The sequence below is a fragment of the Paenibacillus sp. JMULE4 genome, assembly GCF_013337105.1.
Classification (GTDB): Bacteria; Bacillota; Bacilli; order Paenibacillales; family NBRC-103111; genus Paenibacillus_G; species Paenibacillus_G naphthalenovorans.
Window position 1 is genome coordinate 115,344 of record NZ_SGWF01000019.1, and the last position, 57,671, is coordinate 173,014.

A 57,671-nucleotide genomic window follows, 5' to 3' on the forward strand; every position below is an offset into this window, starting at 1 on the left:
ATCGTTTCCCTGGTTGTATCCTTTGCGTCTATTATCGTCAGCATGCTTGCGGCTTACGCCATAGCCAAGCTGAAATTCCGAGGCAGAAGCATGATGTCCAAAGGAATCTTGTATGCCTATTTGATGCCGAGAGCGGTATTGTTTATTCCGCTGTATATGCTGGTGTCCTCTATCGGATGGAACGATTCCATCTACGGCCTGATGCTCATCTACCCGACCATTACCGTGCCGTATGCGACATGGATGCTGATTTCGTATTTTAAATCCATTCCCGTGGAAATTGAAGAGGCGGCGATGATCGACGGCTGCACGAGGCTTCGAACCATGCTTAATATTATCTTTCCGCTGTCGGCTCCCGGTATTGCGGCTACGTTCATTTTCGCTTTCACCTTGTGCTGGAGCGAATACCTGTACGCACTGGTCGTGGTGACCAAGAGCGTCGACAAAACGATTACGTTGGGCTTGTCCGATATGATCGTGGGTGACGTATTTGCTTGGGGTCCTCTGATGGGCGGCTCCATCATTGCTTCCATTCCGGTCATTATCATGTATCTCTTTACATCCAAATATATGGTTAGCGGCATGACGATAGGAGGAGTTAAATAATGACACAGGCGAAAAAAGTATTAGTGACGGCGACCAATTATTCGACGCTTTGTGTAGAAGCCAAGCAGCTGTTGGAAAGCCACGGCTGTGAAGTGATCGAAAACAAGCTGGGCCGGCCGCATACGTTCGAGGAGCTTAAGCCTCTTGTGGGCGATATCGATGCCGTGGTTGCCGGAGTCGATACATGGGACGAAGCGGTGTTCCAACTGGCCCCTAAGCTGAAGATCATCGCAAGATTCGGTGTCGGTGTAGATAATATTGATTTGGAGAAGGCCAAGCAATACGGAATCCGGGTCACCAATGTACCGGGAGGTAACGCCAACGCAGTGGCGGAGCTGGCCGTCGGTCTGATCCTGGGCGCGATGCGCAACATTCCGGGCCTGCATCAGTCGGCAAGAAGAGGATACTGGGACCGGTTTGTAGGGGCGGAATTGATAGGCCGCAAAATCGGACTGCTTGGCTTCGGAAATATCGCCCAGATGGTAGCCAAAAAGCTGCAGGGCTTTGATGTACAGCTATATGCCTACGATAAGTATCCAAATGTGGAAAAAGCCAAGGCGCTCCATGTCACCTTAACCTCCTATGAAGAAATATTGCGCGAATCCGATGTGGTCAGCATGCATCTGCCCAGCCTGAAGGAAACGCATCATTTTATGAACCGCGAAACCTTCGGCATGATGAAGGACGGGTCCTATTTCGTCAACACGGCAAGAGGAGCCGTCGTCAGTGAAGAAGCGCTCGCCGAGGCGCTGAAATCCGGGAAGCTGGCCGGAGCAGCTATCGATGTATACGAGCAGGAGCCGGTATCCGCTGACAATCCGTTGTTTCAGCTGCCGAATCTCATCACGACGCCTCATACGGCAGCGGAAACCTATGAAACCTATCATAAAGTCAGTCTGACAACAGCACAGGCGATTCTTGATGTATTTCAAAATAAGGTACCGGAGAACATCGTCGTTTAAACAGAAACAAGCGGGGTGAGAAGATGAAGCCGAGTGTAGTCGTTGTGGGCAGCTTGAATCAGGATATTGTGGTTCAGGTAGAGGAGCTGCCCCGGGAGGGCGAAACGCTGATGGGCATCGGCATGTCGGAGAGCCCCGGCGGGAAGGGAGCTAACCAGGGGGTTGCAATCGGAAAGCTGCAGGCCTGCGTGAGCATGATCGGCAAAGTGGGCTCCGATCCGCACGCCGCCAGCCTGATGAAATCGCTGCAGCAGGCAGGAGTAGATACCCGGTATATCATGACGTCCAATCGTCCGACAGGGTTGGCCTTCGTCACGGTCGACCGGGCGGGAAGCAACCATATTGTGGTTATTCCCGGAGCCAATCGTGAGCTGACGCCGGAGGATATCGACAGCCAACGTCAAGCCATCGAGAAATGCGAAATCGTCGTCTTGCAGCTGGAGATTCCCTTGAAAACGGTGGAATATACGCTTCGGTTAGCGAAGGAGCTGGGGAAAACGACGGTATTGAATCCGGCGCCGGCCCAAATGCTCCGTGACGAGATCCTGCGTTTTGTGGATTTTTTGATCCCCAATGAGCATGAACTGCAGAGCATGTCGGGTATGACGATAACGGACGCGTCTACTCTTCAAGCCGCGGCCCGGGTTTATTTAAGCAAGGGCGTTCGTGCGTTAATTGTTACGTTGGGCGGCAAGGGCTGCTGCTATATCGATCATGAAAGAGTACAGACCTATCCGGCCCGCAAAGTGAAGGCGCAGGATACCACCGCGGCCGGTGACAGCTTTATCGGAGGCTTTGTCGCGGGATATCTCAAGTATCATGATGTGGACCTAGCCATTGAACTGGCTCAAAAAGCAGCGGCGATAACGGTAACCAGGCATGGAGCGCAAAGCTCTCTTCCCACCTGGGAAGAAGTAGCCGCCTTTGACTTATCATAAAGAGGAGATGCAGGAATCATGAAACATTTATACGGTGTGACAACAGCTATGGTAACCCCATTTGACCGCAATGGGCAGGTAGACCTGGAAAAAGCGGCGGGCTTGACGGAGTTCCTGATCTCCAAAGGCGTGCATTGTTTATACCCCTTGGGTACAACGGGCGAAATGGTCAGACTGTCCGTATCCGAACGAAAAGCCGTGGCGGAAACCGTAGTCAAAACCGCTGCGGGCAGAGTGACCGTGTTTATCCACGTGGGAGCAGTAACCCTGGAAGATACGATAGAGCTTGCGCAGCACGCCCATTCCATCGGCGCTGACGGCATCGGCGTCGTAACCCCGATTTTCCTGGGCGCCAACGACAGGGAAATGGAACAATACTTTGCAAGCGTAGCTTCAAGCATTCCCGGGGATTTTCCAATGTATCTTTACAATATCCCTCAATGCGCCGCTAACGACTTGAAGACGGAAGTGGCCCAAAGATTAGCAGAACGATTCAAGAATGTGATCGGCATCAAATACAGCTATCCTGACTTTTTGAGAACGGCGGAATACCTTGGTATTAACGATGGGCATTTCTCGGTGATGCACGGCACGGACCGCTTGTTCCTGGCGTCTTTGGCTATGGGCTGCGACGGCACCGTATCCGGCGTATCATGCGTATATCCCGAGCCTTTCGTCGCCTTGTATCAGGCCTTCCAGGAGAAGGATCTGGAAAAGGCGAGACAACTGCAAAAAGTAGCCGTAAAATATTGCGAGACGTTGAGAAACGGAAGCAATATGTCCTACTTTAAAGAAGCGCTCAAAATGAGAGGCGTGGACGTTGGTTATATGAGAGCTCCTCAATTGGACCTGACTCCGGAAGAAAAGATGCAATTGCAAAACCGGTTAAATGAATTAAATAACGAAACGCGTTATATCCAGGCGTGATTTTCGATTAGGTCCTCCGTTTTCGGAGGGCTTTTTTCCTATGCAGGGACGCCATAAGGCCAACAAAAAACTGCATTCTTACTTGAAGTAAGCTTGTTATATATGATAGAGCATGCGGGCCATGCTGCAGGTCACAAAATGCCCCCCCAAAGCTTCCCGTCATTTCTTGAGCAAAGGAGAATGGCACATGAATCGTTTGACTATTCCTAGAGTTATATAAAACCCGAAAACGGCTTTCAAGCTGCTTTCGGGTTTTTCTTTGGACTGTGAGCTATTATTGCCAGGCGTGCTGCCAAGCTTTCTTGCTTCCAATATTTATGACCGTTAAAAACAAACCTCATAGCAAATAATTTATTTGTTGATATATGAAGGATGATGAAAGATGAAACATGGAGGTTATGCAAAATGCCCGATTGGTTGGAAGTCGCTCTTCGAACCTTGTTCGCTGTTGTGATTCTCTTCTTAATGACCCGACTCTTGGGGAAAAGGCAAATTTCCCAGCTATCTTTTTTGAATATATTACCGGCATTACGATCGGCAGCCTTGCCGCTTATATCTCAATGGATTTGGAATCCCATTGGTTATTGGGTTTTGTTTCGTTAATTGTCTGGGTACTGGTTTCCCTGGGCATTGAATTTCTGCAAATGAAAAGCAAAAAGGTACGCGACTTCATCGACAGCAAAGCGACTATCCTTATAAAGGACGGTAAAATTCTCGAAGACAACGTAAAGAAAGAACGTCTTTCTTCCGATGAACTGCTCCAGCAGCTTCGGAAAAAGAATGTGTTCAAAACAGCCGACGTCGAATTTGCGGTCATTGAACCAAGCGGAGAAATCAACGTTCTTCTCAAAAAAGAGCACCAGCCCCTAACCCCCTCTCATTTAGGCATTACCGTCGGGCCGGAGCCGGAACCTCAGACGGTGATCATGGACGGTAAAATGATGGATGAACCGCTGGCTACCATCGGATTAAGCCGGGAATGGCTTTATACCGAGCTGGAGAAGATCGGCGTAACGATTGAGAATGTGTTTTTGGGTCAAGTTGATGCTTACGGGCAGTTGTATGTCGATTTATACGACGATAAGCTTCAGGTTCCGGAACCGCAGCAAAAGGCTTCGCTACTGGCTCAATTAAAGAAATGCGAAGCGGACCTCGAAATGTTCGGGCTCTCTACGGATAATGAAACGGTAAAGCAAATGTATGAGCAATGTTCCAATCAGCTTAAACAAATTATTACGGATGTAAGGCCGCTGCTTATTCGATAACGATTTGAAAAAGGCGAATACGCGGGGGTATAGGAATCCCTGAGGCGAGATAAAATATCCCTGAACAGTTAGGAGGGAGCAGCTTGAGTTACAGATGGCCGAAAATGTGGATGATTTTCAAGCTTTTGATCTTGGTATTGCTTTTAACATCATGCGGAACAAATAAAACGCTGCAGGTAGGGATAGAAAATAACCTCAAACCGCTGAGTTATGTGGAGAATGAAGAAAAAAAGGGCTTTGAAGTTGAATTGTGGGATGCGATTGCCGAAGAAGCCGGATTTGAGTATAAGCTCCAACCGATGGGAATGGGGGAAATGCTGCAGGCGGTCGAATCCGGAAAACTCGATGTGGCGATTGCCGGGATCACCGTCAAAGGTGACAGGGTGAGAAAGCTGGACTTTGCTATCCCTTATTATGATACCGGTCTTGTCCTGGTTACTGCGGCGGATAATCAGGATATTCAGAGCACCAAGGATTTGGACAAAAAAGTGGTCGCTACGCGAATCGGAACAACCGGATATGAGTATATCGGCAGACAAAAGGGAATTAAAGAGGTTAAAGCTTACCCCGATATTGCCCAAGCCTATCAGGCATTAATCAATAAACAGGTAGATGCGGTCGTATTCGATGAGCCGAATGTGAAATATTTTATCCGGAACGGCGGTCAAGGGAAAGTAAAAACGGTGGGTAAAGTCCTTACTAATGAACAATATGGCATTGCGTTGACCAAAAAGAGTAACTATACCGGCCGAATCAGCAGAGCTTTAGAAACGCTGGCCAAAAACGGAACGTACGAGCGGATTTATATGAAATGGTTCAATGAAAAGCCGACATCTTTACCCGGCGATAAAGAATAAGTGACACCGCTCAAGGCTTTTGCCTCCCATTACCGCGAGCTTACAATCAAAAGCAGTTCGCCTCTGACGAGGCCAACTGCTTATTATATATGTTGTCATCCTCCCTTATAAGGTAATACAATAGAAGAAACATCACAGAAAGCTTTGTAAAGGGGGGGACGTGATGCAGCTTCAGCCAGCCTTAACCCAACAACAGCAAATCCAGCTTCATATGACGCCGCAAATGCTTCAGTCGATGAATGTACTGCAAATGTCGTCGGCGGATTTGTTGAATTACCTGGAAGAACAAGCGGCGGAGAATCCTTTTCTTGAGGTTGCCTATGGTTTCGACTCCTATAAACAGAGAAAGGCCGGATCCAAAGGCCAAAATCAGCAAAGAGAAAAAACGCTTCTGGAGCTAGTCGATCCGCGGCAGGAAACACTGGAAGCGGTGCTGCTCAGTCAGCTCCGCGTCAACGGGATTCCGCCGGAGGATTATCCGCTGGCGGCTTTCCTGGTTGGCAATCTAAATGAGGACGGGTGGTTAAGCATCACGCTGGAGGAAGCCGGGCGTCAGCTTCGTGAGCCCATGGAAAAAATGCAAAGGGCGCTTGTCTGGGTGCAGTCTCTGGAGCCTGCAGGGGTAGGCGCACGAACGTTGCAGGAGTGTTTGGCCATTCAAATCGGGAGGGATCCCAATGCCGACCCTTGGGCTGCGGTGATCGTCGGCGATTATTTGCAAGAGTTGGCGGAAGGCAAGCTTCGGCGGATTGCGGAGAATCTGGGTATTTCCGTAGAACAGGTAGAAGCCTCGCTGGCTTATATTCGTTCGCTTCAGCCACGGCCCGGCTCCGCTTACCATCACGAATCACAGAGTTATATCGAACCGGACGCTACGGTTCTCAAAAGAAACGGCATCTATGTGACCATCATGAATGAAGCGAATTTCCCCCAGGTTTCGCTTCATCCGTTGTACGGGCAGCCCCATTTTGACAGCGGTTACAATCAGGAGGCCAAGGCGTTTTTGAAGCAGTATATCCAACCCGCCCAATGGCTGATTCGCAGCTTGGAGCAGCGGCGCCTGACGCTGCAGCGAGTCATTGAAGCGATCGTGGAAGAACAGGTTGATTTTTTGGAGGAAGGCATTGATGCCTTGAAGCCCATGGTCTTAAGGACGGTGGCCCAAAAAGTGGAGCTCCACGAGTCGACCGTCAGCAGAGCGGTTGCGCACAAATATATACACACGCCCCGCGGCACCTTTGCGTTAAAATATTTTTTTACGAACGGCTTGATGAACAGCGATGGCACGCTCACATCGGCTGCAGCCATTAAAGTGAAGATCGCTCGTTTGATTGAGCAGGAAAGCAAAGACAGTCCGCTGTCCGACCAGAACATCGCCGATAAGCTGGCTGAGCAGGGCGTGCAGGTTTCCCGTAGAACGGTCATGAAATACAGGGAGGAAATGAATATTGTATCCTCCAGGTATCGCAGGGTTAATTGAGCTGCCATCGTTTAAGCTTCTTCACCAGCGTGGAGTGATCCACACCAAGAATCGCCGCGGCTTTTCTTAGCGATTTATGCTTTTCGAGGGCCTCCTGGATCATGCGTTTCTCAAATTCCTCCACCCGCTGCTTCAGGGTCCCGTGGGACCAGGGGAGGGTGGAATCATAGATATGCTGCGGCAAATGATGCGGCTCAATCAAGGTCGAGGGAACCGAAACGATCATATTTTCAATCAAATTGCGCATCTCCCGAACGTTCCCCGGCCAATGATAGGCATTTAAATATGTTTGGTCTTTTCGGACAGCTGTTTTTCAATGCGAAACAACCGGCAGTAATAAGAAAAGTAGTGCTCAACCAGCACTTCGATATCTTCCGGCCGTTCGGCAAGGGAAGGAATGCGGATTTCCACCACCTGCAGCCGGTAATAGAGATCCTCCCGGAACTTTCCTTCTCTGATCCGTTCCCGGAGGTCGCGGTTGGTGGCGGAAATAATACGGATATCGAGATTTCTTGGCTTCGTGCCGCCAACTCTCTGCACTTGTTTTTCCTGCAGGACCCGCAGCAGCTTGACTTGAAGGGACAAGGGCATCTCGCCAATTTCATCGAACATGATGGTTCCCTGATCAGCCAGCTCCAGCAAACCGATTCTCCCGTCGCGGTTCGCCCCGGTGAATGCGCCCGCTTCGTACCCGAAAAGCTCCGCTTCCAACAGCTGTTCGGGGATGGCCGCGCAGTTTACTTTAATAAAAGGCTTATCTTTACGGTTGCTCAAATGATGAATAAGGTTGGCGACGACTTCCTTGCCCGCACCGGAAGGGCCGGACAACAGAATGCTCGTGGGAAAAGGCGCCACATGGTGGATTTGCTCATAAATCTGCTCCATTTTGGCGCTGCGGAAAACGATCGCCTGTTCTTTCCCTTCAAATTCCAATGCGTATCGGTGCTGATGAATTTGCGAGATGCTCCTGGCCTTGTTCAGCTCATGCTTCAATTCGTTAAGCTGGGTAATATCCCTGACGCTGGTCACAACCATTTCAATTACCCCCGATTCATTGAACACGGGAGTTCCGGTAGCGATCACATCTTTTTTTCCCCCAATTTTCTGAATGACGGAAATACGCTTTTTCTGCTCAAGCACGAGCAGGGAGACCGACTGATCGAAATAACCTTCATGGGTCAGCTCCGCCATATGGCGACCAACGAGCTCCTCCCGGCGAAAGCCGGTAATTTCTTCATAGGCCGAATTGACTAATAAAGTAATTCCCTCTGTATTTACGACATAGATGCCATCCGTGGAGAATTCAATGACCATTTCCATTTGTTTTAATAAATTGCGGGAATGCTCCATTTCGGAAATATCCTGAATGACACCGATCGCACCGATCATCTCGCCTTCACGGTACAAAGGGGTGCGGTTTACCATACATACGCGGCCCGCAATGTTCATCTTCTCGCCGATGGAGCTGACACCGTTTTCAAGCACATGATGCATTTTGGAGTTGGGCAGCAATGATTTGATCGGCATCCCCTTCCACGCGATTCCTTCAATCTGCAGCATCTTTTCGGCGGAGGGGTTGATCATCATCACTTTGTTGTCCCGGTCAACGACGATCAATCCATTATGCATAGAGTTGAAAATATATTCTGCCAAATCGGCTGAAATCAGACGATGGTCCATGGAAAAAGCCTCCTGGTGAATATTTTCATACCTGGTGAAATTCTTCACCAATCTAATTTCGACACTTTCGGGCAAATTCCTGCTGATTTGGTGAAAAATTTCACCGATGATTTAAAATCAGGATCGGCAAAGTTGATTTTACAGGGATTTTTATAGTTGGCATGATTTTTGCTTATTAATCTATCGAACAATCGGAAAGGAGAAGAAGAAAATGGCAGCGGTAACAAAAGACCTCTGGATCAACGGCAAATTTGTTGCCACAGAAAGAACTTATCCCCTATATGCTCCTTATGACGGCCAACAGCTGGCCGCCATCGCGAAAGCCGATCCCGGCCATGTTCAGGAAGCCATAGCGGGCGCCCACATGGCATTTCAGACGATGCGGGAGCTGCCGGCGCACCGCCGCGCGGAAATTTTATTTGAGGTGGTGCGGCAGTTAAAGGAAAGAAAAGAAGAGCTGGCCCGCATTTGTTCGTTGGAAGCCGGCAAACCGATTCGCACGGCAAGAGGGGAAATCGAACGCACCATTGCGACCTATCAATTCGCCGGAGAAGAGGCCAAGCGCATCTCGGGAGAAACGATCCCTATGGATGCGGCACCCGGAGGCGAGGATCGGGTAGGGTTTACCTGGAGAGAGCCGCTCGGTGTGGTCGTGGCGATCTCGCCGTTCAACTTTCCTTTCAATTTAGTGGCCCATAAGCTGGGTCCGGCTATTGCCGCAGGCAATACGGTGGTCTTAAAACCGGCCGAGCAAACTCCGCTGAGCGCATTGATCATGGGAGAGCTGTTCCACAATGCCGGATTGCCGGAAGGGGCGCTGCAAATCGTGACCGGCAGCGGAAGAGAGCTAAGCGAAGCGTTGATCAGCGATGAGCGGGTGAAGAAAATTACTTTCACCGGAAGCTCGGAGGTCGGCAGGCTGATTAAATCCAAAGCGGGCTTGAGAAAGACCACGATGGAGCTCGGGTCCAACTCGGCGCTCATTGTGGAACCGGACGTTCCGCTGGACAAAATCATTCCGAGATGTGTCGAGGGGGCTTTCGCGTATGCCGGCCAAGTCTGCATTTCACTGCAGCGCATCTTTGTTCATGAGAGCATTTACTCTGAATTTAGCGAGCGCTTTATTGAAAGAACCCAACAGCTCAACGTAGGGGACCCGTTGGACGAGAATACGGATCTTAGCGCCATGATCAACAGCAGGGAAGCGGACCGAATTGAGTCCTGGATTCGGGAAGCGGTGGATGCAGGCGCAAAAATCGGTTGTGGAGGTCGGAGGGACGGCTCGACGTTTTCTCCTACCGTACTGCTCGATGTAACGAGAGATATGTCGGTTTCGTGCAAGGAAGTTTTCGCCCCGATCGTTTCCATTGTGCCGTACCGCAGCCTGGATGAAGCTATTGAGCTGGTCAATGATTCCATGTACGGGCTCAATGTCGGCATCTATACGCAAAACATCGGCCATGCGTTTTATGCTTCGCGTAAAATCGAATCCGGCGGAGTGATCGTTAACGATATACCGACTTTTCGGGTGGATCATATGCCCTACGGCGGGGTCAAGGAAAGCGGCTATGGACGCGAAGGGATCAAATATGCGGTGCAGGAAATGACGGAACTGAAATTTGTTACCATCAAAACACAACTATAAGGGAGGAAGTATCATGGCGAACCTTATTAAAGCACAACCTAAGCTGTATGTGATGGACAACGGCCGTATGAGAATGGACAAAAACTGGATGATTGCCATGCATAACCCGGCAACCATCGACAATCCCAATGCGCCTGCGGAATTTATAGAATTTCCGATTTATACCGTTTTGATCGATCACCCGGAAGGGAAAATTTTGTTTGATACGGCTTGCAACCCGAATTCCATGGGACCTTCGGGGCGTTGGGCGGAGTCTACCCAAAAGGCGTTTCCTTGGACGGCCAGCGAAGAGTGTTATCTTCACAACCGCCTGGAGCAGTTGAAGGTGCGTCCGGAGGATATCAAATTCGTGGTTGCGTCCCATCTGCATCTCGATCATGCGGGATGTCTGGAAATGTTCACGAATGCTACGATTGTCGTTCATGAAGACGAGTTCAACGGCACGCTTCAAACGTATGCGCGCAATCAAAAAGGCGGCGCTTACGTCTGGGCGGATATTGACGCATGGATCAAAAGTAATTTGCAGTGGCGCACCGTGAAGCGCAATGAAGATAACTTGCCTCTCGCGGAAGGGATTCGCGTCATTAATCTGGGAAGCGGTCATGCCTGGGGCATGCTGGGCCTACATGTTCAAATGCCGGAGACGGGCGGCATCATCCTTGCCTCCGATGCGATTTATACGGCCGAAAGCTACGGGCCTCCGATCAAACCGCCGGGCATTATTTATGACTCTCTGGGTTACAGCCAATCGGTGGAGAAAATTCGGCGCCTCGCCCAAGAAACCGGATCACAGGTTTGGTTCGGCCATGATGCCGCGCAGTTTGCCAAATTCCGCAAATCGACAGAAGGCTATTACGAATGATGCAAAAGAAGCAAAGGAGGCCGTAACCCATGGAACATTCCAGATTGGTATTTACACCGCTTATTTATACAGGATGGGGAGCTGCTGCCGAGCTTCTCCCGGAGGTGGAGAAATACAGTCCTGCTCGTATTCTCCTTGTCACCGACTCCGTTCTGGTGCAGATCGGGTTGGCGGAGCGAGTGATTGCCCCTTTGAAATCCAAGGGATATGAAGTCGAGGTGTATGCCGAAACCGTGCCCGAGCCGCCGTTGGAGGTCGGGGAAAAGCTGGTGGCCTACACGAAGAACGGCAAATTCGACATGGTGATCGGTATGGGCGGAGGCAGCGCTTTGGATTTGGCCAAGCTGGCTGCCGTGTTATCCGTGCATGAAGGACCGGTGGCCGATTACTTGAATTTGACCGGTACAAGGAAGGTGGAGAAGAAAGGGTTGCCCAAGATTCTGATTCCGACCACGTCCGGAACTGGCTCCGAGGTAACCAACATCTCCGTGCTTTCCCTGGAAAGCACCAAAGATGTGGTGACTCACGATCATCTGCTGGCTGATGCGGCCATCGTCGATCCGGAGCTTACGGTTACGGTTCCTCCAAGGGTTACTGCGGCCACAGGCATAGATGCGCTTACGCATGCTGTCGAGGCCTATGTGTCGGTGAATGCCAATCCGGCCACGGACGGCTTGGCCCTGCAGGCGATTCGGCTCATCAGCCGCTCGCTAAGGAAAGCGGTTGCCAACGGCAGGGATAAGCAGGCCCGTATCGATATGAGCAGCGGAAGTTATCTGGCGGGGCTTGCTTTCTTCAATGCCGGGGTTGCGGGAGTACATGCGCTGGCGTATCCGATAGGCGGCCAATTTCATATCGCCCACGGGGAATCGAACGCCGTCCTGCTGCCGTACGTCATGGGATATATCCGCAAAAGCTGCACCAAACGAATGTCCGATATCCTCAACGCGCTGGGAGGAAACTCCGCTTATTTGTCGGAGGAAGAAGCGTCTTACCGCTGCGTGGAGGAGCTGGAGCGATTGGTCAAAGATGTGGGTATCCCGAACACATTAGGCGGGTTTAATATCCCGGAAAGCGCACTCGACAGCTTGACGGAGGACGGCGCAAAGCAAAAACGCCTGCTGGCCCGCAGTCCCCTGCCTTTGGAGAAGGAAGATATCCGGAAAATCTACCGGGCTGCTTTCGACGGAGTTATCGTCGAACCGGGAGCATAGCGCTATTGCGGATCATTCCGGAGGAGCAGCTTCCGGAAATCTTCCGATGGATGAGCGGGTTTGGAACGACATTCTACAGATTCTACAGATTAACGTCGGAAACCACTTTTATAATGGAGCGGCTTATAGCTTAAGCTGCTCCATTTTTTGTTATTTCATCCACGAGGGCATCGAAGTGGAAATGAAAACACTTCATTATATTTTCAGCAATCCTGATTAAATTAACAGCAATTTTTGTTATATGTTGTTGTCGAATATGTGATAATATTCAATTGTAAGCGTTCGAAATTTGTCGAAAGAAATTACGGTCTTGCACAATCTTGCTATCGAGAAAGGGGGAATGATTGGGTTGATGATTCATACTCCCACCAATCTTGCGCTCAAACGAAACGGGATTTATGTTCGCGCGGATGCAGACGATTGGCAGTATAACTGGCCTGTGCATACTCACGAAGGGTTTGAGATCTACTACTTTATTCGCGGGAATGCAAATTACGTGGTAGGGGAAGATATATATGAGCTTTTACCTGGAGATATGCTGCTTTTTAACGGGAGCACGATACACCGGGTCAATCCTCAAAAGGATGTTCCCTATCTGCGCAGCTATGTGAACTTTACCGAATCGTTCCTGCAAGGGCAAGTGCCGGAGCCGATGTTCAGGAAGCTGATGTCGTTATTCGATGCTCCAAGCGGTTTATTGATCCGGTGGAATGTGGAGGAGCGGGCGGAAATTGAAAACGTTTATCGCTCGATTTACCAGGAAAATGAAAGGGAAGCTTTCGGTTACGAGATCGTTTTGAGGACGTTGTTAATTCAATTATTGATCAAAATTTACCGCAAGTCCAAGCACCTGATTGAAATGCTGCCGTCACAGCAGCCATCGCATAGTCAGGCCAACGTGCGGCGGATTTTGCAATATATTAATCAAAATTTCACGGAAAACATCAATCTTGATGATCTTTCCGCAGCGCTTCACTTGAACAAATACTACATGTGTCACTGCTTCAAGGAAGTCACAGGGTACACCATCAATAATTACCTGATGAGCAAACGGATCGAAGAGGCCAAGAAATTATTGCGGACCACCGATGAACCGATCGGAGAAATATCGGAGAAACTGGGCTTTAATACCTCCGTCCATTTTAGCCGAGCGTTCAAACAATATGCGGGTGTGTCGCCTCAAAATTTCCGGAAGCTGAGCTCAACGACGACGTAGGTTTCACTACATTCCATGCTGTTTAAATGATAAGTTTAAAAAAGATAGGGAGAGGTCACACATGAAGAAACATTTTAAAATCATATCGATTTTGATGGTTTTTGTTCTTCTGGCTTTAACGTCGATGGCTTGCGCCAAAAAAGATGATGCCGGTTCCGCGGGAGGAGCGGCAGGCGGGAAAAATGTAACGCTGGATTTCGTCTGGTTTTCCGATGGTAAAGAAGGCGAAGTCATGAGAAACATTATTAAAGATTATGAGACTAAAAATCCGAATGTTAAAATTAACTTGATTGAAATTGCTTACAAGGATTTGTCGACCAAGCTGAAGACGATGATTACCGGCGGCCAACCACCGGCACTGGCCCGGATCAGCACAACGGAAATCGGGGCATTCTCTAATCAGGCTTTGGATCTCGCCACTTATGTGGGCGGCGTTGACAAATTTACAGAGCAGTTCATTGATTCCATCAAGCCTTACTATGTAGTAAACAATAAGGTTATAGCCGCTCCGATGGATGTGACGGCTAACGGTTTGTTCTATAACAAAACCTTGTTTGATAAAGCTGGAGTAAAAGTACCGACTTCTCCGGATAATATCTGGACTTGGGATGAATTTCAAGCGGCGCTGAAGCAGGTTATGGAAAAAGGCGGAGCCAAATACGGCATGGTATGGGATTTCACGCCTCACCGCTGGTCTACGCTTCTGTACCAATTTGGCGGCAGCATGATCAGCCCCGACGGAACAAAGGCGACGATCAACGATGAAGCAGGTGTCCAAGCGGCTGAATATTTCAAGAAGCTTCATACCGACGGTACGATGCCGACATCCGTTTGGTTCGGCGGCGAAAATCCGAATAACCTGTTCCGTTCCGGTACGGTTGCAGCACATTTGGCCGGCAACTGGATGATCAGCAACTACAAAGATATTACCAATTTTGAGTGGGGCGTAACGTACATGCCTAAAGCGAAACAGCGTTCTTCCGTGCCGGGCGGTAAATTCGTAATGGCCTTCAATGGTTCGAAAGTTGAAAAGGAAGCCGCTGATTTCATCCAATACTTGTCTACAAAAGAAGTGAATTCGAAGTTTAACCAAGAGTCCTTGTTCATGAGTCCGCGTAAGGACAGCGCAAAGCTTGACTACGAATTTGGCAAGGAAATGTTTGAAATCTTCTCCGATGAATTGAACAACACCAGTGCGGCAGCAGCGGAAGATTGGTCCAAACAAACGATTGTGCCTAAATTCAGCAACGATTTGAAGAACAGTCTGGTGGAAGTCATTGCCGGTAAAACGACAGCGAAAGATGCAATGGATAAAACGGCAAAAGCCATTGATAAAGCCATTGCCGAAGACAAGAAATAAGTGAATCATATGGCTGCCGCTGAAAGTTGGCGGCAGTCCTTTATTTTCTGATGAGAAGGGGGAAGGGTGATGGCTGCAGATGCGGCAATTTCGAAGCCGGGTAAACGACGGAAAAAAGGATTTCCATTAGCGCCCTATTTGTTCGTGCTTCCGAATTTTTTGATTTTCAGTGTGTTTATCATTATCCCAACCATCATGGGTTTTATTTATTCGTTTAATGAGTATGATGGCTTAAATCCGATGGAATTTATAGGATTTGAGAATTATGTGAACGTATTTACGAACGAGGAGTTCTGGTCGGCGCTCGGTAAAACGGCATTGTACGCCGTCATTGTGGTGCCGTTGATTTATTGCTTGTCTCTGGCCGTAGCCGTGCTGCTGGTTCAGGAGATTCGATTCAAGGGGTTATTCCGCGCTGTGTTCTATTGGCCGACCATGATCTCGTTTATTATTGTCGGATTAACGTGGAAATGGATTTTTGGTGATCTGGGTGTTCTCAACTACATTTTGACTCTGTTCGGGGCGGATACAATTCCGTTTTTGTCCTCTCCGTTTTACGCTAATTTGTCAGTTATTGTGGCTACCGTGTGGTCGCGTCTCGGTTTCTTCATGGTCATCTTCGTGGCCGGCTTACAAGCGATTCCCGGCGATTACTATGAGGCGGCACATCTGGATGGAGCCTCCAAGCTGCGTTCCTTTTGGAGCATTACACTCCCGCTGCTCAAGCCGACAAGCCTGCTGGTGATTATGATTTCCCTGATCGATGCATTTAAGTCCTATCCGCTGATGTTTGCTTTGACAGGCGGCGGTCCGGGAAGAGAGACGACCTTTATCGTGCAGTATATTTATGAAGTCGGCTTTATGAAACAAGAATTGGGAGTGGCAAGTGCGATGTCCGTTGTCCTGTTTGTCATTATTTCGCTGTTTACGGTTCTGCAATTCCGCCTTGCGAAGGGGGGCGCCGTATAACATGGAAATCAAGTCTTCGGCCAAATGCATCGTGTATGTGCTGCTGCTCGTACTCAGCCTGCTGTGGATATTCCCGGTCATCTGGATCTTGCTCTCGTCTTTAAAAACAACGACCGATTTGTACAGCTTTCCGCCAAAGTTTTTGCCCGAGCCGGTAACTTTTGAGCATTTTATCAACGCTTTTGAGAAAGGCAATTTCGGTGTCTATTTCTTAAACAGTGCGATCGTTACGGTCAGCTCCACGCTGCTGCTGTTGTTGATTAACTCGATGGCCGGCTTCGCTCTGGCAAAGTACCGGTTTAAAGGGGACACCGTGCTGTTAGTCGGATTTATTTCGACGCTGATGATCCCGCTGGAGGTCATCATGATTCCGATTTTCAAGGTGATCAGCTATTTGGGGCTTTACAACAATCTGCTTAGTATTATTATCCCTCCCGCAGCTACTCCGACAGGCGTATTTCTGATGCGGCAGTATTTGCTGACGGTACCTGACGAGCTGCTCGAAGCGGCGCGGATGGACGGAGCCAGTGAGTGGAAAATTTATTGGAGCATTATTCTTCCTATTGCCAAGCCTATATTGGCTGTACTGGCTATTTTCTCCTTCATGTGGCGTTGGGATGACTTCTTGTGGCCGTTGATCGGAATCAGCGATCCGTCCCTGTATACGATTCAATTGGCTCTTTCCAACTTTATTGGTGAGTTCAACGTGGATTGGGGCAGCCTGCTGGCCATGTCCGTGATCACAATGATTCCTGTATTAGTGGTGTTCATCATGTTCCAGCGCTACTTCGTCAAAGGAATGGTCACTTCGGGTATGAAAGGGTAAAGCTTGTTAGAAACCATCCGATTCCCTATAAGTAACAGTGACGCAAGCGGATGCTGTTACTTGAGGGAATTTTTTGTCCATATCGTTTGTTATAGGTCAGACCAATGGGGGAATCCTTATGGAAACATATATTCTATCTTTGGATCAAGGTACTACGAGTTCAAGAGCGATATTATTCAACGGCAAAAGTGAAATCATTCATTCAGCCCAGCAGGAAATTACACAGTTTTATCCCCAACCGGGGTGGGTGGAGCAGGATGCGGAGGAAATCTGGGAATCGGTCCGATCGGTGATAGCGACATGTTTAGCCCAATCCGGAATCCGGCCGAGTCAGATTTCAGCCATCGGCATCACGAATCAACGCGAAACAACGGTGGTATGGGACAAGCATACGGGCAAGCCGGTTTATCGAGCCATTGTTTGGCAGTCCCGGCAAACGGCGGATATTTGCGAGCAGCTGCATGCTGAGGGACTGGAAGAAATGGTCCGGAGCAAAACGGGGCTGCTGATCGATCCGTATTTCTCGGGCACGAAGCTGGCATGGATCTTGAATCGGACGCAAGACGCAAGACAAAGAGCGGAAAAAGGAGAGCTTCTGTTTGGCACGGTGGATTCCTGGCTGATTTGGAAGCTCACGGGGGGAAGCGTGCATGTCACGGATTATTCAAACGCTTCCCGAACGATGCTTTACAATATCCATAAATTAGCCTGGGATGACGAACTGCTCAGCCTGCTTCGGATTCCTCGCGCCATGCTGCCAGAAGTCAGACCGTCCTCTTGCATCTACGGCTATACTGCAGATGATCTGTTTAAGGGACAGTCCATCCCGATTGCCGGGGCTGCAGGGGATCAGCAGGCGGCGCTTTTCGGGCAGGCCTGCTTTGAAGAGGGAATGGCGAAAAACACCTACGGTACGGGCTGTTTTATGCTGATGAATACCGGTGAAAAAGCGGTGACCTCCAGGCATGGCCTGCTGACAACAATCGCTTGGGGGATTGGCGGAAAAGTTCAATACGCTTTGGAAGGCAGTATCTTCGTAGCGGGGTCGGCCATTCAGTGGCTAAGGGACGGACTTCGTATGATCGCTGACGCAAAGGAGAGCGAAGAGTTCGCCGTGGCTGCTGGGTCGACCGATGGGGTGTACGTGGTACCGGCTTTTGTCGGATTAGGCACGCCCTACTGGGATAGCGACGTACGAGGGGCCGTCTTTGGGCTGACCCGGGGAACAACCAAGGAACATTTCATTCGCGCCACTTTGGAATCCCTCGCGTATCAAACCAAGGATGTGCTAACAGCCATGGAGGGCGACTCGGGCCTTTCGTTAAAAGCATTGCGCGTCGACGGCGGGGCGGTCAAAAATAATTTTCTGATGCAGTTTCAAAGCGACATGCTGGGTGTGCCGGTAGACCGTCCGGTCGTCAGCGAGACGACAGCCTTAGGCGCTGCTTATTTAGCGGGCCTTGCAATCGGGTACTGGAAAGACCAGTCAGAGATTAACGCGCAATGGAGTGTGGACCGTACGTTCCGCTCGACGATGGAGGAAGCTGAAAGAGAGAAGCTGTACGGCGGATGGAAGAAAGCGGTTCATGCGGCCAGAGCTTTTAAATTGTCATAAGCCGTCTGAAATCAGACAAGATCGGTAAAATATACAGCAATAATGGTAAAGCAATGTAAATTATAAATGATATCATAGAAGTAAGAATCCTGCTGCAAAGGGATTTTAACTTACTGAATTCATTCAAGGGCTTGCTTATGATTGATGAATATTGTTTTCAAATGGGGAGCTATGATCGGGTTTATGTTTATTATCATCAGGAAGAAAGGCAGATGTTGTCATGAAAATAAGCCATAAAATTGTAAATATCGCCTCCGGCGCCAATGTGTTGGAGCTGGAGACCAATGCGGCCAAGTACAGAATCATGCTTATAAACGATGAGATCGTGAGAATCCGCTGTACGTTTGACGAGCAGTTTGCGGAGGAAGCTTCGTATGCGCTGGCCATGACCGCGTGGGAAGATAAAATGGATGACCTGCTGGAAGAAAGAACCCGGGTAGCGGCCCTTCCTATCCCTTATGAAGACTTAGGCACGCATTTGCTTTTGTCGACGTCCAATTTAAAGGTTCGTGTGTATAAAGAACCATTCGCCATTGAGATCACTGATCCGAACGGTCAGGTACTGCATTCCGATTTGAAAGAAAAATCCTATGTCAAGGACAGCCTGGGCAGACTTTATCATTATTCGTGCATGGATGATGACGATTATTTCTATGGCTTTGGGGAAAAATCGGGATATCTAAACAAAACGAAACGCAGAATGCGGATGCACAATGTGGATACGCTCGGCTACGATTCAGAACTGACGGACCCTTTATACAAGCATATTCCGTTTTACATTAAATTAAACGGGAAAAGCAAAATCGCTTCAGGCCTGTTCTATCACAACTCCCATGATTCAGTGTTTGATATGGGATGTGAACGCAGCGGCTATTGGAACAAGTACTCCTATTTCTGTGCGGACGGGGGAGAACTGGATGTCTTCTTCATCCTGGGTCCTCAAATCAAGGATGTCATCCGGAATTATACCGACTTGACGGGAAAGACGATGCTGCCTGCCAAATATTCTCTCGGTTATATGGGCTCCACGATGTATTATACGGAGCTGGAAAAGGATTCGGATAAGGCCATTCTGAAATTTTTGGAAAAATGCGAGCAGGAGGGCATTCCCTGCGACGGTTTCTTCTTGTCTTCCGGATATACAACCGGACAAGACGGGAAGCGGTATGTATTCAACTGGAACCGCGACAGGTTCCAAGATCCGAAGGGCTTTGTGGAGCAAATGGAGCGCAAAGGCGCTTCCCTAGCGCCTAACATCAAGCCGGGCATGCTGAAAACCCATCCTCTGTATGCCGAATTTGCCGAAGCCGGGGCCTATATCAAAGACGAGCAGGGGGAGCGGCCCGAGATCGACCGATACTGGGGAGGAGCGGCCTCATTCGTTGACTTTACGAATCCGAAAGGCAGGGAGCTTTGGAAGAAGCATCTGAAGGACGCCTATATTTCCTTGGGAATCACTTCGATCTGGAACGATAATAACGAATACGAAATTAATAATTTGGATGCGCAATGTCATTTTGAGGGCTCCGGTAAAGAAATCGGCGCATTACGGCCGATTATGCCAAACCTGATGGCATTGATGGCCAAGCAGGCCATAGCCGAGGTCGATCCCGACGTAAGGCCTTATATCGTGAATAGAGCCGGCTTTGCGGGGATACAGCGTTATGCCCAAACCTGGGCTGGAGATAACCATACGAGCTGGAAAAGCCTGAAGTTCAATATCCCGGTCATTCTTGGAATGGGCCTTTCCGGTGTCGCGAACCAAGGCTGCGATATCGGCGGCTTTTACGGACCCGCCCCGGAGCCGGAATTGTTCGTCAGATGGGTGCAGAACGGAATATTCCAGCCGCGGTTCTCCATCCACTCCTGTAACACGGATAATACCGTAACGGAGCCTTGGATGTATCCGGGCTACACCCAGTATATCCGGGATGCGATTCAGCTTAGATATCAACTGGTGCCTTACTTCTATTCGCTGTTGTTTGAAGCTTCTACAGTGGGATCTCCGGTGATGCGTCCTTTGGTCTATGAATTTCAGCAGGATGCGAAGGTGCTGGAGGAAAGCTTCGACTTCATGCTCGGCAGCTTCCTCCTGGTGGCCAATGTGCTGGAAAAGGGGGCGGAAACCAGAAGCGTTTACTTGCCGGAAGGAACGGATTGGTTTGACTGGTACACCAAAGAATGGTACCGCGGAGGACAGACGATTGAACAGAAGGTTACTTTGGGCTCGATTCCGATGTTCATCCGCAGCGGAGCGATTATCCCGATGGCGCCCGGACTTCGGAATATTCATAAGGACGTGATCGAAGAGCTTCGGCTGCTGATCGAACCGTCCGAGGAATCCAGCTTTGTGTATTATGAGGATGACGGAAAGACGAACAACTATCAAAAAGGCGATTATCTGAAAACAACCATCAGCATCCGGAACGGCAAAGAAACGAAAATCTCCTTTGTGAAAGAAGGGCGTTATGAGACGCCGCTCAAAACGGTCGTCGTCGACGTCATCTGTAAAGAAGTCGCTCCGGTTCAAGTGAAGCTCGCGGATACCAAACTCCCCATGTTTTTGGAACCGGCGGAATGGGAAGCGAGTGCGGCGGGCTGGTATTATGACATGGAACAAAAAACGGCAAGAATTAAGCATGAGTATGTGAAAGACGATTACGATTTGATCATTAATTTTGATGTGAAAGATCTGATTTCGATTTAACCATACGGATCGATTCAATAGAGGAGATAACGGCCATGGAAAATTCGTTTTCTGGCGTGCAAAGAGAAGCGCTGTTTCAAAAATTAGCTCATCAGACCTTTGACCTGCTGGTTATCGGCGGAGGCATTACGGGGTCTGGCATTGCTTTGGATGCGGTCGCCCGCGGGATGAAGACCGTGCTTGTCGAAATGCAGGATTATGCCGCCGGCACCTCGAGCCGGTCGACGAAGCTTGTTCACGGGGGACTGCGCTACCTCAAACAGCTGGAAGTCAAGATGGTGGCGGAAGTCGGTAAAGAGCGGGCTGTCGTATATGAGAACGGGCCTCATGTGACAACCCCGGAATGGATGATGCTGCCGCTGCATCAAGGGGGCACCTTCGGTAAATTCAGCACTTCACTCGGGTTAAGAGTATATGATTACCTGGCCGGCGTAAAAAGAAGCGAGCGCCGCACCATGTTAAACGCCGAAGAAACCGCGCAAAGAGAGCCCTTGGTGAAGCGGGAGGGGCTAAAAGGCAGCGGGGTTTACGTGGAGTATCGGACGGATGATGCAAGACTGACGATAGAGGTGCTGAAAGAAGCGGTTCACCGGGGGGCCTCGGCAGTCAATTATGCGGAGGTCGTAGGCTTCCTCTATACCGAGGGCAAAGTATCCGGTGTTCAAGTGAAGGATCGCATCGGGGGCGGCATCATCGAGATCTACGCCAAAAAGATCGTCAATGCCGCCGGACCATGGGTGGATACCCTCCGGGAGAAGGATAGATCCAAAGATAAGAAGCGTCTCCAGTTAACCAAAGGGATCCACCTGGTCATAGACCAGCGCCGCTTCCCGCTCCGGCAGGCCATATATTTCGACACCCCGGACGGCCGAATGATCTTTGCGATCCCCCGTGACGGCAAAACCTACGTTGGAACGACGGATACGGTATATCAAGGGGATATGGAGCACCCGCGGATGACTTCGGCAGATCGCCAATATGTCATAGACGCGATCAATTATATGTTTCCTTCCGTGAATATCACGGTCAAGGATATTGAATCCAGCTGGACCGGCCTTCGCCCCTTGATCTATGAGGAAGGGAAAAGCGCATCGGAAATATCCCGGAAAGACGAAGTGTGGCAATCCCCATCCGGTTTAATTACCATCGCGGGCGGTAAATTAACGGGATACCGGAAAATGGCGGAGATGGTTGTCGATCTGGTCGTTGATTTGTTCAAACAAGAGCACGGCGCATCTTTCCCCTCCAGCAGTACCAAAAACATGCCGATTTCGGGGGGCAAGTCGGAGGGTCGGACCGTTTTGCGGCGTATTGCCAAAGGAAGGCCAGAGAGGGATTGGTTGTCGGCTTTACGCTGGAGCAATCGGAGTGGCTGGTCCGCAGATACGGCTCGAATATCGACCGGTTGTATACACTGGCTGCACAGCATGCTAAACAAGCTGCGGCATATCGGCTGCCGTTGGACGTGTTCACGATGCTGGAGTACGCGATTGAAGAGGAAATGGCGGTCAAGCCTGTAGACTTCTTTATCAGACGTACCAGCGCATTATTGTTTGATATCGCCTGGGTAAAGCGGCATAAAGCTTCGGTTATAGCCTATATGGCTGAAAAGCTGGGCTGGAGCGAGGAGCTGCAAAAGCAATATACGGAAGAGCTGGAGAAGCATTTGCATGATGCTGTCGTTCCGGTAGATGAAGAGGCAGGCTTGCGGCAGGCATGAAACCAATCCCGTTCCACGATGAAGTGGAGCGGGATTTTTTCATGTATTTGTATTCCCTCCATCTTGTCCGTTATATTGTTAGTATAATTAGATCAAAGATCAACCCGCTCAGGCTGCTTCTCTAAAGAGTTCCTTAGGATAGGAGTGTTATCTGTTGATTAGCGCGATCATGCTGTTCGTTCTTGCCGGATTGGCCGAAATTGGCGGAGGCTATCTGGTATGGCTGTGGCTGAGGGAGTCCAAGCCGCTTTGGTATGGTATCGTGGGGAGCATCGTGCTTATTGCGTATGGCATCATTCCCACGCTGCAGAGCTTTCCGAGCTTCGGCCGGGTTTATGCCGCTTATGGCGGGGTGTTTGTCGTGCTTGCCGTTGTCTGGGGATGGTGGATAGACAAGAAGACCCCTGACCTCTACGACTGGATCGGAGCCATCGTTTGCATCGCGGGTGTCTCTATTATGCTTTGGGCGCCTCGTCAGTGACCGTCCCCGGCTTCATCCATTTTTGTCTAATGTGGACGGCAACAAAGAGCAGCGGGATATATACATAGATAAAATAAAACCCGATTTCGCTGTACACAGCGGTAAATCGTCTAATGAGATTGCGGTCCTCTATTATATTGGTTAACAAGCCGAAACCCATTAAAAAAATCAACAGCAGGATACGCTGCTTGCACTGCACCATTTTTCTCACACCGCGGCAGGCCGACCATAAATGGAGGGTAATGGTGGGCAATACGACCAGAAGCCATAAGGAGACTACAATATATTCAAATCTTTCGATGATGGGCACTTGCGCAATCTTGAGCAGGGTTAATGTCGGCCATAAGGTATGCTTCAGCTGTCCCTCACTAAAGTAAACAAAGGTAACAATGGTCACCAAAAGGTACAGCAATATGCTGAATAAAGTTCCGTAATGGGCCCATTTTTGCGATTTTTCGGCATTTTTTATAAAGGGGTAGAACATAAATAAGGTTTCAAAGCCCTGAAACTGAAACAGCATGGACTTGGAAGATTCGAATATTTCTTTCGCCGAGTGATGGAATAAAGGGAGCAGGTTGTTAAAATGCGCAAATTCCAAAGGAGAAAATATGAGTGGAAACAGAAAAAGGAAAGGCAGTACGGCACCCCAAAAACATATCCCGGTAATCACGCGGAATCCGCTTGAAACGATGTAATAGATGAGCAGCAGAATAGCAAAAAGATAGTACAGCATGATACAGAGATTAAACATTCCCCCGCACCCGTTTGAATAATATTCACCTTCGTATTCACTTCCGTTTTCAGTTGAGGATAAATCTCATCCTGAAATCTTTTATAATCCCAATTTCGCGATTTTGCCCGGACTAAATCTCCAAGCCCGAGCGGATCCGTCCTATGCTTTTGGAACAGTGAAATTAAATTCCGGATGTCATCGTTAAAATGTTTGCCTATGAGCTTTTCCAGATCCCGAAGATTTTTGGTTCCGGTTAGAAGCGTTCCCGGGGGAACATCCTTGATTTCGGTGTCCATGGTTAAATCAATGGCTATTTTCGGTATGGGATCGGTCTGCACAATCGTAAAATGAACTTTTGCACTCAAATTTTTCAACTGCATCACCCCTTTATTCTTAATGTCGATTTGATAGCTCGCGTTTTTGGCACCATCCAATAACGTTTTTAAGATAAAGGACTGCCTTAAACTGATAGGCCGGATAAATCTTCCTTTCCTGAATAGAGCCAGCCCGTCGATTTTGATTTGATTCTTCTCCATGATGAAATAGGGTAAATAAGGATCCATTCCTTCCGCATATAATCTGGCCAAAAAGACGTGAAGGTTGGTTGCGGGCAAATTTCCTTTTTGTATATTGTGGACTATTTTATTGCTTAGATGGAAAGGAACATTCTCTTCTTTACTCCTTAATAAAAAGTCATCGGCAAGGTGTTCTGCAACGCCGATTTGTATCCGGCTGCCTGCTACGGGATCCCGGCTGTAGCTATATAGCACTTTATCGATTCCTCGCTTCGCAAACTTGCTTCCAAACAAAATCATGCGTAATTGGCCTATTTCGATCGGAAACGCAGATTTTGAATTTAGCCTGGGTAGGATATCATGATACGAATTCGATTCGGTCTCATATATCTTGAGCCGGCTCTTGCCCTTTTCCTCGAAAATAGGATAGATCACGGTCCCTTTAATTTTGTCATCAACTACATCGTATCCGATCCCTTGTATAACCTGAATTTTATCGACGATCCTTTGACTGGTGCACCCGGTTAGAAAAATCATGCAGCTCATCATCAAGAGAAAATACGGGTTTATTTTTATCATAGGGAACCACTCCGGTTATTCATCAAACTCATTTTTTTTGTTGTTCGCGGCTTGGATGATATCTCCAAATGGACCGCGTTCGTAAATGGGCCGGTCTTTTGGCAATCACCATTAAAGAAGAGCGGATGATGCTGTCTTTGAAATCGGTTGGCCGGAAGGGATATAAAGGAACAGTATAGGGTGAGCCTAATGATTCCAACCGTGAGAGATGGACGAGCAAAAAACTGATTCCTATCGCGATCCCTAATCCGCCCCATATCGAAGCAAATATAATTAAGGGAAAACGCAGAAAGCGTATGGTGTTCGACATTTTAAAAATAGGCGTAGTAAAGGAAGCCAAGGCGGATAAAGCCACGATAATCAGCAGTACATTGCTTGTCAGGGCAGCCTCGACGGCGGCCTGCCCTATAACGATACCGCCTACGATACCGAGTGTTTGTCCTACTTTTGCAGGTAACCGGGCTCCGGCTTCACGTAAAAGCTCAATCGTAATTTCCAAAAAAAGACCTCTAACACAGGCGGAAAAGGAACGTTATGACGCGAAAAGTTAAGGGGACCCAGCAAAACCCTTGGAATCATTTCATAATGGTAGGTTAGAACGGCGATATAGATGGAGCTGGCAAAGATGGAGAACAAAGCCCCGAAAACACGTATTACGCGAAAAAAAGAAGCAAGTAACCAAGGTAAATAGTAATCTTCAGGTGAGATAAAAAAATCCAGCAGTGTGGCAGGGGCCGTGATGGCATATGGCGATCCGTTGCTGAGCACAGCCACCTGTCCGGTAATGAGTGACCAGACCGCTCTGTCGACACGTTCCGTGGTCAAAGCCAGCGGAAAGGGCGTCAAGCTATTGTCGGATATAATTTGATGAAGCTGGGAGGAATCAAAAACAACATCATAATCAATATTTTGCAGTCGTTCGGTCATCGTTTGCACATGGTGTTCATTCGTCACGCCTTCAATATAAATGATGATCACTTTCGTATGGGACATCGATCCGATATTCATTTCTTTGATGATGAGTTGGGATGAATTGATGTGCTGTCTTAATAAATGAATATTAATCTCAATATTTTCGACAAAGCCGATCTTGGGCCCTACGACACTGAATTCATTTTCAGCTTCGTTCTGATCACGAAGCCCGGTATTTTCATGAAATAATTGGATCATGGCGCATCTGCGGTCAGATGCTTTGAGCTGCAGCATCCCGTATCCCTGAAGAAGCTTGGACTCGATCATCTCTGTATCCTCTGTAATCACAATATCTTCAATAGGAATGATATTCGTGATATCGTCAATCCGGTGAATATCGCTTTGCTGCAAAGCCAGCTCCCGGAACACTTTCAACACACGTTCCTGCAGTTTTTGATGATCAACAAGAGTTCGGTAATAAGAGATAATCAAATATCCTTTTTCGTTCGTCAGAGAAAATTGTCTGAAATCGCTTGATCGTTTAAGCTGGGTTAATAAGTCGTCCATACTTTGGGGGGGTGCCGGTTGCTGCTTATGCTTATTGTTTTGAAGCCATTTTTTGAAAAACATTTCGCCACCCCTAAGGTAAAAAATCAATGATTATCTATAGGATGATGAACTTGGAATTTAATTATGTATGCTCAGCCTTATAATCAAGCTTCTGCTTCATATGCTCCTCCAGGGTACAGGTATGTTGAGAGTCCAAGTATTTATCGGGAGACGAGTTCCGCCAATTCGGGTATAATGAACCTATATGGGTATGGGAGGATGACGGTCATGAATTACGATGATGACATTAAAAGACGCCTGCGCCGGGTGGAAGGACAGGTTCGCGGTGTGTTGAAGATGATAGAAGAAGAGAAAAATTGCAAGGATGTCGTCAGTCAATTGTCGGCGGTGCGCAGTGCGGTGGATAAAGCGATGGCTTATATCGTTGCAGTCAATCTGGAACAATGCATTCTTGAAGAAAAGGAATCCGGCAGAGACACCGGCAAGCTGGTTCAAGAGGCCGTGGAACTGCTGATCAAGAGCAGGTAACGTCTTACGTCTTACGCCGCAGTCCAAACCAAAATTCTGCCGGGCAAACGGAAAAACCTTTGTTTGAATCCCCCATCATACGAATCCATTACGGCAGGCCACCCTGTCTGCAAAGCAAGCTTTACTCGAAGGATGGCCCGGTTTCGTTTTTTATCTCAGCAGCTTAATAAACTCCCGCATGAAGCCGGGCAGGTCGGGCCAAGCGCGGCCCGAAACCAGATTTCGGTGCGTATGTAATCCTTCATCAATATAAGTCGCCCCGCACACCGTCACATCAGGCTTGCAATTTGTAAACGCAGTGTATTCCCGGCCTTTCATTACATCCGGAATGACCGTAAGAATCTGCGCCGCATGGCAGATCGCTCCCACAGGCTTATCCTGCTCAAAAAAGTGGCGGACAATCTTCGGCAGCGCTTCATTCATACGGATATATTCCGGAGCGCGTCCTCCCGGAATGATCAAGCCGTCATATTGCTCGGGATTCACATCTGCAAAAGCCGTATCGGATTGAATGCCGTAAGCGGGTTTTTCCACGAACGTTTCCATATCGTCAATAAAATCGTGGCTTACGGTATGCAGCTTTTTGACAGAAGGGGAAGCGATCGTGACATCAAATCCTTCTTCGAGGCAGCGGTAATACGGATAAAATATTTCGAGAGCTTCTACCGCATCTCCGGAAACAATCAGCACTTTTTTGCTCAAAACATAACCTCCATTCGTTATACACCCAGAAATAGAAGCAAATGTACCTGCTTCAATACCTTTTATCATGCTTGTAAATGTAAAAACCTATGCGCGTTTTTTGTGTATAGCAGCGGTGAACCTGGGGATTATAGGTTTATAACAACTCCGCAGAAAACAAAGGATAAGTGACAATAATGGAAAAAGACTGTGATTTTTCTTCTCTGAAATTGGAGCTCAAAGAAAAAATTCAAACCCTTATAGGCAAAATGCAGCAAACGTTAAATGGATTGGACGAAGAAGAGACCTGCATTTTAAACGAGTTCGGACAAATAGGCGGAGAAATCAACAGGATTGAATCGCTTGCCGCATCCTTTTATTTGAAATGTTATATATCTTCTTATACCGACAAGTACTCCGAAATATCGTATTCCGTCCGGAATCTCTCTCAACGGCGGCATGGTGCCCTTATTGTAATCCAACGGGAGGATGCGCTTGAACGGCTGATTACACCGGGTGTTTCCATTGATGCAAACTTAACCTGCTCTTTATTGGAATCCGTCTTTGTGCCGGGAGGGCCTTTGCATGACGGAGCCGTTCTGGTGCAGGGGAATAAAATTGCCTCCGCGGCAAATGTGCTCCCATTAACGAATCTGGTGACAGACCGGAAGCTTGGCACCAGGCATCGGGCCGCACTGGGGCTGACGGAACGAAGTGACGCGTTTGTCATCGTCGTTTCTGAAGAGACCGGGAAGGCGTCTTTCAGCATTGAAGGAAATATGTATGCTTTTGCCACGGAATCATTGGATTAAGAAATTCGCATAGGTATTATTTTTTATCATAAAAGATTCAGGCGATCGCTTCTTCGGTGCTTCACTGGAGGCGGTCGCCTGTTTGTTTACATCGCAATCCAAATGTAAAAAAGAACACCTTTCGGTGTCCTTTGTCCACATATCAGAATCTTTAAGTCCTTTACAGAACTAAAGCGTAAGGGGGTACCCTTTCTAAGAAATTTTCGGTATGCTAAGGACATGGAGACGAACGTACTGAAACGGATCTTTCTGGAGCATTGGCCCCAGTTTTATGAAAAGAATAAAACACGAATCCGGCTGGTTGTCGTTAAAGAGATCGAGAAATTTCTTGGTTGCGGGAATCCCAGGAACGGCTTTAAGTTGCTGGTTTGTGAAGGGTGTCATGACACGAGAAAAATTCCTTACCGCTGTAAGGGACGGTTCTGTACGACGTGCTCATGCGGAGAAACAGAAGAGTGGAGCCGTGTGATGGCGGAAGACGTGTTTCAAGTGAACCATAGGCATGTCATCCTTACCATCGATGAAGGATTACGCGACATTTTTCTGAAATACCGGGAAATGCTGAAAGAGTTCATGGACGAAGCAGCCCGACTGGTTCAAGAACACTTTGAGAAGAAACATAAAGTAACGCCTGGGATTATTGCAGGCTTACATACCTTCGGATCGAAACTGAATTTTAACCCGCACGTGCATATGCTTGTGACAATGGGAGGTATGACAGCGAACGGGGAGTGGAAGACCTACGACTACATTCCGTTTAAGAAACTGCGAAAACAATGGCAGACGGTGGTGCTGAAGCTCATTCGCCGTCACTTAACGGAAGAGCAGAAGAAACAGGTACAGCCGTTGCTGCAAAAAGCCTACTCCGAAAATGAGGAAGGCTTCTATGTACATGGCCCAAAACAGAAAGGGGACGTAAAAACGCAACTGGGGTACATTGGACGTTATATCCGTCGTCCGGCCATAGCGATCGAGCGAATTAAGGAATACGATGGAGAGTATGTCGTATTTCGCTACCATGACAAGACGGATGATATGGAAAAAGAAGAGAAAGTAACCGTGGAGGAGTTTATTTCGCGGTTAATTCGTCATATTCCAGATGAGCATTTTAAGATGATCCGCCATTATGGACTATACGCGCGGCGGATCAAGAAAGAATGTAAAGAAAAAGTACAGACATGGCAGGAGAAGGTTAAGAAGACGATTGTGAAGGTACAAAAGCTGATTCGTCGGCGGAACTGGCAAGAACGGATCAAAGCGCAGACAGGGAAAGACCCTATGGTTTGTCCAAAATGCCAATGTTATTATGAGTACAAGGGAGAAGTCTGCCTTGAAGAGGGGCAGCTTGTCGTAAAGCATGCCGTTTGTGCAAAAAGCAAGGCGGTGTTAGAAAGGATGATTAACGATCTCACCGGTATCGAAGAAACGAAAACCAGCGAAGAAGAAGAAACCAACGCAGTTAAGCCTAAGCAAGCACCTGCAGTCCAAAGAGGTCGTCAAATATCTATGTATGACGTGCTCGCAGAGCGAAGAAATACCGCTTAGTGTGGTCAGAGATTTTGACATGATGGACGATGGGGATCCGGAAGTTCCGCCACAATTCGCTTGTGAATCCTGTGGTGGAGAAATGTATCCGGAATACTATAAGGGTGTTCATGGATATGAATACCGCATCGAAGATCGGTTAAGGAAAAGAGAAGTGGAAGAGAGTTCGAAGTCGATCAGATGAGGGAATGGGTATGGGGTGGAAAGTTTACGGGCCGCCTTTGAAATCGTGTTATTTCCGCCTAATCAATTCAATAAAACACGATTTCAAGAGCGGTTGGAACCCCATACCCATCCCTCCCCACGCTCAAATGTATGGGTTTGCACAAGGATTTTAGAGGACCTGGCCAGCGGCCAGGTTTTTCTTATGACAGTCAATATCCATCCGTACGTTGTCCCAATTCTTCCGCCAGTTCCATGGACGTTCTGGCGGTGTCGGAGCCCATATGAGACGGGTCGGCTTTTGCTCTCGCAAGCCCTTCCGCAACCCGGCTGCCATACTCGGGATCGGCAAGGGTGAAATGCTCGATCATCTTTTGTTGGATCTGAGGATTGCACACCTTCAAGGCGTCGACCAGGTTGCTGATTAATTCATCGCGTTCCCATGGCTCGAATTTGCGATACGTTTCTCCCGCTTGTTTAAAGTCGTTGGCCCGTTCGATTCTTTGCCGGACCAGCTTCGCGTTATAGGCAGGCTGATGTTCTTTGCCCCGTCTGGTTACCTCCTGCAAGCCGCCCAGGGAGGAAGGCTCATAATTGACGTGGGGAGACTGTCCGGGTGCCCGATCGACGAAATACGTCATTTGACCGTCGCGCTGATTGGTGGCTACCCGCTTTTTGGGCGCATTGATAGGAAGCTGCAAATAATTGGTGCCCACCCGATAGCGCTGCGTGTCGGAATAGGAGAAGGTGCGTCCTTGAAGCAGCTTGTCATCGGAGAAATCAAGTCCGTCGACCAATACGCCCGTGCCGAAAGCCGCCTGTTCCACTTCGGCAAAATAATTTTCCGGATTTTTATTGAGCACCATTTTACCGACCGGCAGAAAAGGAAATTGTTCACGGTCCCATAGTTTGGTCGGATCCAGAGGATCATAATCGAGCTCGGGATGCTCGTCATCGCTCATCATTTGAACGTACAGCTCCCATTCCGGATAATCGCCGCGCTCGATCGCTTCATAAAGGTCTTGCGTAGCATGACTGTAATTTTTCGCTTGGATGGCCTCGGCTTCCTTTTGGGTCAGATTGCGGATGCCAAGCTTGGGTTCCCAGTGATATTTAATTAAAACCGCTTGCCCTTCCGCATTGACCCATTTGTAGGTGTTGACGCCGGAGCCCTGCATCTCTCTGTAATTCGCAGGTATCCCCCACGGAGAGAAGACGAAAGTAATCATATGGGTCGCCTCCGGCGAATTCGAGACAAAGTCAAACATCCTTTCCGGATTTGAAATTTCGCTGACGGGGTCAGGACGGAAGGCATGTATCATATCCGGAAACTTCAACGGATCGCGGATGAAAAATATTTTCAGGTTATTGCCGACCAAATCCCAGTTTCCATCCTCCGTATAGAACTTTACGGCAAAACCGCGCGGGTCGCGGAGCGTTTCGGGCGAATGCCTTCCATGTATGACCGTGGAGAACCTGACGAATACGGGCGTCCGCTTCCCGGCGTCCTGAAAAAGCTTCGCGCGGGTGTATTTGGCGATCGGCTCATCTCCTACCTTGCCGTAGGCTTCAAAATAGCCATGGGCGCCTGCTCCGCGCGCATGAACGACTCTTTCTGGAACCTTTTCGCGGTCAAAATGGGATATTTTTTCAAGCAGGTGGTAGTTCTCCAGAGTTACGGGACCACGGCTGCCTACGGTTCGTACGTTTTGATTATCGGCTATGGGATGTCCTTGGCGGTTTGTTAAAGTCATTTCATTCTCATTCGTACCCAACCTTTGATCGGCAGGCCCGCCCGTGCCCTCTATATTTGTTCCGCTGGTCATATTTCCATCCATCAAATCCAACCTCCATTGTGATCGTTGTACAGAACCATGTTTTGCCTTTGAAGCTGTTTTTATGCATTTAAGTTTTTCGTTCCGAACCGATATAATGAGAATAGTCACACATCCTTTACAGACGGAGACAGGGGAAATATGAAAAAAACCAGATATCAAAATTATGACGGCGTACAAAATACACATACATTTTCTGATATGGTCCGATGGTACAAAGAGAGAAAAGCCAAAATAAAAGATTTATCCACACTCATTCCTCAGGCGGAACATAAGGACATAAAGAGAATACAAGAAAACCGGACTTCATTTTCTATTACCTGGATAGGGCACTCCACCTTTTTGATTCAAATGCAGGGACTGAATATTTTAACGGATCCGGTATGGGCCAAGCGGATGGGCTTTGGCAGCAGATTGACAGAGCCGGGCATTCCGATCGGACAGCTTCCGGAAATCGACATCGTTTTAATATCCCACGGCCACTACGACCATCTGGATTTTGGCTCGATCAGGAAGCTCAAAGGATCGCCTGCATTTTATGTTCCGATAGGATTGAAACGGGCCTTTACCCGCAGAGGGTACCGTAACGTCATTGAAGCGAATTGGTGGGACCGGTTTACGCATAACGGGGTAAGCCTCTCTTTTGTACCTGCACAGCATTGGACAAGAAGAACGCTGTCCGACATCAATACGTCTCATTGGGGAGGATGGATTGTAGAGCATCCGAAGACGAACCAATCGGTTTACTTCGTAGGGGATACCGGCTACTTCAGAGGGTTTAAGGATATAGCCGACCGTTATGAGCTGGATATTGTCTTAATGCCTATCGGAGCCTACGAACCGGAGTGGTTTATGTCTATTTCCCATATCAATCCGGAGGATGCGGTCAAAGCCTTCCTGGAACTGAAGGGCAAGACGTGTATTCCGATGCATTACGGGGCGTACCGGCTTGCGGACGATACAGGACCGGAAGCTTTGGAACGGCTGTTTAAAGAATGGGACCGGCTGCGGTTAAATAAGGATAGGTTAAAAGTGATGGCATTGGGCGAGTCATATTGGATCACTTAGCATCATGCAGATAACCCCGCTTCTTTGGAGGCGGGGTTACGCTTTAAAAATTAATTACTTGACACAAATTTATTATTAATATATATTAGCTTACATAAAGTAACTATATAAATTATACGTAAGGAGGGAGGTTGAGTTATGGTTCCGGCTTTATTTTTAGCGCACGGGTCGCCGATGCTCGCCATAGAAGATACGGTCTACAGCGGCTTTCTGAATACCTTGTCCCGGCAGGTGCAGCCCAAGGCGATCGTGATTTTTACCGCGCATTGGGAAAGCGAGGTTCTCACCATTTCGTCCCTGGACGGCACATACGACACCATTTACGATTTCGGCGGATTTCCCGATGCGCTGTATCAGATTAAATACCCGGCCAAAGGTTCTGCAACCATCGCCTCAAAGGTCGAAGAGCGGTTCCAACAACAGGGAATCCCGGTGAAAAAGGATACGTCAAGAGGGCTGGATCACGGTTCATGGACTTTATTATATCGCATGTATCCAAAAGCCGATATTCCGGTGGTGCAAATTTCCGTTCATCCCTATCTGTCGCCGGACAAACAATTCCGGATTGGCGAATGCCTCCGGGAGCTGGGAGAAGAAGACATTCTGGTGATCGGCAGCGGGGTAACCGTTCATAATTTAAGGATGATTCATTGGGGGCAATCGGCTCCTGAGCCCTGGGCTATTGCGTTTGATGACTGGCTGATAGATAAGGTTGAAAAAAGAGACCTGGAGTCGCTTTTCAACTATGAAAAGCTTGCTCCGTATGCCCGTCAGGCTGTGCCCAGACCGGAGCATTTCGTTCCGTTTTTTATTGCGATGGGCAGTGGAAATCCGCAAAACACACCGAAGGTCATTCATCGAAGCTATGACCATGGAACCTTAAGTTATTTAAGCTATCAATTTTGATGAAACGTCTATTTCTTGGGGGAGTATGAATCAATGAGTACAAAACATGAAGCGGGTTCGCTTATTTTGAGATTGGTGCTGGGGATTTCTTTTCTGGTTCACGGATGGATCAAGTTTCAGAGCGGTATCGATAACATCGCCGGATGGTTCCAAAGTATCGGCCTGCCCGGATTTGCCGCTTATGCCGTGGCCGTCATTGAACTGGTTGGCGGTATAGCGCTTATTGTTGGAATCGGGACCCGTATCGTATCGGTATTGTTTGCTCTGATTATGGTAGGGGCCATCCTATTGGTGAAATTGGCGGCAGGCTTTGCCGGGAATGGCCAAATGCCCGGCTATGAATTGGATTTGGCTTTTCTGGCCATGGCGATTTATCTCGCATTGAACGGAAGCCGTTTATACTCGTTGGGAAGCCTGTTCGGCTCAAATCCAAAGAATGCTGCTTAAAGATCGTAAATCATACAGATGGAGGTTCTTGCCCATGGGGCGGGGCCTTTTCTTTTTTAGTGAGATCGCGGTCTCCCGTCCATCTGTTTGACATTGGCTTCAATAAGGTATATGATTTACCATGAACTAATAAAAAATTAGTAACCTATTTTTAATATGAATATGGGGAGGATATGGCTTTTTGGTGCTCTAGTGCTCTAATGCGGATGTGAAGGAGGGGGAATCCTATGACTCTTAAAATCAAAGTCTATTCCGATTACGTATGTCCGTTTTGTTATATAGCGGAGGTTCCGTTGGAAGAGGCCGTCAAAGGCAAGGATGTAGAGATCGAATGGATGCCTTTTGAGCTCCGTCCCTATCCAAACCCTACGCTTCGGCCGGAAGACGAATATTTGCCCAGCGTTTGGAACCAGTCTGTGTATCCCATGGCGGCCCAATACGGTTTGCAAATGGTATTACCCAAGGTTTCGCCGCAGCCGTATACCCATTTGGCGTTTGAAGGGTATCAATATGCCAAGGAGCATGGGAAGGGCAATGCCTACACGCATCGGATGTTCAAGGCCTTTTTCCAGGAGGAGCGGGATATCGGTAAAATCGATGTGCTGACCTCATTGGCCGGTGAGCTGGGGCTGAATGAGCAGGAATTCCGCCAGGCTTTAGAAACCCGCAAATATCGGGAAATTCACCGGAAGGCCTTGGAGCATGCGGTTCAAGAGGCGCAAATTACAGCCGTTCCTACGATGGTGATTGGAGAAACGATCCTTCAAGGGGTCCGTTCCAAAGCATCGCTCGAAAAGGTTATTGAAGAAGAGCTTGCGAAGAAGCCGAAGCTGCTGGATTTTGCCGAAGGCATGGCCTGCGGAATCGATGGCTGTTAATCCGCGCCCGATGGCAGGCCGGAATAGCATTCAAACCGGCAGCAAAGAATAGCAATGCATTTTGTCTTAAGACGAAAAAGGAGGCCCTATAGATGAAAGAACAGTTTAAGCCGTTATTCGAATCCTTTACTCTCAGAAGCGGAATTCAATTGAAAAATCGCGTGGTTCTTGCTCCGATGACCAATTTCTCCTCCAATCCTGACGGTACGGTCACGGACGATGAAATAAAGTATTACATCCGCAGATCCTCGGGAGTCGGTATGGTCATTACGGCATGTACGTATGTAACGGCCAACGGCAAAGGGTTTCCGGGAGAATTCGGTGCGGACACCGACGAGATGATCCCCAGCTTACGCCGCCTGGCCACTGCAATCAAAGAGCAAGGCGCCAAAGCCGTACTGCAAATCTTCCACGGCGGTCGGGCATGTCCGCCGGAATTAGTGCCTAACGGCGATATCGTCAGCGCAAGCGACGTAGCCATGAACCAGGAAGGCGCCAAAGCCCCCAGACCGCTTACGGATTCGGAAGTGGAGTCGATTGTCAAGGCCTTTGGAGAAACCACGAGGAGAGCGATTGAAGCCGGATTTGACGGCGTAGAGATCCATGGAGCGAACGGTTATTTGATTCAGCAATTTTTCTCACCGCATACGAACCGCCGGACCGACCGCTGGGGCGGCAGCGTTGAGCAGCGCTTGAGCTTCCCTCTGGCCGTTGTGAAGGAAGTCAAGAAAGCCGTGGCTTTGCATGCCAAGGAGCCGTTCATTGTAGGCTACCGTTTTTCACCGGAAGAAGAGGAGACGCCTGGTATTACGATGGCGGAAACCTTGGTATTAGTGGATGCTCTGGCGGATCAGGAGCTTGACTATCTCCACGTTTCTCTGATGGATTTCTGGTCAAAGCCAAGACGTGGAGTAGAGGATACAAGATCCCGTATCGAAATCATCAAAGAACGCGCAGGAGATCGGGTGCCTGTGATTGGGGTAGGCTCGATCCATACCGCGGCTGACGCGGCGAAGGCTTTGAGCGTCGTTCCTCTGGTCGCACTCGGACGTGAATTAATCGTAGAACCGGATTGGGTAGAAAAAGTGGAGCAGGGCCGCGAAAGCGAAATCGCGACGACCATGACAAAGGACGATCAGCAGCGTTTGGTCATTCCCGACCCGCTTTGGCAAGCGATTATGAACACACCGGGATGGTTCCCTGTCGTTGAATCTTCCTCTAAATAAGAAGAGACCCGCAAGCTGCCGGCTTGCGGGTCTATTTTTTTACCTCATATGAGGTTCTCTTAAGGAGCAAGCTGCTGTATGCATTCGGGAACATCGTTCTTGGCATTTCCTACCAATGAAGGAACAGGATAGGCCTTCATTTCCTCTGCAGGAATCAGGCATCTTTTTCTTGCAAACGGAACTTTAAATGCCGGCTTGTCCTTCAAGGTTTCGGCGCGGGCATTGGCGAGCGCCGTTTTATCGTCTTTGGACCAAGAGGGAATGAGCCCCCACTTCAACTGTCCTATCCGGTTATGGACCCCGTCGTTGATGATGGCTAAAACCGTCTGGGAAGGACTGATGTTGAACCGGGGTTGATGCCGGACCGAACCGGATAAGCTGGAGTAAAAATGGACCATCAATTCATCTAACGTAACGGTAAGCGTATATCTGCCGCACATAAAGCCTCCGTCATACCACAGTGGTTTTCTGTCTATTATACTACAGCCCCCTGTTCTTTTTGAAATGGAGTTTAGATTTTCTATAATTCGGAAACCATATGGGCAATAGGGGAGCTATAAGAGGTGGTGTGTATATGAAGGACCCGACATTTGCTATTCGGATTAATGACCAGGAATATACCTGTACCCCGAATCAAACGATTTTGGAGGTAGCCAAAGCGAACGAGGATTACATCCCGCACGTCTGTTATCATCCCAACTTGGGTGCGATTCAATCGTGCGATACGTGTATGGTGGAAGTAGACGGTGAATTAAAACGGGCCTGTGCCACTCCGGCTGTACCCGGGTTAAAGGTCTACAGCAAGTCCAAGCGGGCCAAGGACGCCCAAATGGAGGCCATGCAGCGGATTTTGGAAAATCATGAGCTGTACTGTACCGTTTGTGACAATAACAACGGGAACTGCACCGTACATAATACGGCGGAATATTTGCAGGTCGAGCATCAAAAATACGAATTTTCGCCGAAACCTTACCCTCCGGACAACTCGCATCCTTTTTATCGCTATGAGCCGGATCAATGCATCCTTTGCGGCCGTTGCGTTGAAGCGTGCCAGGATCTGCAAGTGAATGAAACGTTAACGATTGACTGGAGTCTGGAAAAACCGCGGGTCCTGTGGGATAACGGGGTTCCTATCGATCAATCCTCCTGTGTGTCGTGCGGACACTGCGTAACCGTATGCCCGTGCAATGCGTTAATGGAAAAATCCATGCTGGGTGAAGCGGGGTATTTGACGGGGCTCCCGAATACTCTCCTTTTGCCGATGATTGATTTGACCAAAAATGTGGAACCGGGGTATCAGGAGATCTTTGCCATCTCGGAAGTCGAAGCGGCGATGAGGACATCCCGCATCAAGCGGACCAAGACCGTTTGTACCTATTGCGGGGTCGGGTGCAGCTTTGAAGTGTGGACCAAAGACCGGAAAATTCTCAAAATCGAGCCGCAGGCGGAAGCCCCGGTCAACGGAATTTCGACATGCATCAAAGGCAAGTTCGGCTGGGATTTTGTCAACAGCGAAGAGAGATTAACGAAGCCGTTAATTCGCAAAGGGGATACGTTTGTCGAGGCGACATGGGATGAGGCTCTGACCCTGATTGCCGGCAAAATGAAAGAAATGAAGGAAACGTATGGCCCCGATTCGATCGGCTATATTGCTTCCTCGAAATGCAGCAATGAGGAGAATTTCATCTTTCAAAAGTTTGCCCGGGCTGTGATGGGAACGAACAACGTAGATAACTGCTCGCGTTATTGTCAGTCTCCGGCTACGGCGGGGCTTATGCGTACAGTGGGAATCGGCGGCGATTCCGGAACCATTGTGGATATTGCCAGTGCGGAATTGGTGATGGTGGTCGGAGCGAACCCGGCGGAATCTCATCCTGTACTGGCTACGCGGGTCAAACGGGCTCATAAGCTCCACGGCCAGAAATTGGTGGTCGTCGATCTTAGAAAGCATGAATTGGGGGAGAGAGCGGACCTTTTTCTTCGCCCCAAACCGGGCAGCGATTTAATTTGGCTGTCTGCTGTGACCAGGTACATTCTGGAGCAAGGATGGGAAGATAAAGAATTCCTCAACCAACGGGTGAACGGTTTCGAGGAATACATCAAATCCCTGGACCTATACACGCTGGATTATGCAGAAGAGCAAACCGGACTAACCAAAGACGAGATCGTTCGAATCGCAACCATGATTCATGAGTCCAAAGCGACGTGTATTTTATGGGCCATGGGGATTACCCAGCATATGGGGGCGACGGATACCAGCACGGCGATATCCAATCTGCTGCTAATTACAGGAAATTATGGGCGCCCAGGTACAGGGGCCTATCCTCTGCGGGGACATAACAATGTTCAGGGGGCTTGTGATTTCGGGACGATGCCGGCATGGTTTCCGGGCTATGAGGCTGTACAAAACGACACCGTCCGGGCCCGGTATGAGCGGGCATGGGGCGTGAAGCTTCCGGAAAAACCGGGTATGAACAACCACCAGATGGTCGAAGGGATTCATGACGGCAAGCTGAAGGCCTTGTATTTGTTCGGGGAAGATATGGCGCTTGTCGATTCCAACTCGAATCACGTGCAGGCCGCATTCGAAAAGCTGGAATTTTTCGTGGTTCAGGATATTTTCTTTTCCAAAACCGCCCAGTTTGCCGATGTGGTGCTTCCCGCGGCGCCAAGTCTTGAAAAGGACGGGACATTCACCAACACGGAAAGAAGGATTCAGCGCTTTTACAAGGTGTTCGAGCCTCTTGGCGATTCCAAGCCCGATTGGGAAATCATTCAAGAGATGGCTAACCGTCTTGGGGCTAATTGGAACTACAAGCATCCGTCCGAGCTGATGGATGAGGCGGCAAGCCTCGCGCCTGTTTTTGCAGGGGTCAGTTATGAACGGCTGGAAGACTGGAAGAGCCTGGTGTGGCCCGTCGCGGCCGACGGAACGGATACACCTCTGTTATACACGGAGAAGTTCGCGTTTCCCGATGGAAAGGCCAGATTGTTCCCGGTGGAATGGACACCGCCGTATGAAGCTGGAGAGGAATTCGATTTGCATTTGAACAACGGCCGATTGCTTGAGCATTTCCATGAAGGAAACATGACCTACAAATCCAAAGGGATATCGCATAAGGTGCCTAGCGAATGGGTGGAGGTATCGCCTGAACTGGCTAAAGAACGCGGCATTGATCATGGCGCATTGGTTCGTCTTACCTCGCCCTATGGCAAAGTGGAGGTGCGGGTAGAGGTGACGGACCGGGTGAAAGGCAATGAATTGTATATGACGATGAATTCGGCGGAAGACCTGTCTGCGGTGAATCGTTTGACGAGCAGCTATCACGACCGGATTACGCACACGCCGAATTTCAAAGAAATGGGAGTGAAGATGGAAGTATTGGAACCGAAGGGGAAGCGGCCGCTTCCGCCCGTGAACCATCGTTTTGGGCATCGTGTACCGCAGCTCGGCGTAAAGATAGAGGAAAAGTGGAAGCGTTCCGACTATACGCCGATTCCGGAGATCATTGACGGGGGGGACAGCCGTGGCGAAGGCGATTACCAACATTGAAAAGCACATACCCGATCAGGCGGAGAAAGAGGCACAAGCGGTTCGGCACATCGTACAAGCTGCCGCGGGCTCTCCCGAGCCGCTGGTCAAATTGCTGGATATCCTCCAGGAACTGGACCGGCTGGGCGTGCTGGATGCGATTCAGGGAATATTGAAAAACAGCGAACAAATCGCTTCCATCGGGATCCATCAGTTGAATAAACCCGGTGCTCATCGAATCATAAAGAATGCGATAGGGGCCGTTCAATTTTTGAGCCGATTGGATCCGGACAAGCTTCAAACGATTTTTCACGGCTTGTCCGCCGGCGTAGAATATGCCGCCGACGATTCGCCAACCAAGAAGCAGGGATTATGGGAGATCATCAAAACATTGCGCGAACCCGAAGCCGGCGCATCGCTATCCATGATGACGAAATTTTTGCAGGGGATGGGCAAAGGGCTGAAGGAATCTCAGTAACGGTGATGAACGGGGTGCAGCAGACATGATTACAAAAACGGTAGTCATTCAAGGTATGGATGACCAGGAGGATGTCAATAAAGTCCGACGCGCCCTGCATGAGGTTTGGGGTGTCGACAGCGTGGAGGTCAGCTTAAGTAAAAAAAAGGCTACATTTACCTATGACGAGACGGCTGCCTCCTTTCGTGATTTCGAGCAGGCCGTTCATGAATTGGGGTATGAAATCAAGACGGAGGATGGCGTTGCGGAATAACATTTGCATGATTGACGTACCCGAAATATGGCAGGAGGAAATGACGTATGCCCATCATCTGTGAAGTTTGCGGAAGTATCGAAGATTCCGAGGAGTGGATTGCTCCAAACGATCATCTCCACGTTTGTGCAAATTGTGTGACGGATCGGCAGCCGCCTGACCTATCCGGGCTGCAGGATGAGGAAAAATAGCGCAGTGATAAGGAAAAGGGCTGCTCAAGCGTGAGGCAGTCCTTTTTGCACTTGCATAAACTAATAATGTTAGTTATATTAAAACTAATATCATTAGTTTTTGTGACAAGGAGATGGTTCCATGAGAATCATTCGGGAAAATAGCTTATACCAATTGACGTTTTTGTCCCGCATTTTCCCCGTGAACTGTTATTTGGTGGAGGAAGATGACGGTTTGACGCTGGTGGATGCCGCACTGCCTTACAGCTCAAAGGGAATTATGCAGGCGGCCGCTCAGATCGGCAAGCCGATCACCCGGATCGTATTGACCCATGCGCATGATGATCACGTAGGCGCTCTCGACGCGCTCAAACAAGTGCTTCCCGATGTTCCCGTGCATATTTCCGCAAGGGATGCGCGGCTGCTTGCCGGAGACCGCACGTTGGAGCCCGGCGAGCCGGATACCCCAATTCGCGGCGGCATCTCGGGTAAAGTTCGGACGAGGGAGGACGTTCGTCTTCAGGAAGGAGACCGGATCGGTTCACTGCTTGCTGTAGCGGCGCCGGGGCATACGCCGGGCTCGATGGCTTTTCTCGATACGCGCACGCATGCACTCATCGCCGGCGATGCCTTGCAGACCAGGGGCGGTATTGCGGCAGCCGGACAGCTTCGGCCATGGTTCCCTTTTCCTGCCTGGGCTACATGGAATAAGCAGGCGGCGCTAGAGAGCGTACTCAAGCTGAGGGACTACCGTCCTTCGCTGCTTGCGGTGGGTCACGGACGCATGCTGAGGGAGCCCGAAGCCGCTATGGATCGCGTTATTGCTGAAGCCAGGCGGAATCTGAAGCATCATCAATCGTTCTAGTAAAGGAGCAAATGGTATGTCCCCAAGAATCGGCCTCGACTTGCCAACCATTATACAAGCCGCTGCAGAAATTGCCGATACGCAAGGCGTCGATGAAGTGACTCTGGCCTCGCTTGCCGGCAAATTAAAGATTCGCCCCCCGTCGCTCTACAATCATGTGAACGGGCTTCACGACTTGCGCAAAAAGCTCGCGATCCATGGCCTCGAGCAGCTCCGCATCGTATTGACGCGCGCTGCGGTAGGACGCGCAGGAGATGAGGCGGTGCGAGCGCTCGGTGAAGCTTATGTAGCTTTTGCCAGAGCCCATCCCGGATTGTATGAAGCGACCCTTCGCGCCCCCGAGCCGCAGGACCCTGACGTGCAAAAGGCGGGAGCGGAAATCGTGGATCTGGTCGTACGCGTGCTGAGGGCTTACGATCTGGAGGGGGAAGCGGCGCTTCACGCTGTACGCGGCTTGCGCAGTATTCTCCACGGCTTCGCCTCGCTTGAGCAGCGTGGAGGCTTCGGACTCCCGCTCGACCTCCATGTGAGCCTTCGTTTTTTGCTCGATACCTTTTTGGCCGGAATCCATAAAATGAAACCGGGCGGGGAAACATTCGGATGAGTTTTCGTTTCCTTTGTAGCGGGCAAGGTGCAGAAATTGTATAATATGGATGTATCTGCACGGTAAAATAGGAAGGGTGAGTTTAATGAATCCGCAAACGGCTAGATTGTTAAACCTTATACAGTTGATATCCGAGATCGGAATTGCTGCCGGTTATTTGATCGGTATGATTCCTTTGGCATACGCCTGGTCGGGTACTTGGGTCGTTCCGCTGGCGGTCGTTAACTTGATCATTGCGTTATTGACCTCTAATGGAACCCTCGTGATGACCATCATTAATGTCGTGCTTTCACTGGTCAGCTGGATTCCGATTGTCGGCTTCGTGACCCGGATCGGCGGGAGCATCGTATCCGTCATAAACATCATGAACCTCCGCCAGCGTGTCTAAAGGCTCCGGCCTCAGACGCTGTCGGGTGGCCGATTACGTTTTTGCGGCCAAGCTTTCTGTGGACCGAATGGTTCTTGCCCGAAAGGCTTCGACAAGAAGCTTTTCTTTTTTTTGCGCCTTTTTTTGCGGCGTATGGGGATAAGGCGGGCAAATCCGCCACCGGCAGAACACCGGGAAACGGATAATACTTAATATTTTGGTTACGTTATAAACATCATCCAGTATGTTAGGAGTCAGACGATGATCAGTAACCGCGAACTGAAAGGCCAGATGGATCAATTAGCCGAACAAAACCAGTATTTGACGGAAGAACTGGAGCAAATCAAGGCATTATTGAAACAGCAGGCGAAAAAAAATCAAGGACAACAAGCTTCTAACCAAGATTCACAGGATAGCGGCGGAAGCTCCGCCAGTTCCGGGGATTCCAATGGCAATAGCATCTCCGATCTGGCCAACGATTTCAGCAAGCTCAAAGATTTAACGAGCCAATTGGAGGACAAGATGAACAATTATATTGCCCAGCAATCCTCCACTAAGCCGATGAGCGACGAAGATGCCGTCAATCTTATCTTAACGATGATGAACGGGATGATCGACTGGTCGATGGACCTCCTTTCGAGGTCGTCCAATTCATCGAATCCACAGCAATAGAACCGCTCACGGCTGACCGTCCCCGTCAAGGGGACGGTTTTTTATGCGGCTCCGCTGCCTGACGACTGCGTTGCCAAGCCGATTTTCAATCCAGCATCCGCCGAGTGCATGGATTCAGCCGCTTCACTCAATATTCCATGGTGATGACCGGAACGCCCAAGGTTACTCTCTGTTTGCCCGTGTCGGAATGTTCATGGACGGCTGCCTGAAGGTTCATTTGCCGTTCTCCCGTAAGCAGTCGGGCCTTAAGATCGCGAGAAAAATAAGAGACGCTGACCGTCCCGTTGTCCGTATAGCGTTCTACTTCTGCCGCATTCAACAGCTGCGGCAGCCGCTGCAGAAATTCGCCTGCAGCCGCACGTTTTCCCCGCAGCTCCCCTTGAACCATCACATTCCACTGGACCGGCATGTTCAAGGAAGCCATTTTTTGCTCAAGCTCTTGCTGCAGCTCCAAAATGTGCGCCAACCCTGTTTCGCTATCCGTTTCCAGGCTGAGGACAAGGTACGCTGACCGGTCCTGCAGGGTGCCCGTATAAAGCAAGGAAAGCACTACGTCATGCAGCGTCTTCGTCGTTTTGTATGCCAGATGATCGGCCTCATGCGCAAGCTGATGATTGACAGGCAGACCGAATACCGTGCTTAATTCCGCGGCTGTCTCGGCAAAATCCTCTTTATTTATGAACGTGGAATAAGGGCTGAATTGTTTGATAAGCACCTTTTTATTACCTTCCATGACCCGGTCGGATAACGATAGCAGCCGCTGAGCGTCAGACTTCGCATTGGCGCTGACATCGAATCCCTTCCAAATCAATAGTGCAGCTATGATCATCCCTATAAAAAACCATCTGGATTTCATGATACCGGACCTCCCGTGAATACTTGACATACTCTAAGGATGACCCAATCTGGCAATCTTTAAACATCGATTGATAGATTACGAGAATCGTCCTTTCTCTTGCCGTTTAACGTGACGTACCCATGATGTTCCTTACCTCTTCCATAGTCGGCATACCGTCTAGTATTTTCGGTTGTTTCACGGCTATTCCTCCTTATTTGAGATCCACAGTCTGCTCCACAGAGCGGGGACATCCGCCATCCCTTTTTTGTCATGATTGCGGCAAATAATCTAGGACCCGAAGTGCTGCATCCCGAGCCACTGCTTCACGAGCAGAGCATGATCGCTGGTGTGATCGATATACGGTGCGTTAGCGGAAGAGAACAGCATGAAATCTTGCCCCCAATGACCGGCACAGCCGACATGAATCCAATGATGCATAAAAGACGCGAAATCATAACCTAGCCGCCAGCCGTGCATGATCCCGTCCATGGACAAATAAATGACCTCTCCGCTCGTTTGATCAATGCCAAAATAGCTTCCGTTTCCGTGGCTGCAAAACAGCAGGGAGTCGGCCCAATGGGTTCTGCAGCCGTTCTCGTCAAGGTATTCCAGATCCTCCCTGAGCTGCTCCAAAGCCGTCAGTTGATCCAGATCCCACAGCCCGCAGTCCAAATAACCGCCGCTGTAGATGGACCTTTCCTTGAATTCAGGCACGTTTTCGTTGTCGCTTTGATAAGTCCGGGCATTTTTTCGCAGGACAAGACGCTTCGATCAGGAGCCACGGCTTTCACGGCATGTCCCGGTACGACGTAAGTCTCCCCTTGAAACCGGACCCAGTGGGGGAGGTGCCTTTTCACCAAAGGTATCTCGCTTGCCAAATGCTTGTATTCCTCCAGGAACTTCACGCCTTTGGGCGTCAGGATATAGCCGTTGCTCATGGGACTTAGCGGCTGCCTGCGGTTAGGCTCCAGAAAACCAAGCTTTACAAAAGAGTCCAAAGAAGCGCGAAACTGCTCTTCCGGCATGCGATAGTCTTTAGCGGTTGAAGGGTTTCCGTCCCGTATACTCGTCAGTATATGAAACAGGTATCTCATACTCATGGCTTCACTCCTCCAAATTAATAGTATTGAAAAAAAGGAGGGATTTCCAGTTTCATTCCAAACTTTTCTTTATAGCAGCAACTTTTAAATGAGCTTTCTCGTCATAGGATTTATGCGGATAATACGATGCTTAGGAGGATCGCAATGGAAGGGTTACGATCAGAGAGAATAAAGGGGGTCCGTCGGCTGCTGCTCCTGCTGCTTGCGCTTTGCATGACCTTTCAAATCATGGCAGGAACGGTTGGCGCAGCGCCGGCTGCTTCCGGAGTCGAACTGCAAATTCAGACGGGCATCGACGGAAAAATGAAGGAAGGCCGATGGTTTCCTGTCAAATTCACGCTAACCAGTCCACATGAGGATATAAGCGGTGATTTGGTCGTACAAGTAGCAAGTCAGACGGGAGGCAAGGATATCACCTACGTGAAGCACGTCGAGCTGCCCAGGCAGAGCACGAAAACCGTATGGATGGCGCTGCCGGGCATGACCCTGAACAGCCGCAATAATGTCGTGAAGCTCTATCAGGGTCCGGTAGAAGGCGGGACATTAGTGCCGATCTCAAAAGGCAGCAATTATATTGAAACGGTAAGCGTGCGTTCTACCCAGGTAGGGGTGCTGGCACGCGATCCCGATACGCTGAATTTTTTGTCTCTATTGAATACGCAGGGCTATGACGTGAGTGTATCCCGCTTGAATGTGGCGGACTTTCCCGCGGAAACCATGATGCTCGACGGTCTGGATGCGATTGCGATTAATGATATAGCTACCGACCAGCTCAGTCCGGAGCAGGTACAGGCGATTAACGGCTGGGTGGCCAGAGGGGGAAGCTTGATTCTGGCCGGCGGCGCGGGATATGCCAAGACGGCCAAAGCATTCGAAAGCCTGTCTCCAGTCACTTACCAAGGCACGATCTCTTTAAGCAAGCTGGGCTCTCTGGAGAACTTGGCGGCCAAAGAGCTGACCCTGACGGAGCCGTTTACGGTGTCCTCCGCTGCGGTGAAGTCCGGGAATGTGCTTGCGCAGGAAGGACAGGTTCCGCTGCTTGTGAGCAAAGAGGTGGAAAAAGGCCGGGTCTGGTACGCAGGATACGATTTATCCTTGCAGCCGCTGGCATCATGGACGGGCAATCCGAAGCTGTGGGAGCAGGTGCTTCAACCCCACCTGGTTACCTCCGCGGCTAAGAACGGATTCCAGACCAATATCATGAACCGGTACTGGGACCTGCAGTATATTCTCGATTTTTTCCCGTCGATGAGGATGCCATCCTTCTTTTTATTGCTGACGCTGTTTCTGGTGTACGTCCTGATAGCGGCGCCATTGTTATATTTATTGCTGAAACGATTGGATAAACGCGAATGGGCCTGGGTCATCATTCCCGTCCTTTCCATCATCTCCAGTATCGGTATATTTAGCGTAGGCGCCTCGGACAAAAGCTCCGTAATGACCCACACGCTGAATACGCTGGAGCTCAGCGGGAATGGCCAAGGCACGCGAAGTGCGGCAACGGCGGTATTCGTTCCAAGCGGCGGAACCTATGAGCTTCAGCTGCCGAAATCGGCTAAAGTGGTATCGTTCAGTGAAAACCGCGGATCGATGAATCAGAATGGCGAACTGGCCGGGGCAACCGATCAATATTTGTACATGGAGCCTGAAGCTGCACGTCTGGTGTGGACGGATGTGCCTTACTGGTCCGTCCGCAAAGCTCTGGTGGAGCATGCGGAAAGCGAGCCTCTTGGCCAATTTGATGTGGCGGCGAGCATTGACCAAAACGGAATCAAAGGCGAAGTGACGAACCAAACCAAGTCGGACTTAACGAACGTCAGCTTGATCTATAACCGCCAGCTGTTTGCCGTCGGCGATTTGAAGGCGGGAGAGAAAAAAACGATCGGCGGCAGCATCAATACGATACCGCAAGGCTATATCGATTTCGGCCAGTTGATGTTTCCATATAACCATACCGGAGGGCCGGATGTATTCAACCGGGAGCGGCAAATGGTCAATGCCTACATGAACAGGCTGTGGAACACCGGTGCAGGCGGTGAAACTATGATCATCGGTTGGAGCAAGGATAACGAATCGTTGTATCAGGTCAACGGCCGGAAGGCGCAATCCGACCAACTGAACATGTGGGTGCAGGAAGTGAAGCTTCAAGTGGTGCAGGGAGACAAGATCTCCATCCCTTACGGATATTTGAGTCCGTCCATTGTACAGAACAATCTGCAGCAGATGCATCGCGAGCCGGACGGCAACATGTTTGTCGGCAGCGGCGATTTCACGTTCGAATATAACCTCCCGGTCATTCCGGGGGCACAGTACGATACGCTTCGCATTCAGAGCGCCGGAGGCTTGCCGCCTTATTTATCGCTGCAAATATGGAACGAGGCCAGGAAGGATTGGGATCCGCTTGATTTGCGTTCGGCGTTCGTGCTGCAGGACGGCCAGCAGAACGATATGCTGATCGGAGGCCGGACGATTAGGCTGAAGGCTACGGTGACGCAGGATCTGAGCTTCCGTTATCCGCAAGTGTCTTTGGAAGGAACGGTGAAACGATGACCACGCCTATGATCGAAATTGAGAACTTAACCAAAACCTACGGCAGCTTCACAGCGCTGAAATCGATGAGCATGTCGATTGCCAAAGGAACGGTTTTTGGGTTTGTCGGACCAAACGGCGCGGGCAAATCGACGACGATGTCGATCCTCGCGACGCTGCTTGCACCGACCTCCGGGACGGCGAAGGTCGGGGGTTACGAGGTTACGCGGCACCCGCAGGAAGTACGCAAGCTGATCGGTTATATGCCGGATTTCTTCGGCGTGTACGATCATTTCAAGACGACCGAGTATTTGCATTTTTACGGAGCGAGCTACGGGATTCCCCGGGCGGAGCGGGAAAAAATGATTCCGCAGCTGCTCGAGCTTGTCAATCTGACGGACAAAGCCGACTTTTACGTCGACTCGTTATCCAGAGGAATGAAACAGAGGCTGTGTCTGGCGCGGTGTCTTGTCCATGATCCCGAGCTGCTGATCCTCGACGAACCGGCATCGGGGCTGGATCCCCGGGCCCGTATTGAGATGCGGGAAATTTTAAAAGAACTGAAATCGATGGGCAAAACGATCATGATCTCCTCGCACATTTTGCCGGAGCTTGCGGAGATGGTTGACGAGATTGGCGTCATCGAGCATGGCGAACTGATCGCCAAGGGCAAGGTACAGGACATCCAGAACCGGATGCGAACCAATCGGACGCTGCATATTCGGCTCATGGAGGGAGAAAAGGAGGCCGCGGAATTTTTGCGCGACCAGCCGCATGTCTCGATGGTGCTGGAGGATGAACAAGGCGTGCACGCGCATTTCGGCGGTCAGGATGAAGAGCAGGCGGAACTCCTTGGCGCTTTGATAGCCAAAGGGTTTCGGATCGTATCCTTTAGCGAGGCGCAGACGAATCTGGAGGATGTATTCCTGGAAATCACCAAAGGAGGGGACTCGGCATGATGGATCGCATGTCTTGGCGCAGCAAGCTGATCAACCCCGTGCTGGATAAGGAGTTTCGCTTGCGGATGAGAACGTTCCGTTCGCCGCTGGCGCTCATGTTCTACCTGCTTACGATCGGGCTTATAGCGCTGGGCTTCATTTATTTGAACATAGGCGGGTTTCGTGGTGGTCCGGTCGGCTTCAACCCGAATCAGAGCCGTGAAATGTTCTATGTATTGAGCGTGGCGCAGCTCGTCCTCATCGCTTTCATGACACCGGGCTTGACGGCGGGCGTGGTCAGCGGAGAAAGGGAAAAGCAAACGCTGAGCATTCTGCTCACCACGCAGCAAAGCTCGGCTACGATCATTTTAAGCAAGCTGGTCTCCTCGTTAAGTTTTATGCTGCTTGTCATTCTGGCGACGCTGCCGGTGTACAGCATCGTCTTCTTGTTTGGAGGCATCTCGCCGAAGCAGCTTGTACTTGTCTTTTTGTTTTACGTGTTTACCATGTTCGTACTCGGGGCGTTCGGTGTGATGTTCTCGACACTGGTCAAACGGACGATGGTATCGGTTATCGTGACGTATGGCTTCACGATGTTCATTTTCGGGGCAACGGGGCTGCTATTCCTGTTTCTTCAAGGCTTGATGAGGCAGATTTATCAAAGCAGCACTGCCACTTACTCCTGGATCGGCTACGTGCTTGGGTTAAATCCGGTGGCGGCGCTGTTGAGCCTGTTTGAGCCGGATATTTCAAGAGAGGCGTTTCGTACGTGGAATAACAACAGCTCCGTGATGAATCAAGCCCCTCCGATTGAGCTGTGGCAGGAGTTTGTGGCGGTTTATGCCGTGCTGGCGGTAGCGGCGGTCTTGATCAGCATCCGGTACATTCGTCCGGTGCTCAAGAAACGAGGAAAATAAGGAGGCGGCAGGATGGACGGAAGGCGTTTGTTGGAGCTGCTGAAGCCTGTACGGCTTCGTTTGCAGTGGCTGCGTACGATCGAGACGGGCTTGCTCGGGGCGGTGGTCGGCGCCGCGGCGGGCCTGCTGCTGACGGCAGCCGCCTGGATGCTGCCTGTAGCCTATTACCGGGTGATCGCGGCCGCTCTTGTACCGGCAGGGATGATGGCAGGCGCCCTTTACGTGCTCCTGCTGCGCAGAGTGACGCCGGAGACCGCCGCTTGGACGGTGGATGCCTCGGGCGGGGACGATACGGTCCGAACCGCGCTGGAATATTTGCGTGAAGATACGCCCATCGCACGGATGCAGCGCGAAGGCGCGATTCGTTACGCAGAGGCGTATGCGGCGCAAATGCCCAAATGGGAACTCAGTCCACTGCTTCGGAAAAGGCTGTGGATCGCGGCGGCCAGCGTGGCTGTGATGGTTATTGCGGTTGCCCTGCCCAGTCCGATGGACCATGTTGTAGCTCAAAGACAGGAGGAAGCCCAATGGATAGACGAACAGCAGCAAAAGGTTGAAGAGCTGAAGGCGGATATCCCGGAGGAGCTGACTCCGGAAGGCAAAAAAACGTTGGAGGACAGCCTGAACCGGCTGGAGGAAGGCTTGGAGCAAAGCAAGACCGCGACGGAAGCGCTGGATGAGATGGAGAAGGCGATGAAGGAATTGGACGGAGAAGCGAAGGAGCTCGAAAAGAAGCAGGTGAAGGCTGAACAATGGGCAGAGCGTTTGAAGCAGGAGCCCATGCTGAAGGATGTTGGCGAGAGCCTGCGGCAGATGGATGAGAATGCTCTTCAAAAAAGTATGGAGCAGCTGCGGAGCCAGATGCTGAAGCTCACGCCCGAACAGAAGCAAGCGCTCGCGGAGCTGCTCGAGAAGCTGGCGGCTTCGGCGTCCAATCCGGATGCGGAGAAGGAAAAGCAGCTGCGGGAGACGATGGAGCGTGCGGCTGCCGAGCTGAAGGCGAATGCGAAAGCGTCCGCTGAAGGCGCTGCTGTGGACCCGAAGCAGCTGGAAGAGCAGCTGAAGCAGCTTGAGCAGCAGCTCTCCGAGGCGCTGAAGCAGCTGCAGCAAAATGCCGCGCAGCATGCGGCTTCGGCGCAGCAGGCAGCCGGCATCGCGCAGCTCGGCCTGCCGATGGCCGGGCAGCTTGCGGGCCAAGGCACGGCATTGCCATCGGCATGGCTGCCGGGCGGCCTCGCGAATGCGCTGGCCGCTGCCGGCGGCGCCGCCAGCCCGGGCGGGACGCAGCCGGGGGCCGGGACGCAGCCGGGAGCTGGCGCGGGCGCGGGAGCAGGTGCGGGCACCGGAGCCGGTACAGGAGCCGGAGCCGGAGCAGGTGCAGGAGCCGGAGCAGGTGCAGGAGCCGGAACGGGCGGGCTGCAGGGCGGTTTCGGCAGCGGGCACCGCAATCTGGTGGCAACGCCGCGCGTTTTTGAGGGCTCGGGCAACATACAGTCCGACCAAGGCCCGATAACGGGTGGCGGAGGCGAGCTGCAGAAAGGCGGCACATCCCCGATGATCGACGGAACGTCCAGACCGTACGAGGAAGTGTTTTCCGAATACGAAAAGGAAGCCAAGAGCGCATTGGATCGTCACCCGCTGCCTCAGAACATGCAAAATCTGGTACGGGATTATTTTACGGAGATTCAGCCGAACCCTTGACGGATGTCAAATCGGCACGAGGAGGAACCGTTCATGATAGAAACAAGAGAGCAAGTCGAAGCGTGGGGGGCGACGATCACTGCGGTCAAGGAACAGATCGGCCGGGTGATCGTCGGGCAGCAGAATGTAGTGGAGCAGCTGTTGTGGTGTATTTTTGCAGGGGGACACGCATTGCTTGAAGGGATACCGGGACTCGGCAAAACGATGCTGGTGCGAACGATTGCCGATACGCTCGATATGAGCTTCTCGCGCATCCAGTTTACGCCCGACCTGATGCCGGCCGACATCACAGGAACAAACGTAATCCAGTTCGGTTTGAAAGGTGAAACGTCTTACCAATTTCAGCCGGGTCCGATTTTCGGCAATCTCGTCCTGGCCGATGAGATCAACAGGGCGACGCCGAAGACGCAAAGCGCGTTGCTGGAAGCGATGCAGGAGAAGACGGTGACAGTCGGGGCGGAGACGCATCGGCTGCCAAATCCGTTTTTCGTGCTTGCAACGCAGAACCCGCTGGAGAACGAGGGAACGTATCCTCTGCCGGAGGCGCAGCTCGACCGGTTTTTGTTAAAAATCAACGTATCATACCCCAGCCGGGACGAGCTGAAGGAGATTGTCCGGCGGACAACGGCTTCGCATGAAGCGACGGCGGAGAAAACGGCGGATGCCGCGGCCTTGTCGGCCATACAGCAGGGGGTCAAAGAAATCCTGCTGGCTGAAGAGGTGCTGGATTACGCTGTACAACTGACGATGATGACGCATCCCGGAGAGCAGGGGGTGCCGGACTCGGTGAAAAAATATGTACGGTTCGGCTCGGGCCCGCGCGGTCTGCAGTCGATCATTTCCGCAGCCAAGGTGAGGGCGCTGACGGCCGGAAGGCTGCACGTATCGGTGAACGACATCCAGAAGGTGGCTCTGCCGGCGCTCCGCCATCGGATCTTCCTGAACTTTGAAGGTCAGGCGATGGGTGTGGGAACCGATGCGGTGATTGAGGATATCTTAGCCGCAGTGGAGAAGCGGAAATGAGCGCGTCGGATTTAGGGCTGGATCCGAAGCTGTTGCTGCGGCTGGAGCAGATGTCGCTTGTGGCCAAGCGGCGCACCCGCGGTACGATGCAGGGCAAACGGCGGTCGAAGCAACTGGGCGCTTCGCTGGAGTTCGCCGACTATCGCATGTACGCGCCGGGCGATGACATCCGCCGTTTCGATTGGGGTGCATACGCCCGAACGGGAAAGCCGTTCATCAAGCAGTTCATGGATGAACAGGAGCTTCAGGTGAACTTGTATATCGATGTCACTCGTTCGATGGGCTTCCCGCTGGAAGAAGCTGCGGGAAACAAGCTGATGTACGCCCGGCAGCTTGCTGCTTGTATCGGTTATATGGCGTTGTCCGGCTATGACCGGGTTAGCGCCCGCCTGTTTAGCGACCGGATTGTGCGAGAGCTCCCGATGCTGAGAGGCAAGGGCTCCGTACATCGGCTGTTCCGTTTTTTGTCGGAGGCGGAAGCGGAATCGGGAGGGGATATAGCCGATGCCGTGATGAAACCCGGAGCCATACCCAGGCAGCCGGGGATGACATGGATTTTTTCCGATTTTTTATATGAATCCGGTATTGAAGAGGCGTTAAACTATTTGCTGGCCGCCCGGCAAGAGGTCGTCGTGGTGCAGGTGCTGTCGGAAGAAGAAGTGCGGCCGGCGCTGACAGGCGATCTTAGGCTGATTGACAGTGAATCCGGAACCGGCAAAGAGGTGGCCGTCACCGCCAGGGTCATCGAAGCTTATCAGGCTGCAATCCGGCAGTATACGCATGGCTTGAAGCAGTTTTGTCATGAGAGAGGCATAACGTACGTGCTTGCGACGACAGATGTTCCGGTAGCGGATGCCGTTTTGCGTTCGCTGCGGGAACACGGCCTGCTGCTGTAAAGGTTCGGAGCATCGGGTAAGAACAAATCGCGAACGGAGGTGATCGCCAGATGCAATTTCAATCGCTTGTCAGCTTATGGTTTGGCTTGACGCTGCCGGCTATCGTTCTGATGTATTTGCTTAAGCGCAAATATGTCGATACCGAGGTGCCGAGCCATTTGCTGTGGAACAGGGTGTTGCGCAGCCTCGAAGCGAACCGCCCTTGGCAGCGGCTGCGCAATCAGCTGCTGCTGATTTTGCAGCTTCTCACGGCGGCGTTGCTGGTGCTCGCGCTGATGCAGCCATGGATATGGGCCGAAAGCGGTGCGAAAGGGCATCTTGTGCTCGTACTGGACCGTTCGGCCAGCATGGATGCGCTCACTCCGGATCCGGAGCACTCGAAGGAGAAGCTGACAAGACTGGAGCTCGCCAAGCGCAAGGCGGCTGATGTAGTCAAGGGTGGAGCGAACGGCAGCGCCGTTACGGTCATCTCCATGGGCAGTCAGCCGGAGGTGCTGGTCTCAAGAGAAACAACGGCGGATACGGTTCTGGCTGCTATAGCGGGTATAGAGCCTTTTTACGGGAGAACGGCTTACAAGGAAACGATGTCTTTGGCGGCCGCTTTGACTCAGGACGATACGGACGCGGAAATTCGGGTATTGACCGATGCAGTGTGGAGTGAAGGCACGGAAGGGTTAACGTTCCGTGTACCCGTTCGGGTTGAGCCTGTCGGAGCCAATCCGGCGAACAACGTCGCCATCGTACAGTTCGGCGTGAGGAACGGCGCAGACGCGGCGGGAGGCTCCGCCGTCAGCGGCGTCGCCGCTTTGAAAAACACGGGGAGCGGGAAGCTGGATACGGACGTCACCCTGTATGCCGGCACTTCTGCCGCGGAAACGGTACGGATTCAGCTTGAACCTGGCGAACAAAGGACGCTCCATTTTGACAATATACGAAGCTCGGAATATTACAAGCTGTCGGTGGATGCCGAAGATGATTATGCGGCGGATAACCAAGCCTATGCTTTTTTGTCCGGTGAGCGCAACCGCAGGGTGCTGCTGCTGACCGAAGGGAATTTGTTTCTGGAAAAAGCGCTGCAACTCGCAAGGGCCGAGGTCATTAAGGTGCAGGCCGCAGGGATGGCTGCACCTCCCCAAGGCGATTTCGATCTGGTCGTTGCGGATCGGCTTGCGAGCGGCGCCGCTGCCGGAGAGGCTTGGCAGCGGCTGTTCCGCGAGAAACCGCTCTGGTCCATTCGCAGCGGCTACCAAGGGGAGGAGGTCCGTCCGCCTCAGGCCGATTACCGGATCGGCGAGCATCCCGTGACCAAATATATCCGCTTTCAGGATACGCATATCGCCAAGCTCCTGCCCATCGATCCGAAGGATCTAGCGGCCTGGGGTCAGCCGGTCGTATCGGCCGGCTCACAGCCGTTGATCGTCGCAGGTATGGAGAACGGCCGTCCGAGGCTGCTGTTTACCTTTGATTTGCAGCAGTCCGATCTGCCGCTGCGTCCGGAATTTCCGATCCTGGTGCAGAATGCGGTCGATTGGCTGGGAAGTGCCCAAAGCGCCAGTTTGGGGCGTGTCATTGCGGGTGAGAAAACGGACATCCCGATTGTTGCCCAAACCGTCTCAGCCCACTGGGTGCCGATGGAGCTCGCAGGATCGGCTGCAGGTGAATTACAAGCTGCAGGGCAGTCTTATCTCCCCGCCGAACAGGCGGATGGAGCCGTGCTAAGCCGTCAGAGTGTCCCGAATCGTCCGGGGCTTTATCAATTTGTAGAAAAGGGAGAAGACGGAAGCGAGCGGAAAACGCTTTTGGAAGTATCGGCCGATCCGGGAGAGTCAGCCATCGGATAACGTAGGGAACTATCGTTCACCAGCGCTTCATCGAGCCCTCCTGCGACCGAACAGGGCGGAGCTCAGGCGCTGACGGAAGAACGTGAAGGAGAGTCGCCATATCCGCTGCTCCCATGGATTATCGGCTTGGTTATGTTGATCGTTTTGGCGGAATGGGGGGTGTACCATCGTGGGAATTCAATTTCGTGAGCCCTGGTTTTTGCTGCTGCTCATTCCGTTGGCGGGCTTTGCCGTTTGGGCCTGGCGATCCAAGCTGCGCATGGAAGACAACCGAAAACGGCTGGCGGTCGGGCTGCGTACACTCATCCTTTTGCTGCTGCTTACAGCGCTGGCAGGCATGCAGTGGTTTGTTACATTGGAGCGGCAAGCCGTATTTTACATCGTGGACCGTTCAGACAGCATGCCTGCGGGAAGCCAGTCCTATGAGCAGTGGTTGAAGACGTCCGCAGAGGCCAGAAAAGATCAGGATCTTATTGGCGTCATCTCTGCCGGCGGCAATGCCGTGGTCGAACGCAGCCTTTCTTTGCAGGCTTTGCGGCAGTTTTCCTTCTCCGGCGAAGTGAACCGGCAGTTTTCAAACATGGCGCAGGGGATGCAGTTGGCGGCAGGCTTGATGCCGGAAGATGCTGCTCCGCGGATCGTGTTGATTACGGACGGACAGGAGAATGTCGGCGATCTGCTGCGCCAAGGGCAGCTGTTGAAGAATAAAGGCGTGGCCGTCGATGTGCTGCCCATTCCGGCACCTGCACGCAAGGATGTCGCGATCGAAAACGTGAAGCTGCCGGAGAACCTGTACCAGGCGGAAAAATATGCTTTGGAAATACAGCTCTCCAGTACCTTTGCTGCAACGGGAGAGCTCCGGGTATACGAAGACAACCGGGAGCTGACACGGCAGACGGTGTCCGTTGAACGCGGCGACAACCGATTTGCTCTGCAGGGCTTGGCCAAAGAACCGGGCTTTCACCGGTATCGGGCCGAGATTTATTTCGAGGGTGACGAGCAGGCGGTGAACAATGCCGGCTACGCGTTCAGCCGGGTGAGCGGACCTCCCAAGGTGCTGATCGTAGAAGGAACGCCTGGTTCCTCCGGCAACCTGGAATCGGTTATGGCTTCCGGCCTGATCGGTTATGAAACGATTGCGCCCGAGATGCTTCCGCTGGAGATAGCCGATTATACCGGGTATGACAGCATGATTTTGAATAATGTGTCCGCTACTCGGATGTCCGGCATGCAGATGGAAATGATCGAGAAGGCGGTCAAAGATCACGGGATTGGTCTGGTGATGATCGGCGGCGAGGACAGCTACGGTATGGGCGGCTACTTCAAAACGCCGATTGAGCGAGCCCTTCCCGTATCGATGGAGCTGGAGGGAAAACGGGAAATTCCTTCGCTGGGACTCATTCTTGTCATTGACCGGTCGGGCAGTATGGATGGCGATAAACTGGAGCTTGCCAAGGAAGCGGCCATGCGAACGGTCGAGCTGATGCGCGAGAAGGACAGCGTGGGTGTGGTCGCCTTTGATTCCACACCTTGGTGGGTAGTAGAGCCCCAGAAGCTGACGGATAAGAAGAAAGTGCTGAGTCAGATTCAATCGATTCAGCCGGCAGGCGGCACAGAAATTTATACGGCCGTGCAGGATGCCTATCAGCAGCTGCTTAAGGTTGACGCCCAGCGCAAGCATATCATTTTGCTGACGGACGGTCAGTCGTCTACGAATCAAAGCTACGACCAGCTTACGGCAAACATGGTCCAAAACAACATGACGCTATCCTCTGTAGCCGTAGGAGACGGGGCGGATGTGGCGCTGCTTGAGGCGCTTGCCAAGCAGGCCAAGGGACGGTTTTATTTCACGAACGATCAGAGCACGATACCCGCGATTTTCAGCCGGGAGGCGGTGATCATGGCGCGGACGTACATCGTGGATCAGCCTTTTGTGCCGGCGGTAGGCCAGCCGGGGGATTGGGGGACTTTATTCGGGCGGGGCGTGCCGCAAATTAACGCCTACGTAGCCACAACGGCTAAGCAGACGGCAGAAGTGGCGCTGACCAGTCCGGAGCCCGATCCGCTGCTTGCCCGCTGGCAGTATGGCTCAGGCCGTACGGTCGCCTGGACAAGCGATGTCACCGGCAAATGGTCACGCGACTGGGTGGCGTGGGATGCGTTTGCACAGACGTTCACTCAAATCGTAAAATGGACCTTTCCCCAATTTCAGGATATGCC

At 50.8% G+C, this 57,671-nt stretch carries 50 protein-coding genes and 3 pseudogenes (2 of these 53 cut by a window edge); 42 read left to right on the forward strand and 11 right to left on the reverse strand.

All coding sequences use genetic code 11. From position 1 onward, the window contains the following. The 7 genes and pseudogenes from EXW96_RS22060 to rpoN all read left to right on the forward strand — a co-directional run. Positions 1–606 carry the 3' portion of a carbohydrate ABC transporter permease gene (locus tag EXW96_RS22060; RefSeq protein ID WP_174351415.1) on the forward strand. The gene continues 222 nt to the left of window position 1, outside the view, so 606 of the gene's 828 nt are visible here — the last part of the coding sequence; the start codon falls outside the window, past its left edge; the stop codon is at positions 604–606. Continuing rightward, entirely contained in the window at positions 606–1,568 is a 963-nt protein-coding gene (locus tag EXW96_RS22065; protein WP_137670755.1) for a phosphoglycerate dehydrogenase, read from the forward strand. Before EXW96_RS22060 ends, EXW96_RS22065 begins: the two co-directional genes overlap by 1 nt. Before the next feature lie 23 nt (positions 1,569–1,591). After that, on the forward strand, positions 1,592–2,506 hold the full coding sequence (rbsK, locus tag EXW96_RS22070) for a ribokinase (RefSeq protein WP_174351416.1): 915 nt from the start codon (positions 1,592–1,594) through the stop codon (positions 2,504–2,506). A gap of 18 nt (positions 2,507–2,524) precedes the next feature. Then, the gene (locus tag EXW96_RS22075) at positions 2,525–3,433 is read left to right on the forward strand and encodes a dihydrodipicolinate synthase family protein (RefSeq protein WP_137670756.1); all 909 of its coding nucleotides are present in this window, start codon (positions 2,525–2,527) and stop codon (positions 3,431–3,433) included. A gap of 405 nt (positions 3,434–3,838) precedes the next feature. Then, positions 3,839–4,698, forward strand: a pseudogene (locus EXW96_RS22080) (DUF421 domain-containing protein). Between the two features lie 83 nt (positions 4,699–4,781). Then, on the forward strand, positions 4,782–5,555 hold the full coding sequence (locus EXW96_RS22085; RefSeq protein WP_235594215.1) for a transporter substrate-binding domain-containing protein: 774 nt from the start codon (positions 4,782–4,784) through the stop codon (positions 5,553–5,555). Positions 5,556–5,718: 163 nt separating this feature from the next. Continuing rightward, positions 5,719–7,035 (forward strand): RNA polymerase factor sigma-54, encoded by a 1,317-nt coding sequence (gene rpoN, locus EXW96_RS22090; protein ID WP_062410635.1) that lies wholly within the window; start codon positions 5,719–5,721, stop codon positions 7,033–7,035. Here the strand turns inward: rpoN and EXW96_RS27830 are convergent. Further along, on the reverse strand, positions 7,028–7,273 hold the full coding sequence (locus EXW96_RS27830) for a helix-turn-helix domain-containing protein (RefSeq protein WP_254611506.1): 246 nt from the start codon (positions 7,271–7,273) through the stop codon (positions 7,028–7,030). The genes rpoN and EXW96_RS27830 overlap by 8 nt on opposite strands. A 41-nt stretch (positions 7,274–7,314) precedes the next feature. Continuing rightward, positions 7,315–8,715 carry a sigma 54-interacting transcriptional regulator gene (locus EXW96_RS22095; protein ID WP_254611507.1) on the reverse strand — a complete coding sequence of 467 codons (1,401 nt, stop codon included), beginning with the start codon at positions 8,713–8,715 and terminating at the stop codon, positions 7,315–7,317. Positions 8,716–8,926: 211 nt separating this feature from the next. Here EXW96_RS22095 and EXW96_RS22100 point away from each other — a divergent pair, with 211 nt between their 5' ends. The 11 genes and pseudogenes from EXW96_RS22100 to EXW96_RS22150 all read left to right on the forward strand — a co-directional run bounded on the left by EXW96_RS22100 (position 8,927) and on the right by EXW96_RS22150 (position 23,330). Beyond that, entirely contained in the window at positions 8,927–10,360 is a 1,434-nt protein-coding gene (locus EXW96_RS22100) for an aldehyde dehydrogenase family protein (protein WP_174351417.1), read from the forward strand. 13 nt (positions 10,361–10,373) lie between these two features. Continuing rightward, entirely contained in the window at positions 10,374–11,222 is an 849-nt protein-coding gene (gene ahlS, locus EXW96_RS22105) for an AhlS family quorum-quenching N-acyl homoserine lactonase (protein ID WP_054817374.1), read from the forward strand. Between the two features lie 29 nt (positions 11,223–11,251). Further along, the gene (locus tag EXW96_RS22110; protein ID WP_137670758.1) at positions 11,252–12,436 is read left to right on the forward strand and encodes an iron-containing alcohol dehydrogenase; all 1,185 of its coding nucleotides are present in this window, start codon (positions 11,252–11,254) and stop codon (positions 12,434–12,436) included. A gap of 349 nt (positions 12,437–12,785) precedes the next feature. Then, positions 12,786–13,652, forward strand: a complete 867-nt coding sequence (locus tag EXW96_RS22115) for an AraC family transcriptional regulator (protein WP_062410637.1) — start codon at positions 12,786–12,788, stop codon at positions 13,650–13,652. A gap of 61 nt (positions 13,653–13,713) precedes the next feature. Further along, positions 13,714–15,012 carry an ABC transporter substrate-binding protein gene (locus tag EXW96_RS22120; protein WP_174351418.1) on the forward strand — a complete coding sequence of 433 codons (1,299 nt, stop codon included), beginning with the start codon at positions 13,714–13,716 and terminating at the stop codon, positions 15,010–15,012. Between the two features lie 69 nt (positions 15,013–15,081). After that, positions 15,082–15,981: a carbohydrate ABC transporter permease gene (locus EXW96_RS22125; RefSeq protein WP_062410639.1), complete on the forward strand. Its 900-nt coding sequence runs from the start codon at positions 15,082–15,084 to the stop codon at positions 15,979–15,981. A 1-nt stretch (position 15,982) separates the two neighbouring features. Then, a complete protein-coding gene (locus EXW96_RS22130) occupies positions 15,983–16,807 on the forward strand; it encodes a carbohydrate ABC transporter permease (RefSeq protein WP_174351419.1) in 825 nt (274 codons plus the stop codon). Positions 16,808–16,925: 118 nt separating this feature from the next. Further along, positions 16,926–18,422 (forward strand): glycerol kinase GlpK, encoded by a 1,497-nt coding sequence (gene glpK, locus EXW96_RS22135; RefSeq protein ID WP_137670759.1) that lies wholly within the window; start codon positions 16,926–16,928, stop codon positions 18,420–18,422. 220 nt (positions 18,423–18,642) lie between these two features. Then, positions 18,643–21,129, forward strand: coding sequence for a glycoside hydrolase family 31 protein (locus EXW96_RS22140; RefSeq protein WP_054817377.1), 2,487 nt, complete (start codon positions 18,643–18,645; stop codon positions 21,127–21,129). Between the two features lie 35 nt (positions 21,130–21,164). Next, positions 21,165–22,849, forward strand: a pseudogene (locus EXW96_RS22145) (glycerol-3-phosphate dehydrogenase/oxidase). Between the two features lie 169 nt (positions 22,850–23,018). Then, a complete protein-coding gene (locus EXW96_RS22150) occupies positions 23,019–23,330 on the forward strand; it encodes a YnfA family protein (RefSeq protein ID WP_373864985.1) in 312 nt (103 codons plus the stop codon). Here the strand turns inward: EXW96_RS22150 and EXW96_RS22155 are convergent. The 3 genes and pseudogenes from EXW96_RS22155 to EXW96_RS22165 all read right to left on the reverse strand — a co-directional run bounded on the left by EXW96_RS22155 (position 23,305) and on the right by EXW96_RS22165 (position 26,699). Then, the gene (locus EXW96_RS22155) at positions 23,305–24,000 is read right to left on the reverse strand and encodes a GerAB/ArcD/ProY family transporter (RefSeq protein ID WP_309225186.1); all 696 of its coding nucleotides are present in this window, start codon (positions 23,998–24,000) and stop codon (positions 23,305–23,307) included. The two genes, EXW96_RS22150 and EXW96_RS22155, sit on opposite strands and share 26 nt — an antisense overlap. Continuing rightward, positions 23,997–25,157: a Ger(x)C family spore germination protein gene (locus EXW96_RS22160; RefSeq protein ID WP_174351421.1), complete on the reverse strand. Its 1,161-nt coding sequence runs from the start codon at positions 25,155–25,157 to the stop codon at positions 23,997–23,999. Before EXW96_RS22160 ends, EXW96_RS22155 begins: the two co-directional genes overlap by 4 nt. Positions 25,158–25,185: 28 nt before the next feature. Further along, positions 25,186–26,699 (reverse strand): annotated as a pseudogene (locus tag EXW96_RS22165) (spore germination protein). Between the two features lie 207 nt (positions 26,700–26,906). On the opposite strand from EXW96_RS22165, the gene EXW96_RS22170 reads away from it, so the two are divergent. Then, complete coding sequence (locus tag EXW96_RS22170; protein ID WP_054817380.1) at positions 26,907–27,167, forward strand: metal-sensitive transcriptional regulator; 261 nt, start codon at positions 26,907–26,909, stop codon at positions 27,165–27,167. A gap of 150 nt (positions 27,168–27,317) precedes the next feature. Here EXW96_RS22170 and EXW96_RS22175 read toward each other — a convergent pair whose 3' ends face one another. Next, complete coding sequence (locus EXW96_RS22175; RefSeq protein ID WP_174351422.1) at positions 27,318–27,869, reverse strand: DJ-1/PfpI family protein; 552 nt, start codon at positions 27,867–27,869, stop codon at positions 27,318–27,320. Positions 27,870–28,045: 176 nt separating this feature from the next. Here EXW96_RS22175 and cdaS point away from each other — a divergent pair, with 176 nt between their 5' ends. Both cdaS and EXW96_RS22185 read left to right on the forward strand, forming a co-directional pair. After that, positions 28,046–28,660 carry a sporulation-specific diadenylate cyclase CdaS gene (gene cdaS, locus EXW96_RS22180; protein ID WP_074727380.1) on the forward strand — a complete coding sequence of 205 codons (615 nt, stop codon included), beginning with the start codon at positions 28,046–28,048 and terminating at the stop codon, positions 28,658–28,660. Between the two features lie 219 nt (positions 28,661–28,879). Beyond that, on the forward strand, positions 28,880–30,205 hold the full coding sequence (locus tag EXW96_RS22185) for an IS91 family transposase (RefSeq protein WP_254611157.1): 1,326 nt from the start codon (positions 28,880–28,882) through the stop codon (positions 30,203–30,205). Between the two features lie 374 nt (positions 30,206–30,579). Here EXW96_RS22185 and EXW96_RS22190 read toward each other — a convergent pair whose 3' ends face one another. Continuing rightward, positions 30,580–32,193: a catalase gene (locus tag EXW96_RS22190; protein WP_254611518.1), complete on the reverse strand. Its 1,614-nt coding sequence runs from the start codon at positions 32,191–32,193 to the stop codon at positions 30,580–30,582. Between the two features lie 150 nt (positions 32,194–32,343). Between EXW96_RS22190 and EXW96_RS22195 the strand changes: the two genes are divergently transcribed. The 5 genes from EXW96_RS22195 to EXW96_RS22215 all read left to right on the forward strand — a co-directional run bounded on the left by EXW96_RS22195 (position 32,344) and on the right by EXW96_RS22215 (position 36,727). Further along, on the forward strand, positions 32,344–33,270 hold the full coding sequence (locus EXW96_RS22195; protein ID WP_074727378.1) for an MBL fold metallo-hydrolase: 927 nt from the start codon (positions 32,344–32,346) through the stop codon (positions 33,268–33,270). Between the two features lie 138 nt (positions 33,271–33,408). Further along, a complete protein-coding gene (locus EXW96_RS22200; RefSeq protein ID WP_174351424.1) occupies positions 33,409–34,176 on the forward strand; it encodes a DODA-type extradiol aromatic ring-opening family dioxygenase in 768 nt (255 codons plus the stop codon). Between the two features lie 33 nt (positions 34,177–34,209). Next, on the forward strand, positions 34,210–34,623 hold the full coding sequence (locus tag EXW96_RS22205; RefSeq protein WP_054817382.1) for a DoxX family protein: 414 nt from the start codon (positions 34,210–34,212) through the stop codon (positions 34,621–34,623). Between the two features lie 227 nt (positions 34,624–34,850). Continuing rightward, positions 34,851–35,501 (forward strand): DsbA family oxidoreductase, encoded by a 651-nt coding sequence (locus EXW96_RS22210; protein ID WP_174351425.1) that lies wholly within the window; start codon positions 34,851–34,853, stop codon positions 35,499–35,501. A gap of 92 nt (positions 35,502–35,593) precedes the next feature. Next, positions 35,594–36,727 carry an NADH-dependent flavin oxidoreductase gene (locus tag EXW96_RS22215; protein WP_174351426.1) on the forward strand — a complete coding sequence of 378 codons (1,134 nt, stop codon included), beginning with the start codon at positions 35,594–35,596 and terminating at the stop codon, positions 36,725–36,727. A gap of 59 nt (positions 36,728–36,786) precedes the next feature. On the opposite strand, the gene EXW96_RS22220 is transcribed toward EXW96_RS22215, so the two are convergent. Beyond that, positions 36,787–37,167 carry an SOS response-associated peptidase family protein gene (locus tag EXW96_RS22220; RefSeq protein ID WP_174351427.1) on the reverse strand — a complete coding sequence of 127 codons (381 nt, stop codon included), beginning with the start codon at positions 37,165–37,167 and terminating at the stop codon, positions 36,787–36,789. 134 nt (positions 37,168–37,301) lie between these two features. Between EXW96_RS22220 and fdhF the strand changes: the two genes are divergently transcribed. From fdhF to EXW96_RS22260, 8 genes are all read left to right on the forward strand, one after another. Continuing rightward, the gene (gene fdhF, locus EXW96_RS22225) at positions 37,302–40,280 is read left to right on the forward strand and encodes a formate dehydrogenase subunit alpha (protein ID WP_174351428.1); all 2,979 of its coding nucleotides are present in this window, start codon (positions 37,302–37,304) and stop codon (positions 40,278–40,280) included. After that, entirely contained in the window at positions 40,255–40,737 is a 483-nt protein-coding gene (locus EXW96_RS28350) for a helical membrane plugin domain-containing protein (protein WP_074727372.1), read from the forward strand. Before fdhF ends, EXW96_RS28350 begins: the two co-directional genes overlap by 26 nt. A 25-nt stretch (positions 40,738–40,762) precedes the next feature. After that, positions 40,763–40,990 carry a heavy-metal-associated domain-containing protein gene (locus EXW96_RS22235; RefSeq protein ID WP_054817386.1) on the forward strand — a complete coding sequence of 76 codons (228 nt, stop codon included), beginning with the start codon at positions 40,763–40,765 and terminating at the stop codon, positions 40,988–40,990. 47 nt (positions 40,991–41,037) lie between these two features. Beyond that, positions 41,038–41,181, forward strand: coding sequence for a hypothetical protein (locus EXW96_RS22240; RefSeq protein WP_171005973.1), 144 nt, complete (start codon positions 41,038–41,040; stop codon positions 41,179–41,181). 121 nt (positions 41,182–41,302) lie between these two features. Then, the gene (locus EXW96_RS22245) at positions 41,303–42,025 is read left to right on the forward strand and encodes an MBL fold metallo-hydrolase (protein ID WP_174351429.1); all 723 of its coding nucleotides are present in this window, start codon (positions 41,303–41,305) and stop codon (positions 42,023–42,025) included. A 16-nt stretch (positions 42,026–42,041) separates the two neighbouring features. Beyond that, positions 42,042–42,629: a TetR-like C-terminal domain-containing protein gene (locus EXW96_RS22250; RefSeq protein ID WP_174351430.1), complete on the forward strand. Its 588-nt coding sequence runs from the start codon at positions 42,042–42,044 to the stop codon at positions 42,627–42,629. Between the two features lie 85 nt (positions 42,630–42,714). Further along, positions 42,715–43,017, forward strand: coding sequence for a hypothetical protein (locus EXW96_RS22255; protein WP_054817387.1), 303 nt, complete (start codon positions 42,715–42,717; stop codon positions 43,015–43,017). Between the two features lie 240 nt (positions 43,018–43,257). Further along, the gene (locus EXW96_RS22260; RefSeq protein ID WP_174351431.1) at positions 43,258–43,668 is read left to right on the forward strand and encodes a hypothetical protein; all 411 of its coding nucleotides are present in this window, start codon (positions 43,258–43,260) and stop codon (positions 43,666–43,668) included. A 127-nt stretch (positions 43,669–43,795) separates the two neighbouring features. Here EXW96_RS22260 and EXW96_RS22265 read toward each other — a convergent pair whose 3' ends face one another. The 3 genes from EXW96_RS22265 to EXW96_RS22275 form a co-directional block, all read right to left on the reverse strand. Beyond that, complete coding sequence (locus EXW96_RS22265; RefSeq protein ID WP_174351432.1) at positions 43,796–44,524, reverse strand: YwmB family TATA-box binding protein; 729 nt, start codon at positions 44,522–44,524, stop codon at positions 43,796–43,798. Between the two features lie 270 nt (positions 44,525–44,794). Next, a complete protein-coding gene (locus EXW96_RS22270) occupies positions 44,795–45,178 on the reverse strand; it encodes a hypothetical protein (RefSeq protein WP_174351433.1) in 384 nt (127 codons plus the stop codon). Next, complete coding sequence (locus EXW96_RS22275; protein ID WP_174351434.1) at positions 45,145–45,606, reverse strand: hypothetical protein; 462 nt, start codon at positions 45,604–45,606, stop codon at positions 45,145–45,147. The genes EXW96_RS22270 and EXW96_RS22275 overlap by 34 nt, the downstream gene beginning before the upstream one ends. A 144-nt stretch (positions 45,607–45,750) precedes the next feature. On the opposite strand from EXW96_RS22275, the gene EXW96_RS22280 reads away from it, so the two are divergent. The 8 genes from EXW96_RS22280 to EXW96_RS22315 all read left to right on the forward strand — a co-directional run. Then, a complete protein-coding gene (locus tag EXW96_RS22280) occupies positions 45,751–48,156 on the forward strand; it encodes a DUF7408 domain-containing protein (protein WP_174351435.1) in 2,406 nt (801 codons plus the stop codon). An 8-nt stretch (positions 48,157–48,164) separates the two neighbouring features. Further along, the gene (locus EXW96_RS22285; RefSeq protein WP_062411136.1) at positions 48,165–49,094 is read left to right on the forward strand and encodes an ABC transporter ATP-binding protein; all 930 of its coding nucleotides are present in this window, start codon (positions 48,165–48,167) and stop codon (positions 49,092–49,094) included. Continuing rightward, a complete protein-coding gene (locus EXW96_RS22290) occupies positions 49,091–49,990 on the forward strand; it encodes an ABC transporter permease (protein WP_309225189.1) in 900 nt (299 codons plus the stop codon). The genes EXW96_RS22285 and EXW96_RS22290 overlap by 4 nt, the downstream gene beginning before the upstream one ends. Positions 49,991–50,002: 12 nt before the next feature. Then, a complete protein-coding gene (locus tag EXW96_RS22295) occupies positions 50,003–51,691 on the forward strand; it encodes a hypothetical protein (RefSeq protein ID WP_174351436.1) in 1,689 nt (562 codons plus the stop codon). 33 nt (positions 51,692–51,724) lie between these two features. Then, positions 51,725–52,714, forward strand: a complete 990-nt coding sequence (locus tag EXW96_RS22300) for an AAA family ATPase (protein ID WP_174351437.1) — start codon at positions 51,725–51,727, stop codon at positions 52,712–52,714. After that, positions 52,711–53,610 (forward strand): DUF58 domain-containing protein, encoded by a 900-nt coding sequence (locus EXW96_RS22305; protein WP_174351438.1) that lies wholly within the window; start codon positions 52,711–52,713, stop codon positions 53,608–53,610. The genes EXW96_RS22300 and EXW96_RS22305 overlap by 4 nt, the downstream gene beginning before the upstream one ends. A 50-nt stretch (positions 53,611–53,660) precedes the next feature. Then, entirely contained in the window at positions 53,661–55,451 is a 1,791-nt protein-coding gene (locus tag EXW96_RS22310) for a vWA domain-containing protein (RefSeq protein ID WP_174351439.1), read from the forward strand. 169 nt (positions 55,452–55,620) lie between these two features. Beyond that, positions 55,621–57,671, forward strand: the 5' portion of a protein-coding gene (locus tag EXW96_RS22315) for a VWA domain-containing protein (protein ID WP_174351440.1). 850 nt of this gene lie beyond the right edge of the window; 2,051 of the gene's 2,901 nt are visible here — the first part of the coding sequence; its start codon is at positions 55,621–55,623; its stop codon lies beyond the right edge, outside the window.

Excerpts from the sequence above, each read along its gene's own strand:
- fdhF (WP_174351428.1), top strand. The coding sequence starts at position 37,302 with ATGAAGGACCCGACATTTGCTATTCGGATTAATGACCAGGAATATACC.
- cdaS (WP_074727380.1), top strand. The coding sequence starts at position 28,046 with ATGGAAAAAGACTGTGATTTTTCTTCTCTGAAATTGGAGCTCAAAGAA.
- EXW96_RS22065 (WP_137670755.1), top strand. The coding sequence starts at position 606 with ATGACACAGGCGAAAAAAGTATTAGTGACGGCGACCAATTATTCGACG.
- rpoN (WP_062410635.1), top strand. The coding sequence starts at position 5,719 with ATGCAGCTTCAGCCAGCCTTAACCCAACAACAGCAAATCCAGCTTCAT.
- EXW96_RS22260 (WP_174351431.1), top strand. The coding sequence starts at position 43,258 with ATGATCAGTAACCGCGAACTGAAAGGCCAGATGGATCAATTAGCCGAA.
- glpK (WP_137670759.1), top strand. The coding sequence starts at position 16,926 with ATGGAAACATATATTCTATCTTTGGATCAAGGTACTACGAGTTCAAGA.
- EXW96_RS22265 (WP_174351432.1), bottom strand. The coding sequence starts at position 44,524 with ATGAAATCCAGATGGTTTTTTATAGGGATGATCATAGCTGCACTATTG.
- EXW96_RS22170 (WP_054817380.1), top strand. The coding sequence starts at position 26,907 with ATGAATTACGATGATGACATTAAAAGACGCCTGCGCCGGGTGGAAGGA.
- EXW96_RS22200 (WP_174351424.1), top strand. The coding sequence starts at position 33,409 with ATGGTTCCGGCTTTATTTTTAGCGCACGGGTCGCCGATGCTCGCCATA.
- EXW96_RS22160 (WP_174351421.1), bottom strand. The coding sequence starts at position 25,157 with ATGATAAAAATAAACCCGTATTTTCTCTTGATGATGAGCTGCATGATT.
- EXW96_RS22190 (WP_254611518.1), bottom strand. The coding sequence starts at position 32,193 with ATGACCAGCGGAACAAATATAGAGGGCACGGGCGGGCCTGCCGATCAA.
- EXW96_RS22290 (WP_309225189.1), top strand. The coding sequence starts at position 49,091 with ATGATGGATCGCATGTCTTGGCGCAGCAAGCTGATCAACCCCGTGCTG.
- EXW96_RS22130 (WP_174351419.1), top strand. The coding sequence starts at position 15,983 with ATGGAAATCAAGTCTTCGGCCAAATGCATCGTGTATGTGCTGCTGCTC.
- EXW96_RS22305 (WP_174351438.1), top strand. The coding sequence starts at position 52,711 with ATGAGCGCGTCGGATTTAGGGCTGGATCCGAAGCTGTTGCTGCGGCTG.
- EXW96_RS22095 (WP_254611507.1), bottom strand. The coding sequence starts at position 8,715 with ATGGACCATCGTCTGATTTCAGCCGATTTGGCAGAATATATTTTCAAC.
- EXW96_RS22280 (WP_174351435.1), top strand. The coding sequence starts at position 45,751 with ATGGAAGGGTTACGATCAGAGAGAATAAAGGGGGTCCGTCGGCTGCTG.
- EXW96_RS22205 (WP_054817382.1), top strand. The coding sequence starts at position 34,210 with ATGAGTACAAAACATGAAGCGGGTTCGCTTATTTTGAGATTGGTGCTG.
- EXW96_RS22255 (WP_054817387.1), top strand. The coding sequence starts at position 42,715 with ATGAATCCGCAAACGGCTAGATTGTTAAACCTTATACAGTTGATATCC.
- EXW96_RS22210 (WP_174351425.1), top strand. The coding sequence starts at position 34,851 with ATGACTCTTAAAATCAAAGTCTATTCCGATTACGTATGTCCGTTTTGT.
- EXW96_RS22195 (WP_074727378.1), top strand. The coding sequence starts at position 32,344 with ATGAAAAAAACCAGATATCAAAATTATGACGGCGTACAAAATACACAT.
- EXW96_RS22140 (WP_054817377.1), top strand. The coding sequence starts at position 18,643 with ATGAAAATAAGCCATAAAATTGTAAATATCGCCTCCGGCGCCAATGTG.
- EXW96_RS22235 (WP_054817386.1), top strand. The coding sequence starts at position 40,763 with ATGATTACAAAAACGGTAGTCATTCAAGGTATGGATGACCAGGAGGAT.
- EXW96_RS22150 (WP_373864985.1), top strand. The coding sequence starts at position 23,019 with ATGCTGTTCGTTCTTGCCGGATTGGCCGAAATTGGCGGAGGCTATCTG.
- EXW96_RS22075 (WP_137670756.1), top strand. The coding sequence starts at position 2,525 with ATGAAACATTTATACGGTGTGACAACAGCTATGGTAACCCCATTTGAC.
- ahlS (WP_054817374.1), top strand. The coding sequence starts at position 10,374 with ATGGCGAACCTTATTAAAGCACAACCTAAGCTGTATGTGATGGACAAC.
- EXW96_RS22240 (WP_171005973.1), top strand. The coding sequence starts at position 41,038 with ATGCCCATCATCTGTGAAGTTTGCGGAAGTATCGAAGATTCCGAGGAG.
- EXW96_RS22250 (WP_174351430.1), top strand. The coding sequence starts at position 42,042 with ATGTCCCCAAGAATCGGCCTCGACTTGCCAACCATTATACAAGCCGCT.
- EXW96_RS22245 (WP_174351429.1), top strand. The coding sequence starts at position 41,303 with ATGAGAATCATTCGGGAAAATAGCTTATACCAATTGACGTTTTTGTCC.
- EXW96_RS22295 (WP_174351436.1), top strand. The coding sequence starts at position 50,003 with ATGGACGGAAGGCGTTTGTTGGAGCTGCTGAAGCCTGTACGGCTTCGT.
- EXW96_RS22125 (WP_062410639.1), top strand. The coding sequence starts at position 15,082 with ATGGCTGCAGATGCGGCAATTTCGAAGCCGGGTAAACGACGGAAAAAA.
- EXW96_RS22100 (WP_174351417.1), top strand. The coding sequence starts at position 8,927 with ATGGCAGCGGTAACAAAAGACCTCTGGATCAACGGCAAATTTGTTGCC.
- EXW96_RS22285 (WP_062411136.1), top strand. The coding sequence starts at position 48,165 with ATGATCGAAATTGAGAACTTAACCAAAACCTACGGCAGCTTCACAGCG.
- rbsK (WP_174351416.1), top strand. The coding sequence starts at position 1,592 with ATGAAGCCGAGTGTAGTCGTTGTGGGCAGCTTGAATCAGGATATTGTG.
- EXW96_RS22220 (WP_174351427.1), bottom strand. The coding sequence starts at position 37,167 with ATGTGCGGCAGATATACGCTTACCGTTACGTTAGATGAATTGATGGTC.
- EXW96_RS22185 (WP_254611157.1), top strand. The coding sequence starts at position 28,880 with ATGGAGACGAACGTACTGAAACGGATCTTTCTGGAGCATTGGCCCCAG.
- EXW96_RS22110 (WP_137670758.1), top strand. The coding sequence starts at position 11,252 with ATGGAACATTCCAGATTGGTATTTACACCGCTTATTTATACAGGATGG.
- EXW96_RS22300 (WP_174351437.1), top strand. The coding sequence starts at position 51,725 with ATGATAGAAACAAGAGAGCAAGTCGAAGCGTGGGGGGCGACGATCACT.
- EXW96_RS22120 (WP_174351418.1), top strand. The coding sequence starts at position 13,714 with ATGAAGAAACATTTTAAAATCATATCGATTTTGATGGTTTTTGTTCTT.
- EXW96_RS22310 (WP_174351439.1), top strand. The coding sequence starts at position 53,661 with ATGCAATTTCAATCGCTTGTCAGCTTATGGTTTGGCTTGACGCTGCCG.
- EXW96_RS22275 (WP_174351434.1), bottom strand. The coding sequence starts at position 45,606 with ATGAGTATGAGATACCTGTTTCATATACTGACGAGTATACGGGACGGA.
- EXW96_RS22215 (WP_174351426.1), top strand. The coding sequence starts at position 35,594 with ATGAAAGAACAGTTTAAGCCGTTATTCGAATCCTTTACTCTCAGAAGC.